Consider the following 57,671-nt stretch of genomic DNA (forward strand, 5'->3'; position numbering starts at 1 on the left):
CGCCGGCCGGCCGCGCGGTAATGAGCTGCACGTAGCCGTCGAGCGACGCGCACGCATGCTCCGCGTGCATGTCGCGCAGGATCCGGCACGCGCGGTCGGCGACCTTCGCGGGCGCGGCATTGGGCGCCCGCACGAGCGCGGCCGCGATCGCCGCTTCGCGCGCGTCGAGCCCCGACGGCGCCTTGCCGAACAGCACCTGCGACAGCGCGGCGAGGCCGACCGTCTCGCCGCGGAACGGCACGAGATTCAGGTAGGCCTCGAGAATCTGATCCTTGCGCCAGCCGCGTTCGAGCAGCAGTGCGTTCATCGCCTGCGTGGCCTTCTGCGGCAGCGAGCGCTGTCCCGAGCGGCGCGGCGAATCGCCGAGCAGCCCGGCGAGCTGCATCGTCACGGTCGATGCGCCGCGCGTGCGCGCGTTCCACAGGTTGCCCCACGCGGCGCCCGCGATGCCGCGCCAGTCGACGCCGCTGTGCTCGTAGAAGCGCTTGTCTTCCGACACGACGATTGCCTCGCGCAATGCCGGCGACACGTCCGCGAGCGACACCCAGTCGCCGCGCCGCTCGGTGAGATCGACGCGCGTGCGCTGCAGCGGCGTGCCGTCGCGCGCGAGCAGCACCCAGTCCGAACTGCGCCAGTGGCCGCGCACGTCGTCGTAGCTCGGCAGCGCGTGCGCGACCGCCGGCGCGGCGAGTACGACGGCGACGAACAGGCGGCCGGCGAAACGCGCCGGCCGCCGCAACGTGACGGCGATCATCGCGCGTTCACGACTTGCCCGCATCGGCCGGCTTCACGGTCATCGGCGGGTTCGGCCACAGTCCGTAGACCGACGGCGCATACAGCGCTTCGACGCGCGTCGGCGGCAGCCCGAACGTGCCGACGTTGTTCAGCCGCACCGTGTACTCGATCGAGAATTTGCCCTTCGGCACGTAGTCGTAGTACGCGCGATAGCCGTCGAAGTCGCGTTCGACGAACGTGGGCCACGTGCCGTCCGGCGCCTTCTCGCCCTGCGTCGCGACTTCGGAATCGCGGCCGAGGCCCGAGCCGAGGATCGTCGCGCCGGCCGGCACCGGATCGTTGACGACGACCCACGTCATGTCGCTCTGCGCGTCGATGTCGAGATGCACGCGCACGACGTCGCCGCGCGTGAGCACGCCGCTGACGGCCGGCGACACCGGCGTGACGGTCTTCGTGATCCGGTAGCCGGCCGCGAACGGTGCGCGCAGCGGCACGGCCGCGAGGCTTTCGACGGTCGCCCACGGCCGGCCGGTGCCGTCCTGCGTGACGGACAGCGTGGCCGGCGCCTGCGACGCGCGCGGCCACGGCAGCATCACGCTGCGCGCGGCGGCGGCGCGCGTCGCGGGCGTTGCCGATGCGGCCGACGCCGGCGGCGCTTCGGCCGCTGCCGCCGGCTGCGACCACGAAATCGTCCGCTCGACGCCGCCGAGCGCGATCTTCGTCGTGCCGGCGACCGGCGCGCTCTCGTACGTGCGCGAGAAGCGCTCGACGGCCAGCAGGCCGAGCGCGTTCGACGTGGTGGTTTGCCATGCGCCCTGGCGTTGCAGCGCGAGCAGGCCCGCCGTCACGCGCGGCATCTCGTCCTTCCATGCCGGATCGCCGGCGAATTCGAGCGCGAGCCGTGCGGCATTGGTCTCGTTGCTCGTCATCAGCCACCACAGATCGTCGTCGCGCGCGGTCGAGAACACCAGCTGCGTGCCCTGGTACGTGAGGCGCGCACGCAGGATCTGCTCGACCTGCGCGCGTTTCTCGTCGCGCTGCGGAATGTCCTTCACGCGCGTGAGGATCGCGTGATAGTCGATCACCGCCGACGTCGGCCACTGGTTCGGCGCGATCTCGATCGATCCGAGCATGCGGCCCTGTGCGGCGCCGTAGCGCGACAGCGCTTCGATCGCGGCGAGCTTGCGCAGGTCGCGGTCCTGGCGCGGCGCCCACGCGTTGCGCTCGATACGGCCGTCGACGAAGCGCGCGAGCCCGGCTTCGAGCTGCGTGCGCAGGTCTTCCGGCAGCGCGAAGCGCGGATCGAGCCGGCTCGCCTCGTCGGCGACCACGAGCAGGTACGACGACAGCGTCGGGCTGCCCGCATGCGACTCGTCGGACGACGGCGGGAAGTAGCTCGCGAGCCCGTCGCTGTCGAGGTAGACGGGCATGCGCGCGATCAGCGCCTGCCATTGCGCGGGATCGCGCAGCCCGATCGCCCGCGACGTCTGCTGCTCGAGGCAGCGGTACGGATAGCGTTCGAACCAGCGGCGCACGCCGGGCAGCCCGTCCGCGAGCTTCGACTGCAGCGACACGGCGATGCCGCCGCGCGGCGTGCCCTGCGCGTTGTTCGCCGCGCCGGCCGGCGCGGCGACGGGCACCGTCAGCGTGCCGTCGACCTGCGCGAGCGTCGCCTGCTGCACGGTCACCGGCAGCGCGGGCACGACCTTCTGCGCGACGGCCAGTGCATCGGACGCGCGCTTGCCGCCTTGCTCGGCCGCTTCGATCCGCCAGTTCAGCGCGCCGGCCGCATCGAGCGACTGCTCGGGCACGGTGATCGTCCATGCGACTTCGGCGGCGGCGTTCGCTGCGAGCGACACGGTTTGCGGCGCGACGTCGATGCCCGTGACGTGCGGCGTGACGACGACCTGCATCGCGCGCTCGGTCGTGTTGCGCAACGTGACCTGCGCGCGGAACGCGTCGCCTTCGCGTACGAGCGGCGGCAGGCCCGAGATCAGCTGCAGGTCCTGCGTGCTGCGGATCGACGTGCTGCCGGTGCCGAAGCGGTCGGGGCCGACCGCCGCGATCGCGACGATCCTGAAGCGCGTGAGCGCGTCGTTCAGCGGCACGTCGACGGTCGCGCTGCCGTTCGCATCGAGCGTCACGCGCGGATTCCACAGCAGCAGCGTGTCGAACAGCTCGCGCGTCGGCGCGCTGCCGCCGCCGCCGCCCGCGGGCACCGCCTTGCGGCCGAAGTGGCGGCGGCCGACGATTTCCATCTGCGCGGTGGCCGTCTCGACGCCGTACGCGCGCCGGCGCAGCATCGCGTCGAGCAGGTCCCAGCTGTCGTTCGGCATCAATTCGAGCAGCGCCTCGTCGACGGCCGCGATCGCGATCTGCGTGCCGGCCGGCGCGGGCTGACCGTTCGGCAGCGTGACCTTCACGTGCGCCCGCGCGTTGCTGCGCACCGTGTAGCGCGTCGCGTCCGTGGTCACGGTCACGCCGAGCCGATGGACGCCCGTGCCGACCTTGATCTCGCCGAGTCCGTAGCGGAACGCGGGCTTCGACAGATCGACGAACGCGGTCGGCGCTTCGTAGTGACGGCCTTCGCGCCAGAACGCGCGCGCCCATTCGACCGGCGCCTTCCAGCCCCACGTGAAGAACGAGTACCACGGCACTTCGCGGATCCGGCCGCGCAGCGCGAGCACCGACACGTATACGTTCGGCCCCCAGCTTTCGCCGACCTTCAGGTCGACGGTCGGGTTCTTGCCGTTCAGTTCGACGACGTGCGTCTCCATCACGCCGCCGCGTTCCACCGCGACGAGCGCGGTCGCGTAGCGGAACGGCATGCGCACCTGGAAGCGCGCCGTGTCGCCCGGCTCGTACGCGGTTTTCTCGGGAATCACGTCGATGCGGTCGGTGTTGTCGCCGCCGAACCAGAGCTCGTCTTCGCGCGTGACCCAGATCGACGTCGACGCGTTCGACGTGCGGCCGTCGCCGTCCTTTGCGACCGCGATGAGCTGAATGTTGCCGGCCTGCTCGAGCGTCGCGTCGCACGCCATGCGGCCCTTGTCGTCGGTCTTGCCCGAGCACAGCACGCCGAGATCGCGCGTGTCGCTCTTGTTGTCGTACGCGTAGAAGCCGCCGACCATCCGCTTGCGCGACGACGTCGTCACGTGCGCGACGCCCTTGATCTCGATCGGCACCGACGCGCGCGGCTTGCCCTGCAGGTCGACCGCGAGCGCCTGCACCGGCACGCGCTGGCCGACCGACACCCAGCGGCCGGCCTTGATGCCGGCGACGACCGCCGCAGGCCACAGGATCGTGTCGCCGCGGATCGTCTGCACTTCGCCGTTCGGGTCCGCGAACGTCGCTTCGAGCGCGAGGCGCTTCGGCGCATCGACGGCGGGCAGGCCCTTCAGCGTGACCGAGCCGGCGCCGTTGCGGTCGAGCGTCAGCGGCAGCTTGTCGGCGATCAGTTTCGTCGCGTCCGGATCGCTGCCGGCGGACGAGCCGGTGTCACTGTCCTGCGCGTCGTCGTCAGCCATGCCGTCGTTCGCGTCGGCGCGATACGGCGCGAAACTGAAATCCTCGAAGCGATCGGCGAACGGCGGCGATGCCCACTTCATCAGCGCCGACACCTGCACCGGCAGGTTCGATGCACCGCCGCCCGACACGTAGTCGATCTGCACCGCGAGCGGCGCTTCCTTCGCGGCGACGAGCGGGCTCTTCTGCGCGTCGCGCACGCCGATCGACCCCTTCAGCACCGGCAGCCGGAACGCTTCGACGCGGAAGCTGCCGCTGTAGTAGCTGGCCGTCGGCGCATCGTCCGGGCCGCCTTCGAGCTCGACGCTGTACTCGCCGAGCTTCGCGGCGGGCGGCAGCGTGAACTGCGTGTCCGCGCTATGGTCGGCGGCCCACGTGAGCGGCAGCTTGTACGTTTGGCCCGTGCCGAGATGGCGGATCGTCGCGCGCGTCGGATATTGCGACGGGAACGCGAGGCTCTGCAGCGTCTCGGTGCGCACGAAGTGCTTCATCGACACGGTTTCGCCCGCACGTAGCAGCGTGCGGTCGAACACCGTATGTGCGCGCACGGTCGGCGCGCTGTCGGTGTCGGTCGGCACGTTGAAGCGCCACGCTTCGATGCCGCGGTTCCAGCTCGAGCTGACGAACGCCATGTCCGGGCCGGTCTTCGGATCGTCGACGCGCGCCGACACGAAGTAGTCGTCGAAGCGCTGCGGCCAGCTGCATTTGCGCTTCGGCTCGAACGGTCCGTCGATCTTCAGCAGCCCCTGCGCGTCGGTCTTGCCGGCCGCGATCTCGTCGCCGTTGCAGTCGGACACGCGGATCTGCGCGTTCGGCACCGGCTTGCCCTTGTCGAGCGTCGTGACCCACACGAGGTTGTTTTCGCGGCCTTGCTTCAGGTGCACGCCGAGGTTCGTGACGAGCACCGCGGTGCGCACGTACATGCTCGACGGCTTCGCGAGCAGCGAGCGGCCGAGCGCCGGCGACGCGAGTTCGAGCACGTAGAAGCCGGGCTTCTCGATCGGCACGCCGACGACCTCGAACGGGCGCAGCGTCTTCGGGTCCGCCTTCGGCAGCGCCAGCGTCTGCGCGCCCGGCTCGCCGGTCAGCAGCGACAGCGAACGAACGTCGATGCGGCGATCTTTCGGCGCCGGCATCTTCTGGCCGGCCTCGAGCGGCACGTAGACCGGATGCTGGCCCTTGCGCGTCAGCAGGCCGGGAATCTGCTCGTCGATCGAGCCTGCGGTCATCGACCAGTTGTCGAAGCGCTCGACCGTGCGCATCCATTCGCGGATCGCAGTGTCGTTCTCGACCTTCAGGTTCGAGAATTGGGCGCCGCCCGCGTTCAGGCCCGCGACGTGCAGATCGGCTTCGACGTTGCGCAGCGTGACCGGCACGAGCGCCGGCGTATCGGGTTCGGCAAAGCGTTCGACGATCCCGAACGTGCCCGACGAGAACTTCGCGAGCGGCGGCATCGGCGCGGTGCGGGTCGACAGCGGGAACAGGTCGGCGTTGGCGAGCGGGCGGTCCGTCACGTCGCGCAGGCCGGACGGCAGCTCGATCGTCAGCGCGGCGTCGGCGGGCAGCGGCGGACGGAACGTGACGGTCGTCGTTTCGTCGCTGCGGTCGTCGGCCGCGAAGGTCGGCGAAAGCGAACCGTCAGGACCGCGCAGCTTGATCGCTTCCGCGTTCTTGCGCGAGATCGGTGCGTTGAACGACAGCGTGAGCGGGCGCAGCGGCGTGCACGGTGCCTTCGCGTTCTCGCGTTCGCACGAGAAGCTTGCAGCGAACGGCGCGCGCACCGTGAAGTCGAAGCGCCGCTCGGTGTCGTTCGCGATGCCGCTCGGGCTCGCGACGCCCTTGCCGTACACCAGCTGCATCTTCGCGCCGGCCGGCAGCGCCTGCGCGCACGACAGCGTCAGCACGCGCGCGGCGTCCTTCTTCAGCCCGAAGTGATCGAGCAGCGCGGTGCGCGTCGCGTCGTCGGCGGCGGTGACCGGGATCCGGTTGCCGATGCCGGCCGCTTCGCACCAGATGTTCGCGAGCGCCGAGCGCGGCTCGGCCGGCCCGTTCAGCTTCAGCACGAACACCTGCCGCTCTTCGATCTCGCGCGCGCCGGGGCGCACGGTCACCGGGAACGGGCCGCCCGTTTGAAACGTGAAACGGCGCGGGCCGGCGAGCGCATTGCCGGCGACCGAGCGCAGCGTGTCGTTGAGCGCGAGCGAGCAGCGCACGCCGGGCGGCAGATCGTTCTCGAAATCGTAAACCCACGTCTTTTCGTCGAGCCAGCGGCCCTGACCGCGTGCCGCCGCGGCATCGGTACAGGTCATGCGCGCGGGATTCGGCGCGGATGCCGAACCGAATGCGACCATCGGCTCGTCGAATTTGACGACGGCTTGACGCACTTCGGTCACCGTGCCTTGCGGCGACACGCTGACGGTGCGTGCGGCGCCCGCGTGCAGCGACAGCGCCACGGCCGCCGCCAGCGCAATGCCGGCGCCGGCGCGCGACAGCAGCCGTGCGGTGCGATGCGTGCGGTTCGCTTTGTCGTGTTTGTTGTGATTGTCGTGTTGCTTCATCGCTCGATTGCCCTCGGAGGGAAGCTTTCTGTTTGATTGCACGCGATTCTAACCGACGGTCATGACCGTGGAACGCGGCATGCTTCGCGTCGCCGACGTGCGTCATCGACGATCCGGACACCGCGTTGTCGCTTCGGCGATACAAAAATGCGGCGAATTTCGATTGTCGCGGATCGCGGAACATTTCATGGACTATAAAAAGATTGTTCGATCCGGCCTGAGCGCGTACATTTCAGGTCCGCGCTAACGTTTGCGAAATATCAAGCGTGGTTTTCCCGAATCCGGTGTTCGAGAGAAGGAAACATGCACAACGACAACACTCCCCATTCGCGTCGCGACGACGCAGCCGCATCGGGCATCACGCGGCGTCAATGGCTGCAGGGCGCACTGGCGCTGACGGCGGCGGGCCTCACGGGTTCGCTGGCGTTGCGGGCCCTGGCCGATGATCCCGGCACGGCGCCGCTCGATACGTTCATGACGCTATCCGAGGCGCTGACCGGCAAGAAAGGACTGAGCCGCGTGGTCGGCGAGCGCTTCCTGCAGGCACTGCAGAAGGGCTCGTTCAAGACCGCGGACAGCCTCCCGCAACTCGCCGGCGCGCTGTCGTCCGGCTCGCTGAATCCCGATCAGGAAGCGCTCGCGCTGAAGATTCTCGAGGCGTGGTATCTCGGCATCGTCGACAACGTCGTGATCACGTACGAAGAGGCGCTGATGTTCAGCGTCGTGTCCGATACGCTCGTGATCCGTTCGTATTGCCCCAACAAACCCGGCTTCTGGGCCGAAAAACCGATCGAGAGGCAAGCCTGATGGCCGATACCGATACGCAAAAGGCCGACGTCGTCGTCGTCGGATCGGGTGTCGCGGGCGCGATCGTCGCACACCAGCTCGCGATGGCCGGCAAGGCGGTGATCCTGCTGGAAGCCGGCCCGCGCATGCCGCGCTGGGAAATCGTCGAGCGCTTCCGCAACCAGCCCGACAAGACGGACTTCATGGCGCCGTACCCGTCGAGCCCGTGGGCGCCGCATCCCGAATACGGGCCGCCGAACGACTACCTGATCCTGAAGGGCGAGCACAAGTTCAACTCGCAGTACATTCGCGCGGTGGGCGGCACGACGTGGCACTGGGCCGCGTCCGCGTGGCGCTTCATTCCGAACGACTTCAAGATGAAGAGCGTGTACGGCGTCGGCCGCGACTGGCCGATCCAGTACGACGATCTCGAACCGTACTATCAGCGCGCCGAGGAAGAGCTCGGCGTGTGGGGCCCGGGCCCCGAGGAAGACCTGTACTCGCCGCGCAAGCAGCCGTACCCGATGCCGCCGCTGCCGCTGTCGTTCAACGAGCAGACGATCAAGACCGCGCTCAACAACTACGATCCGAAGTTCCACGTGGTGACCGAGCCCGTCGCGCGCAACAGCCGCCCGTACGACGGCCGGCCGACCTGTTGCGGGAACAACAATTGCATGCCGATCTGTCCGATCGGCGCGATGTACAACGGGATCGTGCACGTCGAGAAGGCCGAGCGCGCCGGCGCCAAGCTGATCGAGAACGCGGTGGTGTACAAGCTCGAGACCGGGCCGGACAAGCGTATCGCCGCGGCGATCTACAAGGACAAGACCGGCGCCGATCATCGCGTCGAAGGCAAGTACTTCGTGCTCGCCGCGAACGGCATCGAGACGCCGAAGATCCTGCTGATGTCGGCGAACCGCGATTTCCCGAACGGCGTCGCGAACAGCTCCGACATGGTCGGCCGCAACCTGATGGACCATCCGGGCACCGGCGTGTCGTTCTATGCGGACGAAAAGCTGTGGCCGGGCCGCGGCCCGCAGGAGATGACGTCGCTGATCGGTTTCCGCGACGGTCCGTTCCGCGCGACCGAGGCCGCGAAGAAGATCCACCTGTCGAACCTGTCGCGCGTCGACCAGGAGACGCAGAAGATCTTCAAGGCCGGCAAGCTGATGAAGCCGGAGGAGCTCGATGCGCAGATCCGCGACCGCTCCGCGCGCTACGTGCAGTTCGACTGCTTCCACGAAATCCTGCCGCAACCCGAGAACCGCATCGTGCCGAGCAAGACGGCCACCGACGCGATCGGCATTCCGCGCCCCGAGATCACGTATGCGATCGACGACTACGTGAAGCGCGGCGCCGCGCATACGCGCGAAGTGTATGCGACGGCCGCGAAGGTGCTCGGCGGCACGGACGTCGTGTTCAACGACGAGTTCGCGCCGAACAACCACATCACGGGTTCGACGATCATGGGCGCCGACGCGCGCGATTCGGTCGTCGACAAGGACTGCCGCACGTTCGACCATCCGAACCTGTTCATCTCGAGCAGCGCGACGATGCCGACCGTCGGTACGGTAAACGTGACGCTGACGATCGCCGCGCTCGCGCTGCGGATGTCGGACACGCTGAAGAAGGAAGTCTGACCGTGCGGAAATCTACTCTCATCCTTCTCGTCGCCGGCTGTCTCGCGGTGCCGGGCTTCGCGCGCGCGGCCGACGCGGCGGATCCGGCGCTCGTGAAGCGCGGCGAATATCTCGCGACCGCCGGCGACTGCATGGCCTGCCACACCGTGAAGGGCGGCAAGCCGTATGCGGGCGGCCTCGGAATGCCGGTGCCGATGCTCGGCAAGATCTACTCGAGCAACATCACGCCCGATCCCGATACCGGCATCGGCAAATGGACGCTCGAGGACTTCGAGCGCGCGCTGCGCCACGGCGTGTCGAAGAACGGCGACAACCTGTATCCGGCGATGCCGTACGTGTCGTACGCGAAGATCAACGATGCCGACGTGCAGGCGCTGTATGCGTACTTCATGCACGGCGTCGAGCCGGTCAAGCAGGCGCCGCCGAAGAACGAGATCCCCGCGCTGCTGAGCATGCGCTGGCCGCTGAAGATCTGGAACTGGCTGTTCCTGAAGGACGGCGTCTACCAGCCGAAGCCCGCGCAAAGCGCCGAATGGAACCGCGGCGCATATCTCGTGCAGGGCCTCGCGCACTGCGGCACGTGCCATACGCCGCGCGGCGTCGCGATGCAGGAGAAGTCGCTCGACGAGACCGGCGGCAGCTTCCTCGCGGGCTCGGTGCTTGCCGGCTGGGACGGCTACAACATCACGTCGGACGCGAACGCGGGGATCGGCAGCTGGACGCAGCAGCAGCTCGTCCAGTACCTGCGCACCGGCAGCGTGCCGGGTCTCGCGCAGGCGGCCGGGCCGATGGCGGAGGCGATCGAGCACAGCTTCTCGAAGATGACCGAAGCCGACATCGGCGCGATCGCGACGTACGTGCGCACGGTGCCGGCGGTGTCCGACAGCAACGCGAAGCAGCCGCGCTCGTCGTGGGGCAAGCCGGCCGAGGACGGCCTGAAGCTGCGCGGCGTGCCGCTCGCGTCGTCGGGAATCGATCCCGCGCGGCTGTATCTCGGCAACTGCGCGACCTGCCATCAGATGCAGGGCAAGGGTTCGCCGGACGGCTACTATCCGTCGCTGTTCCACAACACGACGGTCGGCGCGTCGAATCCGACCAACCTCGTCCAGGTGATCCTGAACGGCGTGCAGCGCATGGCCGGCAGCGAAGACGTCGGCATGCCGGCGTTCCGCTACGACCTGTCCGACGCGCAGATCGCGGCGCTGACGAACTACCTGACCGCGCAGTTCGGCAATCCGGCCGCGAAGGTCACCGAGCAGGACGTCGCGAAGCTGCGCTGACGCGCGCATCGAGCAAACAACGCAACGTCTGACGACAGGAGGCGCACAGCACATCGGGCGGACCCGATGCCGGTTGTTGCAGAACGGGGCGGGCGGCACAAGCGGCCGCCCGTCTGGTCCATTGGCAATCCGGTGCGCGCAGCCCGCGCATCGCTTTCGTTGATCGACACCATGACACCGAATCAACCGTTTCTCGCGTCCCAGCGCGATGTGCTGCTGCTCCTTTCCCGAATCCTGCTCGTGATCCTGTTCGTGATGTTCGGCTGGAAGAAGATCGTCGACTTCTCCGGCACGATCGCGTTCATGGGCAGCGAGGGCGCGCCCGCGCCGATCGTTTCCGCGGCGATCGCGGTCGTGATGGAGCTGTTCGCCGGCATCGCGATTCTCGTGGGCTTCCAGACGCGGCCGCTCGCGCTGCTGCTTGCGCTGTATACGATCGGCACCGCGCTCATCGGCCACCACTACTGGACGATGACCGGCGGCGAGCAGATCAACAACATGATTCATTTCTACAAGAACGTCGCGATCTCGGGCGGCTTGCTCGCGCTGTGCGCGGCGGGCCCCGGACGGTTCTCCGTCGATCGCGGATGACCGCCGGCGCGTGCATGGGGCGTGCGTCGGAAGGTCGAGACTCCGAGGAGGCATCACTTTGCGATTCAAATACTTCGCATCGCTGATCGCGGCCGTCGTCCCGGCGGCTGCGTTCGCACAGACGAGCGTGACGCTGTACGGCCGTATCGACGGCGGCGTCGAATACCTGAACCACATCGCGACGCCGAACGGCAGCGCGACGCGCTGGAGCGCCGAAAGCGGCGACTGGGGTACCAGCATGTTCGGGCTGAAGGGCATCGAGGATCTCGGCGGCGGGATGTCGACCGTCTTCAACCTCGAGACCGCGTTCCAGGTGATGAACGGCAGGACGGGCGGCGGGCGGCTGTGGTCGCGGCGCGCGTACGTCGGGCTCAAGAGCGACGCGTGGGGGCAGCTGCAGGCCGGGCGCAACCTGTTCATCGACAGCGACGGCGTATGGGAATTCGATCCGTTCGTGCAGCAGGCGTTTTCATCGGCGTCGCTCGTGCGCGGCCGCAACTGGCAGCAGACGAGCAACAACATCGAGTATCACAGTCCGGTGATCGGCGGGTTCGACGTGCAGGCGCAATACGCGTTCGGCAACCAGTCGCGCGGCTTCAACTACGGCGCGGCCGACGATTTCGGGCGTTCCGACGGGATCATGATCTCGTATCACTCGCCGGTGCTCGACGTGCGCGGCATCTACGACGAGCTGCGCGACAACAACGGCAAGTTCAGCAACATCTTCACCGCATCGCGCGAGTACTTCGTCGGCGCGAACGTGAAGGTGTCGAAGTTCAAGATCCAGGGCGCGTACACGCACTACCAGGCGCCGGACAGTCCGGCCGGCGTCGCCGATCGTGCCGATCACTACTGGCTCGGCGCGACCTATGCGGCCAATCCGCAGTGGGCGGTGACGGCCGGCGGCTATTACGTGAAGGTCGGCGACGGCGGCGGCGATGCGTCGCACGATCCGTCCGGGCACGCGATCATGTACGTGCTCGGCACGACGTACAACCTGTCGAAGCGCACGTTCCTGTACGGAACGGTCGCGTACGTGCGCAACGGCGGGAATTCGAACTTCTCGCTGCTCGCGACGCCGCGGGACGCGACGCCGAACACGAGCCCGATGGCCGGCGAATCGCAGACGGGCGCGTACGTGGGGATGATGCATACGTTCTGAGCGGGTGCGTGCGGGTGCAGCGAATGCACGGGCGATTCGGTCCGTGCGTTTGCTGCGCGTTGCGTGGGGACGCTGTCATTGCCGCTCAGGCGGGTGCCTTTCCCGACTTCTCGTCCATGCAGTGGATCGCGAGCAGCGCCAGTGCACCGCAGCCGATCGCATATTAGGCCGGCGCATTGGATTGTCCGCTGCCGCGATGCTGCTCGATTGCCTGCGCGATGCCGCGCAACGCGAACGGCTGCGGTGACGCACGCTCGACGACGCGGGCACGTGGTTCATGCGGCCGTCCGCACGATGGCGGTCGCCATGCGCCGGTGATCGTCCGCGATTGCGGTGCGTTTCGTGCGAGCCGGTATCATAACGACCGGCCTGCCGCCCGGCCGGCCTCCATTCCATCGCCATCCGGCATTCAGCATCCAGCAATCAGAGGCATCACATGACCAGTGCAACCCAATTCGACAACGTGTCGGTCGTCAAGCGCGCGAACGTCTATTTCGACGGCAAGTGCGTGTCGCATACCGTGCTGTTCCCGGACGGCACGCGCAAGACGCTCGGCGTGATCCTGCCGTGCGCGCTCAACTTCGGCACGGATGCGCCCGAATTGATGGAAGTGCAGGCCGGCAAGTGCCGCGTGAAGCTCGACGGCAGCAGCGAATGGCAGACGTACGGCGCCGGCGAGTCGTTCTCGGTGCCGGGCAACAGCCGCTTCGACATCGAAGTGCTCGACACGCTCGACTACGTATGCAGCTATCTGTAACGACGACTGCGCAAGCGCACGTGTGAACCCGCGGCGTCCCGCGGGCGAACGGTAAACGGACAAGCCCCGCCGAGGCGGGGCTTGTCGCATCCGGACGGCGCAATGCCGTCCGATGCGGACGTTACAGACACGCGCTGATGTCGCCCGCGGCGGTCGTGTCGCCGCGCACGCCGACCCATGTCTTCGCGCCGGCCGTCCATGCCGGGCGCACCATCGCCGCGGCGCCGTTCGGCGGCTGCTGGCCCGGTGCGTAGACGTCGGCCGCGAGCCCGTTCGCGAGCACGTTCTGCGAGATCACCTGTTGCTGCGACTTGTCGGCCCATGTCTTCGCGATGCACGCGGACACGTCCTGCGCGGGCTTCTGGCTTTGTCCCACGTTCTGCACGGCAGGGCCGGCCGCATGAGCAGAAATTGCCACGGTCAATGCGATGAGCGGTAAGTATTTCGCTTTCACGTTATCTCCCTCGAGTCGTGATTGATTGAGTGGGATGCGCAGCGGAACTGCGTGCACGTGAGAGCGCCGCGCGGCGCGCGCGGTTCCGACGATTCCGAAACAAGTTGTTAACGCGCTTGCCAAACGGCGGCTCGGGTGCTGCGCGGTCTGCTCGGCTGCCGCTCGTGCGGCGGTCGGTGGCCGCGGCACTGCGTGGGCTTCACGCAGTGCCGCGGCGCTTTATCGGACGGCGAAGTGGAATGGCTGAAAGATGGCCCCGTCGCATGGCAGCGATGATGACAAACTTTCGTCGGTTCGATTGTCAACGAACTTCAAATGCGGCGATGCGGCGCGCGATGCGCGGACCGTATCGACAGGGCAGGCCATGATGCGAGGCCAGCGCGGCGAACGGCGCGCCGCGCGAAAGCGCAACGATCAGCCGGCCTTGCGCGAGCCGGCGCCGCGCAGATTGACCGGAACGATCGGACGAAAACGCTCGCGCTTGTGCTCGTCGTCGAAATGCTGCAGCGCGGGTTTGATCAGGTCGCTGCGCGACACGATGCCGGTGATGCGCAGCGATTGCGGATCGTCGACAACCGGCAGCCGTTCGAGGCCGAGCATCGCGAGCCGCGACGCGACGACGCGGCACGTTTCGTGCGCGAGCGCAACGGCGGGCGGCCGGTCGGCGAACGCACTCGCGATCGGCGCGTCGGGGCCGGACTGCGCGCGCTGCGCGTCGAGCGTTGCGCGATCGACGAGGCCGAGCAGGCGACCGTTCTGCACGACGGGATACGCACGGTGCGTCTGCGTCGCGCCGAAGTATTGCGCGTCGACCGCGCCGAGCGTCAGCGCACCGTCGACCGAGACCAGCGCATCGGCGGACGTCATCACTTCGCCGACGTCGTGCCGCTCGAGCGGATCGACGCCGTATTCGCGATAGATGTGATAACCGCGGCGCGCGATCTTCTCGGTCATGATCGAGCGCTTCATCACGACGGTCGCGAAGCCGTGCGCGACGAGCGTCGCCGCGAGCAGCGGCAGCAGCGCGTTCGCGTCGTGCGTGAGGCCGAATGCGAACACGATCGCGGTCAGCGGTGCGCCGAGCGTCGCACCGAGCGTCGCAGCCATGCACACGAGCGGCCACAGCGCCGGATCGCCGCCGGGCAGCACCGGCGACAGCACGGTGCCGAGCCCCGCGCCGAGCATCAGCAGCGGCGCGAGCACGCCGCCCGACGTGCCCGAGCCGAGCGCGATCACCCACATCACGGCTTTGACGACGAGCAGCGCGAGCGCGATCTTCAACGCGATGTGCTGATGCAGCAGATCGCCGATCACGTCGTAGCCGACGCCGAGCGCACGCGGCTCGAGCCAGCCGCCGATGCCGATCACGATCGCGCCGAGCGCGGGCCACCACATCCAGTGCACGGGCAGTTTCGCGAAGCCGTCCTCGATGCGATACAGCGCGGCCGACAGCCCGCACGCGAGCATGCCCGACAGCAGGCCCGCGACGATGCACGACAGCAGCGCGACCGGCGATGCCGCGGCGGTCGTCAGCGGAAACAGCGGTTCGACGCCGAAGAACAGCGCGCGCGCAAAACCGGCGACCGCGCACGCGAGCGCGACCGGCAGGAAGCTGCGCGGCCGCCATTCGAACAGCAGCAGCTCGACCGCGAGCAGCACGGCGGCGACCGGCGTGCCGAACACGGCCGTCATGCCGGCGGCCGCGCCGGCGACGAGCAGCGTCTTGCGCTCCGCGGCGGTCACGTGCACGCATTGCGCGATCAGCGAGCCGAGCGCGCCGCCGGTCATGATGATCGGGCCTTCGGCACCGAACGGGCCGCCGCTGCCGATCACGACGCCCGACGACAGCGGCTTGAGCACCGCGACCTTCGGCGACATGCGGCTCTTGCCGAACAGGATCGCTTCGATCGCTTCGGGAATCCCGTGGCCGCGAATCTTTTCCGAGCCGAAGCGCGCCATCATCCCGACGATCAGGCCGCCGATCACCGGCACTACGACCACCCATACGCCGAGCGTGTTGTCGGCGGGCGAACGGTCGGCGAACGAGAACTGCTGGTAGAAGAACAGGTTCGTGAACAGGTGGATCAGGCTCAGCAGCACGAAGGCTGCCAGCGTGCTGAGCAGGCCAATCACGGCCGCGAGCAGCGCGATCCGGGGCAGGCGCTCGTTGATCGAGAAATCGCGTTTGTGGGGGGCGTTCATCGGAATGGAAACGGAAGGGTCAGTAATCGATCTGCGGAACCTGGAACGCGTCCTTCAGCGACTTCAGTTCGGCACGATGCATCGCGGCGAGGCGCGCGAGCAGCGTTTCGCCGGCCTGCTCGAGATGCACTTCGACCTGCCGGCGATCGGCTTCGCTCGTCTTGCGCTTCACGAGCCCGAGCGCCTCGCAGCGCGTGACCAGTGCAACCACACCGTGATGCTGCGCCTGCAGGCGTTCCGCGAGTTCGCCGATGGTCGCCCATTCACGGTGCGGATAGCCCTTGATGTGCAGCAGCAGCAGGTATTGCAGCGGCGTCACGCCTTCGCTCTGCGCGGCGCGCTCGGAGAAGCGCTCGAAGCGGCGCATCTGGTAGCGGAATTCGGACAGTTGCTGGAAATCGCTCTTCGTCAGCGCGCGTCGGGTGTCGGTCATCGCAGTGGTTCGGCAGGCAGTTTCGATAGCGGCAAATGTATCACGACATGATATAAATGGGCGATTTTCGGCCAAATGAATCGGTTTTGACTTTCGTTCGCGTTACGCCGCCTCCAGCATCCGGGTCTGCTGATACAGGCCCGTGACGAGATCGGTCTGCGTAATGATGCCGACGAGCCGGCGCGACGCATCGACGACCGGAATATGGTGATGGCCCGAATGCGTGAACAGCGGCACGAGCGCGGTGATCGGCAGCGTTTCGGGCACCGATGCGACGTCGCGCGTCATCATCGTCGCGACGCTCGCGGGCTGGCCGCCGAGCGACTGCGGCAGCCGAGCCGACAGGCGCTGCCACAGCGGGATCGGGCGGCGCGTCTGGCGCGTCAGGTCCGCTCGCGTGACGATGCCGATCAGCCGGGCGTCGGCGTCGACGACGGGCAACGCCTTCACGCGGTGGCGGTCGAGCAGCGCGATCGCGGCCGCGATCGACGTCGACGGTGCGACGCTGACCGCATCCTTCGTCATCAGATCCGCACACTTGAGCTGCCCGAACGTGCGCGTATAAGCCTGTATTTCGGTTTCGCGCAGCAGCGTCTCGAGATCGTCCGGATCGACGTCGAGCCATTCGCTGCGGCGCTTGAGCACCGCATCGAGATCTTCGCGCGTGAAGCCGCCGCGCGCCGGTGCGCCGGCCTGCGGCTTTGCGTCCGGACGCACGCCGCCGTGCGGGTAGCGATGCCCGGTCAGCGCGTGGTACGCGATCGCGGCCGACAGCAGAATCGCCGACTGCAGCGCGATCGGCTCGAGCACGAAGCCGAAGCCGAGCGAATGGATCGCGGGGCCGCCGACGACGGCGGTCAGTGCGACCGCGCCCGACGGCGGATGCACGCAGCGCAGCGCGAACATGCCGCCGATCGCGCACGCGATCGCGACGGCCGCGGCGGTGATCGGATCGGCGATCCATTGCGCGCACGCGACGCCGACGGTGGCCGCGACCAGATTGCCGCCGATGATCGACCACGGCTGGGCGAGCGGGCTCGCCGGCACCGCGAACAGCAGCACGGCCGACGCGCCCATCGGCGCGACGAGCAGCGGCACGAGTCCCGGCACGCCGGGCAGCAGCCGCATCGTGATCCCGACGGTCGCGATGCCGACCAGCGCACCCGCACACGAGCGCAGGCGCTCGCGCCAGCCGAGCGTCATCGGGTGGGGAATGAAGCTGTGCAGCCATTGCCGGAAGGTGCGGCGCGACGAGGAGGAGCCAGACGACATGGACGATAAGCGGTAGAAGCGGCAGCGCGGGCGGCGCCGGGACAAGCGCGAGATTATATCGCGTTGTGATACAAATTGTCGCGCCGCATCAACGTGTTGCTCGCATGCGACGCTCGCTCCTTTCCAAAACCTTTCATTCGGCGAAAACGTCCGGATCGCGTGCAGAGCGCAAATTGGCCGGCGGCGGCGTACAATTCGGGCCACCCGATCCCCGCTATGCCCGAAACCCGTACGCGATGCCGCTCTCCCGCCTTTCTCCCGGCACAGCGATCGTTTCGGCACGGTTTGCGGCGCCGTCGCGTCTCCCGCCTGACGCATTCGCCGACGTCTTTTCATCGATTCTCCCGAAGCCAATTCAATGGACATGCTCGAAAACATGCGCCTGTTCGTGCGCGTTGTCGAAGCCGGCAGTTTTACCGCGGTCGCGAAGGAAATCGACGCGACCACCGCGCAGGTGTCGCGTGCGGTGTCGAATCTCGAAGCGCATGTGCAGACGCGGCTGCTGCATCGCACGACGCGACATCTCGGTCTGACCGAGAGCGGCGAACGGTACTTCGAGCGCGCGAAGTCGATCCTCGCGGAGATCGACTACGCGAACGCGGAGGCGCGCAACGCGCTGCTGCGGCCGAGCGGCAAGATGCGCATCCATGCGATGACCGGGCTCGGGCAGAGTCACGTCGTGTCGTCGATCGTGCGCTATCAGGAAGACAATCCGGACGTGTCGGTCGAACTGACGCTCGCGCAGCGGATGCCGAACCTCGTCGAGGAGGGCTACGACGTGTCGATCGTCACGGCGTCGCAACTGCCCGATTCCGGCTACGTCGCGCAGACCTGCGGGACGAGCTGCAGCGTGCTGGTCGCGTCCCGCGAATACCTCGCGCGGCACGGCACGCCGCAGACGCCCGGCGATCTGCCGAATCACGTGTGCCTGCGCCTCGATACGCCGGCTTCGCCGGCCGGCGAATGGCGGCTCGAGCGCGGCGACGGCGAGGAGACGGTGTATGAACTGCAGCCCGCGCCGTTCCAGGTCAACGTGCCGGATGCGCTGTGCGTCGCCGTGCGCGCGGGGCGCGGGATCGCGTGCGTCGCGCTGTATACGGTGCTCGACGACCTGCGCGAAGGGCGGTTGATCCGCGTGCTGCCGGAGTATCGGCTGCAGACGGTCAGCGTATACGCGGTCTATGCGACGCGCCGCTATCTCGACGCGAAGATCCGCACATTCCTCGACCATCTGCGTACGACGCTCACGCCCGCGCTGGAAAACGATCTGCGCGAACTCGACCGGCTCGCGGCCGCGCAGCCGGCGGCGAGCCGCAAGCATGCGTGACGCTGCAGCCGCCGATTGGCGCGGCGCCGGCTGCGCGCCCCGTGCAACGGCCGATGGAAACCGGGTCGATGTTGGATTACCGTGGCAACACGATCAATCGATCCAGCATTTGAATGATTGAACTTCACCAGCTCCGTTGCTTCGTCGCCGTTGCCGAGGAACTGCATTTCGGCCGCGCGGCGAAGCGGCTTTTCATCACGCAGCCGCCGCTCAGCCGGCAGATTCAGCTGCTCGAGCATGCGCTCGGCATCGCACTGCTCGAACGCAGCAGCCGGCAGGTGAGGCTGACTGCGGCCGGCGCGCGGTTCTTGCGCGATGCGCGCCATATCCTCGATTTTTCCGCGCGCGCCGAGCAGGCTGCGCAGCGCGTCGCGCATGGCGGCGCGGGGCGTATCACGCTCGGCTTCACGGCCGTCGGCGCCTACCGGATGATCCCGATGCTGGTCGCGCATGCGGCGCACGCACTGCCGGACGTCGACATCGAGCTGCGCGAAATGGTGTCGACCGTCCAGATCGAAGCGCTCGCGTCGCGGATGCTCGATGCAGGCTTCGTACGCCAGCGCGCCGCGCGTCAGCCGCTCGAATATCGGCTCGTGCAGCGCGAGCCGATGCTCGTCGCGGTCGCCGAACGCGCGCCGCTCGCCGCGTACGAACGGATCGGGCCCGACGAACTCGATCGACAGCCGTTCATCGCGTATTCGCCGAACGAAGGAAAGTACTTCCACGACATGATTTCGGGGATGTTCGCGAGCGCGGGACGGCTGCCGAACTACCGGCATTACGTCGGGCAGACGCATACGATTCTCGGGCTCGTGCGCGCCGGGCTGGGCGCCGCGCTCGTGCCGGCGTCGGCCCGCGAGCTGCACGTGGACGGCGTGGTGTTCCGTCCGCTTTCCGGCGTCGATGCGGCGGCCGAACTCTATCTCGCGTGGCGAGCCGACAACGACAACCCGGCGCTGCCGACGTTCAACGCGATGGTCGAGCGGTTCCTGACGGACGGGGACGGCGGCGTGGGCAGCTAGTCTGCGTGCACGCGGCGCTGTACGTACTTTCGGGCGACAAGTCCGGCGAGCGACCGGAGCGGGGGCGCGAGCGGCAAGCCCGGCGACCGCCGCATCCACGGATGCCGGCGCGCGGCGGCGCCGGCATGGTATTCACGACGTCAATGCGTGACCGACAGGAAAAGATACGCGGCGAACAGCGACAGATGCACGACGCCGTGCAGCACCGTCGTGCGTCCCTGGCTGAGCGTCAGCGTGCTGACGAGCAGCGTCAGCGCAAGCAGCACCGTTTCCATCGCACCGATGCCGAGCGTCAGCGGCTGCCCGACCCAGATGAATACGGCGGCGACGGTCGGGATCGTCAGCCCGATACTCGCCAGCGCGGAGCCGAGCGCCAGGTTCATGCTGGTCTGCAGGCGATTCGCGCGCGCGGCGGTGACGGCCGCGAGACCTTCGGGCAGCAGCACGAGCGCCGCGATCACGATCCCGACTGCGGCTTCGGGCGCACCGAGCTTCAGTACCGCATGCTCGACGGCCGGCGACAGCAGCTTCGCGAGCAGCACGACTGCGACGAGGCTCGCGAACAGCAGCAGCAAGCTGACGATCGCGGTGCGCGTGCTCGGCGGCGCCGCATGGACGGACTCGTTCGCGCTGTCGTGCGCGGCGAGGAAGTAGTCGCGATGACGGACCGTCTGCACGAACACGAACACGCCATACAGCACGAGCGACGACACGCCGGCGAACGCCAGCTGCGAACTGGAGAATTGCGGGCCCGGCGCGGCGTTCAGGTAATTCGGCATCACGAGCGACAGCACGGACAGCGAGGCGAGCACGGCGAGCGCCTTGCTGGTGCCGCGCCCCTGAAAGTCCTGCTCGCCGTGCTTCCATGCGCCGACGAGCAGACACAGCCCGACGATGCCGTTGCAGATGATCATCACGGCCGCGAACACCGTGTCGCGCGCGAGGCCCGATTTCTCGGGGCCGGCACCGAGCATCACCGACACGATCAGCGCGACCTCGATTACCGTCACGGCGACCGCGAGCACGAGCGTGCCGAATGGTTCGCCGACGCGATGCGCGACAACTTCGGCATGGTGGACGGCTGCGAACACGGCACCGGCGAGCGCGGCGGCGAACAGTGCGATCACGGCGCCTTCGACTGGTACGACGCGCGACAGCGCGAGCACCAGCCACGCGGCAAGCGGGGCCCACAGGGTCCAGCGCGGGAGCAGGTTGGACGAGATCGGCATCAACGGTTTCCTTATGCGAGTGACGGCGCGCAACGCGCCGTCACGGGTTGACGAAGTCCGGCCGGACGATCCGACGAACGAAACGATGAAACAGGGAACGGCTGCGCAAAGGACGCTGCCGGGAATTCGACGCCCTGAGGCGGCGAGTGGCGCGGGCGGGCCGAGGCCCGTCGCTCTGTGAAGCGGTTGCATGCCGCCGGCCGAGGCGGCCCGCAGTCCGGGGCCGCATGTTCCGATCATTCGGTCCTGGCTCTGGACGGGCGATGGACGGCGGCATGACACGCGTTTCCCCAGGATCCGATGAATTCGCCGGATTTTATCAGGGGTATGGCGCTGCTTTTCCACACATGAATCCTTACGATGACCTTTCTGTTTGCGGAAAGTTGCACGAATTCGAAACTTTTTGCGTCTGCAGGCTCGGTAACACTCTCTTGCCCGACGAATTCGGGCTCGCCCTGACATAAATCTACCGACCGGTCGGTTTATAATCGCTCGCACTTTCATTTGATGACGGGCCGCAAGCGATGGCTGTTTCTTCTGCACATTCGGTGAATTCGGGCGCGTTGCCGGCGTCGGCCGTCGTCGGCGTGATCGGCGCGGGCGCGATGGGCGCGGGCATCGCGCAGGTCGCCGCGGCGGCCGGCCATACGGTGCTGCTGTACGACCTGAGCGAAGCGGCGTGCGACAACGCGCTGGCCGGCATTCGGGCGCAATTCGCGCGGCTCGCCGACAAGGGCAGGCTCGAACCGGCGCAGGCCGACGCCGCCGCGAACCGGATTCGGGCTGTGCGCGCGCTCGCCGACTGTGCCGATGCGGCGCTGATCGTCGAAGCGGCGGCCGAGCGGCTCGACGTGAAGCGCGAGATCTTCGCGACGCTCGAGCGTCATGTCGGCGACGCGTGCGTGCTGGCGACCAACACGTCGTCGATCTCCATTACGTCGATCGCCGCCGGCCTGCGTGCGCCGGAACGCGTCGCGGGCCTGCATTTCTTCAACCCGGCGCCGCTGATGGCGCTGGTCGAGGTGGTCAGCGGTCTCGCGACCGCGCCGGCGGTCGCGCAGATGCTGTATGCGACCGCCGTCGCATGGGGCAAGCGGCCGGTGATGGTGAAATCGACACCGGGCTTCATCGTGAACCGCGTCGCGCGCCCGTATTACGCGGAGGCGCTGCGCGCGCTGAACGAGCAGGGCGGCACGCCCGCATCGATCGACGCCGTGATGCGCGAGGCCGGCGGTTTCCGGATGGGTCCGTTCGAGCTGATGGATCTGATCGGTCACGACGTGAACTTCGCGGTGACCGAATCGGTATTCCGCGCGTATTTCAACGATCCGCGCTACACGCCGTCCCTGATCCAGCAGGAACTCGTGAATGCCGGCTTTCTCGGACGCAAGTCCGGGCGCGGCTTCTATTCGTATGCGGACGATGCGACGCCGCCCGCGCCGGACGTCGAGCCGCCGTGCGACGCGCCGGCCGACGTCGTGCTGTTCGCGCAGGACGGCCCGGCGGCCGCGCTGCATGCGCGGCTCGCGCAACGTATCGCGGGCGCGCGGCACGCCGACGCGCATCGCGACGATCTGCTCGCAAGCGCCGGCCGCGCGTCGATCGCGCTCACCGACGGCCGCACCGCGACGGTGCGTGCGCAGCAGACCGGCGTGCCCGACCTCGTGCTCGTCGATCTCGCGCGCGACTACGCGCAGGCCGGCCTCGTCGCGCTTACGCGCGCGCTCCAGTGCAGCGACGCCGCGTATGCGGACGCGGTCGGCCTGTTCCAGCAAGCGGGCTTTCGCGTGGTGCGCATTGGCGACGTGCCGGGGATGATCGCGATGCGCACCGTCGCGATGCTGGCGAACGAGGCCGCCGACACCGTGAACCAGGGCGTGTGCTCGCCCGCCGATCTCGATCTCGCGATGGAAAAAGGCGTGAACTACCCGTGCGGCCCGCTCGCGTGGGCCGACGCAATCGGCATCGGCCGCGTGCATCGCGTGCTGTCGAACCTCGCGGCGAGCTACGGCGAAGACCGCTACCGCGTGTCGCCGCGCATCGTCGCGCTGCACGCGGCGGGCCGCACGTTCCGTTCGTAGCCGTTCGCCCCGATCGCGGCTCACCCGATCACCCGATCACGACAACGACATCACTCCATGGGAGGAGCACCCCGATGACCGACCCGACGCATCCCGCTGCCGCGCTCGATCCGATCGAGACCGCCAGCCGAGACGAGCTGCAGGCGCTGCAGCTCGAGCGGCTCAAGTGGTCGCTGCGCCACGCGTACGACAACGTTCCGCACTACCGCCGCACGTTCGACGCGGCGGGCGTGCACCCCGACGACCTGAAGACGCTCGCCGATCTCGCCAAATTCCCGTTCTCGACGAAGAGCGATCTGCGCGACAACTACCCGTTCGGGCTGTTCGCGGTGCCGCGCGAGCAGGTCGTGCGCGTGCACGCGTCGAGCGGCACGACGGGCAAGCCGACCGTGGTCGGCTACACCGCACGCGACATCGACACGTGGGCGAACGTCACCGCGCGTTCGATCCGCGCGGCCGGCGGCCGCCCCGGCGACACGCTGCACAACGCGTTCGGCTACGGGCTGTTCACCGGCGGCCTCGGAATTCACTACGGCGCGGAACGGCTCGGCTGCATGGTCGTGCCGATGTCGGGCGGGCAGACCGAGAAGCAGGTACAGCTGATCCGCGATTTCGAGCCGAAGATCATCCTCGTCACGCCGTCGTACATGCTGAACCTGCTCGACGAGATGGTGCGGCAGGGGATGGATCCGGCGAAGTCGTCGCTGAAGATCGGCATCTTCGGCGCCGAGCCGTGGACGCAGGCGCTGCGCGACGAAGTGGAGGTGCGCGCCGGCATCGACGCGCTCGACATCTACGGACTGTCGGAAGTGATGGGGCCGGGCGTCGCGTGCGAATGCGCGGAAACGAAGGACGGCCCGGTGATCTGGGAGGATCACTTCTATCCGGAGATCGTCGACCCCGTGACCGGCGAAGTGCTGCCCGACGGCAGCGAAGGCGAGCTCGTGTTCACGTCGCTGACGAAGGAAGCGATGCCGGTGATCCGCTACCGTACGCGCGACCTGACCGCGCTGCTGCCGCCGACTACGCGCTCGATGCGCCGGCTCGCGAAAATCACCGGCCGTTCCGACGACATGCTGATCGTGCGCGGCGTGAACGTGTTCCCGAGCCAGATCGAGGAACTCGTCGTCGCGCAGCCGAAGCTGTCGGGGCAGTTTCAGATCACGCTGTCGCGCGACGGTCATATGGACCGTCTCGACGTCGCGGTCGAGCTGCGCTCCGACGCAGCCGCGTGTGCGACCGAAAGCGACCGCGCTGCGATCGCGCGCGAACTGCAGCACCGGATCAAGACGATGATCGGCGTGTCGTCCGGCGTGACGGTGCTCGCGGCCGGCGGCATTCCGGCCAGCGCGACCGGCAAGGCGCGTCGCGTGATCGACCGCCGGCAGGCCGCGTGATTCCGCCATTCGCTGTTCTACCGAGGAAACCTGTTCGATGGATGGATTGAAGACGCTTGCCGTCGCGGTCGATGCGCGCGGCATCGCGACCGTCGCCCTGCAGCGCGGCGACGTGCTGAACGCATTCGACGAAACGATGATTGCGGAGCTGACCGACGCGTTCGCGACGCTCGGCGCACGCGACGACGTGCGCGCGATCGTGCTGCGCGCCGACGGCCGCGCATTCTGCGCGGGCGCCGATCTGCAGTGGATGCAGCGCGCGAGCGCGAACGACGCGGCCGCGAACCTGCGCGACGCCGAACGGTTCGCCGCGATGATGCGTGCGATCCGGCAATGTCCGAAGCCGACGGTCGCGCGCGTGCAGGGCCACGCATTCGGCGGTGGCGTCGGCCTGTGCGCGGCGTGCGACATCGTGATCGCGAGCGACCGTGCGCGTTTTGCGGTCAGCGAGGCGCGCTTCGGGATCCTGCCGGCGGTGATCGGTCCGTATCTCGTCGAAGCGGTCGGGCAGCGGCAGGCGCGTCGACTCGCGCTGACCGCGACGCAGATCGATGCGGCCGAAGCGGTGGCGATCGGGCTGATCCACCAGGCCGTGCCGCTCGACGCGCTCGACGAAGCGCTCGAGCGCACGCTCGCCGAACTGAGCCGCAACGGTCCGAACGCGCTGTCGGAAATCAAGCGCTTCTTCGATGCGATCGGCGAATATCCGCCGTCGGACGAGCGCGCGGCATTCACTGCGCAGACGATCTCGCGCGTGCGCGCGACGCCGGAAGCGAAGGAGGGCTTCGCCGCGTTCTTCGCGAAGCGGCCGCCCGCGTGGGAGTCGCGCGGCGAATAACGGCACGCGGGCGGCCGTGCGGCGCGTTGCGGCCGCGCGCGCTTGCTCTACAATGCGTGACCCCCGGCGCGCCGCCGGCCCAGCCCCGACCGTTCGTTCGTCCGATGATCGTCAACCGCCTCGTCTCAGAGATCCTGTTCGGCTTTACCGGCCTGATGGGCATCATCAATCCGATCGGCATCGCATTCCTGTTTCTCGAACGCACCGAGGCGCTGACCGAGCACGAACGGCACCTGCTCGCGAAGAAGGTCGCGTTCAACGCGTTCATCGTGCTGCTGGTCGCGTTCTTCGTCGGCACGCCGGTGCTGCACTTCTTCGGGATCTCGATGGAAGCGCTGCGGATCGGCGGCGGTTTCGCGGTCGCCGTGTCCGGCTGGCAGATGCTGAACGAACCCGACGTGCCGGGCGGCGGCGATACGCCGATCAAGCCGATCGATGCGAACGCGGTCATGACGCGCGCGTTCTTTCCGCTCACCGTGCCGCTGACCGTCGGCCCCGGTTCGATCGCCACCGCGATCGCGTTGAACGCGAACCGTACGCACAAGCTGTCGGAGTTCATGTTCTCGAGCATCGTGTCGGTCGCCGTGTCCGCGCTGATCGCGGTCGTCATCTGGCTCACCTACAGCCGCGCCGCGCTGCTCGCGCGCTATCTCGGCACCGAAGGCACGAAGGTCGCGATGCGCGTGTCCGCGTTTCTGCTGCTGTGCGTCGGCGTGCAGATCATGCTGACCGGATTCTCCGCGTTCCTGCAGCCGATCGCCGATCAGATCAGGTAAGCGCGGCACGCACTTTCCGTTCCCGTGTCGGGCATACGTGTGCCGCCGCGGCGCACGGCCGTCGCGCGCACGATTTCGGCGTGCGCGATACCATCCTGCGTCGGGCCGACGCGCGCAGCGTCGTCCGCGCGCGACGCGTCGAGCGCCGCCGCGCGCATCGGCCGCCCACTCAACCCGAACGGCGAGGACGCGAGATGGAATACGTGAAATTCGGATCGACAGGGCTGGAAGTGTCGAAGCTGGTGCTGGGCTGCATGACGTTCGGCGAGCCGTCTCGCGGCACGCATCCGTGGACGCTGCCGGAAGCGGAAAGCCGGCCGATCATCCGCCGCGCGATCGAGGCCGGCATCAATTTCTTCGATACCGCGAACATGTACTCGGACGGCACGTCGGAGGAGATCGTCGGCCGTGCGCTGCGCGACTTCGCGAAGCGCGACGACGTCGTGATCGCGACCAAGGTGTTCTACCGGATGCGGCCGGGGCCGAACGGCGCAGGCCTGTCGCGCAAGGCGATCATGACCGACATCGACCAGAGCCTGAAGCGGCTCGGCACCGACTACGTCGACCTGTACCAGATTCACCGCTGGGATCACGGCACGCCGATCGAGGAGACGCTCGAGGCGCTGCACGACGTCGTGAAGGCCGGCAAGGCACGCTATATCGGCGCATCGTCGATGGCCGCGTGGCAATTCGCGAAGGCGCTGTACACGTCGCGGCTGAACGGCTGGACGCGCTTCGTCAGCATGCAGAACCATCTGAACCTGCTGTACCGCGAAGAAGAGCGCGAGATGCTGCCGCTGTGCGACGCAGAGGGCATCGCGGTGATTCCGTGGAGCCCGCTCGCGCGCGGCCGGCTGACGCGCAACTGGGACGAATCGTCCGGCCGGCAGCAGACCGACGACGTCGGCCAGCGGCTGTACGACGCGACGGCCGAGGCCGACAAGGCCGTCGTCGACGCGGTCGCGGCGATCGCCGCCGCGCGCAACGTGCCGCGTGCACAGGTCGCGCTCGCGTGGGTCGCGCAAAAGCGCGGCGTGACCGCACCGATCGTGGGCATCTCGAAGCCACATCATCTGGACGACGCGCTCGGCGCGCTCGAGCTGAAGCTGACCGACGACGAAATCGCCGCGCTCGAACGTCCGTACGTGCCGCACGCGGTCGCCGGGTACTGAGCGGACGCCGCCCGCGCGTGTCAGCGCGCGGCGGCGAGCATCGGGTACGTGAACAGCCCGAAGTGAATGGCGTTCAGCCCGACGTGCGCGAGCGCGGATGCGAGCAGCCCGCCGCGCCGCCACGCGATGCCGTAGCCGATGCCGGCGACCGTGCCGAGCACGATCCATTGCCAGCCGGCCGCCGCATGCGCGGCGCCGAACAGCAGCGCGCCGGCCGCGAGCGCGGCCCACGGTCCCCATCCGAAGCGTCCGAGCGCGCGCGTGAGCCCGCCCTGCACATAGCCGCGGAACAGCGCTTCTTCGGCGAGCGTCACGAGCAGCACATTGTTCGCGAGCCACAGCCAGCCCTGCGGCGGCCATTTCGGCGCCCAGCCGACCATCCCGAACGCGAGCGCGCCGATCAGGCATACCGCGGCGGTCGCGACGGCCGCGACGACGCCGGTGCGCAGCGCACGCGACGGCGCGACGTCGGGCGCGACCCACGGCAGCACCCACAGCAGCCACAAACCGACGAGCGGCTTGTCGAAATTCAGGTACATCGTGAACGGCACGGCATCGGGCGTGAACCGCGTCGGCTCGATCACGCGCGGATTGTGGAAGCCGGGCAGCAGATGCAGGCTCAGCGCGATCGCGAGCGCGGCAAACACGACGTGCGCGGCAACGCGCACCGCGAACGGGCGGCCGGGCGCAACGCCCCATGCGGCCGCGACGAGCAGCGCAAGCGGCGCGAGCGCGACCGGAGCGAGCTTGCCGAGCGCGAGCGCGCCCGCATAAGCGAGCACGGCGAGCACGATGCTCGGCACGTGCAGCGAGCGATGCCACGCGAGCGCGGCCGCGGCGAACAGGGCGAGCCAGATCGTGGCACAGGGGAGAAGCGACAGGGACATGGCAGGCGGTGCATTCGTCGGACGAGACGCCGCGCATCATACCGCAGCGACCGTCGCGCGCGATGCGAACGCGACGGTCAGCGGCCGGCCGTCTCCGTGATCCCGTCGCGGGTCGGAATGTCGACGCTGTTGCGTTCGCGCATCCGCCGCCGATACCAGAACGTCCACAGCAGCAGGCTGCCGAACACCGAGTAGCCGATGATCGGCGACACGACGAGCACGCGTTCGACGGGCCACGTCGCGACCATCCAGCAGCGCAGCAGCATTTCCAGCGTCATGCACGCGCCCCACACGAACGTCATCAGCCGCAGCATCTGCCGCAGCCCCGGCTGCTCCGCCCATACCGTCTCGAAGCGCGCGGCGCCGCCCGGCATTTCGCGCGCGACGGTCGCGCGCGCGAGGTAGAAGATCAGCGGCCGTTCGCGGAACATCGACAGCAGGAACACGACGCCGATCGCGCCGGACGCGAGCGATTCGCGCATCAGCAGCGTGCGCGAGCTGCCGCCGAGCGCCATGCCGGCGATCGACAGCGCGATGCCGAACAGCACGACCGCGGCCACGGCGTCGACGCGGCGCGAGCGGACGAATTCGACGATCGACCACACGATCGGCGGGACCGCCGACGCATACAGCGCGCCGGTTTCGCCGAAATGCGGATGCGCGATGCGATACGCGGCCCATGGCAGCAGCAGGTTGACGACGAGTTCGAGGATCAGGCCGGCTCGTGGTTTCACGGGAGGCGGGCGCGCGGGTCGGGCGCCGGGCGGTGAAGTCGCTTCGAGTATATCGAAATCCGACCCTGCGCGCGCCGTTGCGCGCGCATCGAAACGGGCGCTCGCGCGCGGACGGGGAACGCATGTGCACCGCCGCCCGCCGCGCGATCGTGCACGCCTACGCGGCGACCGGCTGCACGATGATCTTCACGTTGCGGTCCTTGTGATGGACCAGCTCCTCGAAGCCGCGCGTGACGATGTCGCCGAGCGCGATGCGGCCGGTGATCAGCGGCTGCACGTCGATGCGGCCGTCCGCGATGAAGCGGATCACGTCGGCGAATTCGCCGTTGTACGCGAGCGAGCCGATCACTTCCTTCTCCGTCGACACGATGTCGAAGAAGTTGAACGGCGCCGGCTCTTCGAAGATGCCGACCATCACCGACTTGCCGGCCTTGCGGATCACGTCGATCGCCAGCTTCGCGGTCGACGTGTGGCCGATGCACTCGAACGAGACGTCGGCGCCGTAGCCGCCGGTCAATGCGTTCACTTCGGCGATCGCGTCCGACGTCTTCGGATCGATGACGATGCTCGCGCCGACCTCGAGCGCTTTCTGCTTGCGCGCAGCCGACATCTCGAGCGCGATCACGCGCCCGGCGCCCGCGGCCTTCGCGCACATGATCGTGCAGAGGCCGATCGTGCCCGCGCCGACCACGACGACCGTCTGCCCGACGATGCTGCCGGCCTTCTTCACCGCATGCAGGCCGACCGCCAGCGGTTCGATCAGCGCGCCGGCCTCGGTCGGGAAGTCGTCGGGCAGCCGGTACAGCAGTTCGGCCGGCACGTTCACGTATTCGGCGAATGCGCCGTTGTTCATCAGCCCGGTGAACGCGAGGTTCTCGCAGATGTTGTACAGGCCGTGCCTGCAATACCAGCAAGTGCCGCAATGCTGGCATGCGTCGGCGGTCACGCGGTCGCCGACCGCGAAGCCCGTCACGCCCGCGCCGAGCTCGGCGATTTCGCCGCTGAACTCGTGGCCGAGGATGCATTGGCCTTTCAGGCCCGTCAGCGGATGCGGCGCATCGACCGGAATGAACACCGGGCCGGCCACGTATTCGTGCAGGTCGGAGCCGCAGATTCCGCACCAGTGCACGCGGATCTTGACCCAGCCCGGCGGCGGCTGGTCGGGAACGGGAACCTCTTCGACGCGGATGTCGCGGCGGCCGCGCCAGACGGCGGCCTTCATGCTGCGGGCGGTAATCGATGCCGGTGTGCTCACGTGGTTGTCTCCGTCAGGTTGTCGTCGGCGCGGGGCGACGTTGCCGCCGCGTCCGTTGCGCGATGGCGCGCGCGTCGGATATGCACGAACGGGGCCAGCAGTGAGGACAGCGGCAGCGGGTGGTGCACTTGGCACGGAGATGTGCGCCGCGTCATCGATCGGCGGCTCGCCGGCGAACGGCATGGACGCGGCGATCGTCCGCCGTTGCTGCGGATGCGAAGCAAACGCTGCGGTGAGACGCCGCGACGTTCGTCTCAGCGAAATGAGACGGATTGCGAGACGAATGCGTCGCGTCGCGTACGCGCGGGCTCGACATGCCGCTCGACACGCACGCAGTTCGCCGCGTGATTGTGGCGATCGGCGAAACGGTACGTTGCCTTTTTCCCCTTTACTTGAAGTGAACTTCAATTTGTATCATGTGCGCCAGTCCGGTCTCGGACGCGCGCCGCAACGCCGTTGCTCGCGGCGCTGTATCGCCGCGTCGTCCATGGAGGTGGGAAATGACCGAATCGCCTGTTGCGGCCGAGGCCGTTGCGAAGCCGTCGCGCGCCGACGGCGCGGCCGTGGCGAACGTCGTGCTGGCGAGCATCGTCGCGGCGCTGCACGTCGGCAAGGCGACGATCGCGCTGCCGGCGCTCGAGCGCGAGTTCGGCGGGTCGCTCGCGTCGCTGAGCACGATCATGTCGGTGTTTCCGTTCGTCGGCGTGTTCGGCGGCATCGCAGCGGGCCTGCTCGTGCGGCGCTGGGGCGATCGGCGCCTGCTGATCGCGGGCCTGCTGATCCTGGCGACGTCGAGCGTCGCGGGCGCGCTGTCGCACAGCTTCGCGTTGCTGCTCGCGACGCGTTTCGCGGAAGGTCTCGGCTTCGTGATCGTCGTCGTGGCCGCGCCTGCCGTGCTGAATCGCGTGACGCCGCCTGCGCGCCGCAACGTCGTGTTCGGCGTGTGGAGCACGTTCATGCCCGCGGGCATCGCGCTGTCGATGCTCGTCGGCCCGCTGGTCGGCGGCTGGCGCAACGGCTGGCTCGCGGCAGCGGCGCTGACGTTCGTCGCGGCGGCAGCCGTGCCCGTGACGACGCGTGCTGATGCGGGCGGCCCGAACGACGCGGTACCGAGCATCGGCCGTGCGTTGCGCGACGTGCTCGCGTCGCGCGCGACGACGCTGCTCGCGCTCGGCTTCGCGACGTACAACGTGCAGTTCTTCGCGGCGATGACGTTCCTGCCGGTGTTTTTGATGCAGCGGCTCGGTGTGGCGGTCGACACGGCCGGGTCGATCAGCGCGGCGATCGTCGCCGCGTGCGTGATCGGCAATCTGACGGCCGGCTGGCTGCTGTCGCGCGGCGCGCGGCCCGGCATCGTGATGGCTGCGACGTCGGTCGCGGTCGGCGCGGCCGGCGCCGGACTCTTCAGCACGGCGACGCCGGCGCCGCTCGCGGTCGCGCTCGGCTTCGCATTCTCGGCGATCGCCGGGATGCTGCCGGCGACGATCCTCGCATGCGCGCCCGGGTCCGCGCGCTCGCCGTCGCTCGCGCCGCTCAGCATCGGCTGGGTCGTGCAGGGCAACTATCTCGGCCAGGTGATCGGGCCGCTGGCGATCGGCTCGATCGTCGGCGCTTTCGGCTGGTCGGGCGGTATCGGTCTGATGCTCGCGGCGGCTGCGGTCGGCGCGGCGATCGGCCTGTCGCTGCCGCGCGAACCGCAGGGCCGGCATTGAGCGCGGCGTCGGCGGTTTAACCCTGCACGGAAACTTTGCAAGCATGCCGAACACGATCGAAAGTACGATTCGCGACGCGTTGCTGCCGGCGTCGCGCGCGCCGGCCGCCGCCGAGCAGGACGCGATGCCGACGCCGCACGCCGACGTCGCGCATCGGCGATCGCGGCCGAGCGGCGCGTCGGTTCCCGCGCCGGTCGACGCAGCGGTGTCGCCGTTGCGTCCGCAACTGTTCATCACGGTGTTGGAAGCGGGCGACGACGGGCTGCTGATCCGATGGGTCGAGAGCGGCCGCTGCCACTACGGCGAGCAGCGCTGGCGGCTGCGCGTCGCGGTGCAGCCCGGCCGCTGCGCGATCTCGGGACGGCCGATCGAACCGGGCGATCCGGTGTTTCGGCCGGTACGGCGGCCGGTGCCGGCCAACGGCGACGAGATGATCCGCCCGGCGTCGGTTCGATGCATGCGCGCCGCGTGTGATGTGCAACACGATGCGTCGGCCTGGCGCGCAGACGCCGACGCGGCCGACGTGCTTGACTGACCGCCGGCCGGCGATCGAAGCGTGCTACTTGAGATCCTTCCGGTACTGGATGAATCCCGCGTTGTTCGCGAGCCGGTCGTACAGCGCGCGGGCCGCGGTGTTCGTTTCGTGCGTGAGCCAGTACACGCGGCTGGCGCCGGCTTCACGCGCGCGCTCGTACACGGCCTCGATCAGCGCGGCGCCGACGCCTTGCCCGCGAGCGTCGGGCGCCGTGTACAGATCCTGCAGATAGCAGTATGGTCCTTCGGTCCAGCACGACCGATGGTAGATCGCGTGCACGATCCCGACCATCGCACCGGATGCGTCGAACGCGCCGAGCACGAACATCGGCTCGGCGGGATCCATCAGGCGCGCCCACGTCGTCGCGAACACCGCGTCGCTCAGCGCGGTCTCGTAGAACCGTTGATAACCCTGCCACAGCGGGCGCCACGCGGCTTCGTCGGCGGCGACGAGCGGGCGCACCGTCACGTGCGTCGCGTCGCGTGCGCGGCCGGCCGCCTCTCGCGCGTTCGCATGGGCGCGGCGGAGCGCGGTCAGCGACGCGCGCTGTTCGCCGTTCGCATCGAAGTTCTCCGGCGCGAGCCACGCGTCGAACGCGGCGCGCACGGTCGGCCATTCGCCGTCGACGATCGAGAACCACGCGGTGTCGCGACTGCGGCCCTTGTAGACGATCGCCTGCCGGAACGTGCCTTCGTAGCGAAAGCCGAGCCGCGCGGCCGCGTGGCGCGAGGGCGCGTTCAGGTCGTCGCACTTCCATTCGTAGCGCCGGTAGCCGAGCGTATCGAACGCGTACTTCATCAGCAGGTACTGCGCTTCGGTCGACGCGCGCGTGCGCTTGAGCAGCGGCGAGAACGTGACGGAACCGACCTCGATCACGCCGTTGGCCGGATCGATGCGCATCAGCGCGAGCGTGCCGACCGCGCGACCGCTCGCGTGATCGACGACCGCGTAGTGCAGCGGGTCGCTGCTGGCGGCTGCGCCGCGTGCGTAGTCGCGGTAGCTCGACTCGTCGGCGTACGGGCCGTGCGCGAGATAGGTCCAGTCGCTGTCGTCGTCGGCCTGCGCGTACGCCGCATACAGATCGGCCGCGTGGCGCTCGGCGTCAAGCGGTTCGAGCCGGCAGTAGCGGCCTTCGAGCACGACGCGCTCCGGGCGCGGTCGCGCGGACCAGTCGGGAAGAGGGCGGCCGATCGGCTGTCGGAAGGCGTTGGTGTGCGTAGGCAAGGTCGGTCTCGCTTCGGTTGGCGGCCGGCGACATGCCGGCATGCAGACGATCGTAGCGATCGCGAGGTACCATGAGAAGCGCCAGCGGCCGGCAAATTTATGGTGCCACGCGCCGCTTGAGCCGTTCGTTGCTTTCGTTTCTTTTGCCACTTCCACGCCGCGATGCCGCGATGACCTCAGCCTCTTTCCGCGACGACACACCGCTTCTGCCGCTCGATGCGCCGCTCGCGCGCACGCCGGGTGCGCCTTCCCTGCAGCGGCAGTTGCTGCGCCGCGTGCGCGACGCGATTCTCGGCGGCGCGATGCCGGCCGGCACGCGTCTGCCCGGCACGCGCGCGCTTGCGGAAATGCTCGGCGTGTCGCGCAATACGACGGCGGCCGTGTACGAGCAGCTCGTCGCCGAAGGGTTTCTGCAATCCGATCGTCGCGGCACGCGCGTGGTCGGACTGTCGCGGCCGGCGGCGCCGCGCCGGCGTACGGCGCCGCCGGCCGTCGCGCAGCGGCTCGGCCGGATTCGCGCGAGCGGCATCGGCGCCGGCGCCAGTGATTCGGCCGCTTTCCGGCCGGGCGTACCTGCGCTCGCGCAGTTCCCGGTCGATGCGTGGCGCCACGCGATCGATCGGGCGCTGCGCCGTGCCGGCCGCGACCTGCTCGCGTACGGCGACCCGCTCGGCGAACCGGCGCTGCGCGAATCGATCGCGCGCCACCTCGCGGTCACGCGCGGCGTGCGCTGCGAACCCGAGCAGATCGTGATCACCGAAGGCGCGCAGGGCGCGATCTCGTTGTGTGTGCAATTACTGACGAACCCCGGCGATACGGTGTGGATCGAGGAGCCCGGCTATCGCGGCGCACGCAGCGCGATGCAGGCGGCCGACCTCGACGTCGTGCCGATGCCGGTCGATGCGGAAGGGCTGCGCGCCGAAGCGCGCGACTGGCGCGAGCGAACGCCGCGCGTGATCTATACGACGCCGTCGAACCAGTTCCCGACCGGCGCGGTGCTGTCTATTTCGCGCCGGCTCGCGCTGATCGACGCTGCGCGCCGGCATCGCGCATGGATCGTCGAGGACGACTACGACAGCGAGTTCCGGCACACCGGCGAGCCGATCGGTGCGATGCACGGGCTCGCGGCCGATTCGCCGGTCGTGTATCTCGGCTCGTTCAGCAAGACGATGTTTCCGGCGCTGCGGATCGGGTTTCTCGTGCTGCCGGACGCGCTGCTCGCCGCGGTGCGGCCCGTGTTGCCGGAAATGCTGCGCGGCGGCCCGCGTCACGTGCAGCTCGCGCTTGCCGATTTCATCGAGACCGGCGAGTACGGCCGCCATCTCGGGCGAATGCGCCGGCTGTATCGCGACCGTCGCCGGCTGCTGCTCGCCGCGCTCGACGGCAGCTTCGGCGTCCCGCATCGGGTCGAAGGCGGGCCGTGCGGGCTGCATCTGACGCTGCGGCTGCCCGCGCGCTACCGCGACCGCGCAATCGTCGACGCGGCGAGCGCGCATGGCATCGGGCCGTTCGCGCTGTCCGGCTTTGCGACCGATGCCGCGTCGGCGGCGAACGGGCTCGTGCTCGGATTCGGCAATACGCCGGCCGACGCATTCGAGCCGATGCTGACGATTCTGTCCGGCATCGCGCGGCGCGTCGTGCGCGAGTGACACGGCGCGATATTCCGCGTCGTCGGCGAGTCGGTTTCGATTTCGGTTTCGCACGCGCGCCGCAGCCGACGTCGTCGCGACGGCCGCAGCAGCGCGACGCGCATCATCACGCGGCGAGCGCGCGCGGCGCTCAGCCGCGCGTGTCGGCGCGACTGTCGAGCAAGTCCTTCGGAATCGCGAGAATCAGCGCGCAGCTGACCAGCAGGCATGCGCCGAGCGCGTACGTGCCGTTGTTGATGTTGCCGGTCAGGTTCTTCGCGACGTTCGTGATCATCGAGCCGGTGAAGCCGGACAGGTTGCCGATCGAATTGATCAGCGCGATACCCGCGGCGGCGGCCGTGCCGGACAGGATCTGCCCCGGGAACGTCCAGTAGATCGGCATCAGCCCGAGGATCGCGCAAGTCGAGATCGTCAGGAACAGGATCGACAGCGGCACGTTGCTCGCGAAGAATGCGCTCAGCATCAGCCCGATGCCGCCGATGCCGGCCGGAATCGCCGCATGCAGCCGGCGCTCGCCGGTCTTGCGCGAATGCCGTGCGTTCCAGATCATCGCGGCGACCGCGCTGAGGTACGGAATCGCGGTCAGCAGCCCGATGCTCAGCGGACTCTGCACGCCGGACGCACGGATGATCGACGGCAGCCAGAACGCGAGCCCGTAGAAGCCGGTGTTGAACGTGAGCAGGATGAACGTCAGCAGCCACACGCGCGGATTGCGGAACGCGGCCGCGATGCTGTGCGTCTTCTTCGTCGCTTCCTGATCGAGATTGCGTTGCAGCACCGCCTTTTCGGCCGGAGATAGCCATTTCGCGGACGCGATGCCGTCGCCCAGGCAGGCGAGCACGATGAACGCGACGACGATCGACGGGATGCCTTCGAGCAGCAGCATCCATTGCCAGCCGCCGAGGCCGAGCATCCCGTGCGTGTTTTCCATCAGCCAGCCGGACACGATGCCGCCGAGCGTCAGGCTCACCGGAATCGCGATCAGGAACCCCGACATCGCGGTGCTCTGGCGGCGCGCGGGGAACCAGTAGTTCATGTACAGGATGACGCCCGGAAAGAAGCCGGCTTCGCATGCGCCGAGCAGAAAGCGCAGGATGTAGAACATCGTCGACGGCTCGACGTGGAAGAACCGCGACATCGGCGCGATGAACGCGAGCGACGACGACACGATGCCCCATGACACCATGATCCGCGCGATCCAGAACCGCGCGCCGTACCGGTGCAGCAGCAGGTTGCTCGGGATCTCGAACAGGAAGTAGCCCCAGAAGAAGATGCTCGCGCCGACCGCATAGACCGTATCGCTCAGCCCCAGCGAATCGAGCATCTGCAGCTTCGCGAAGCCGACGTTGACGCGGTCGAGGTAAGCGACGACGTAGCACAGCAGCAACAGCGGCAGCACGCGGCGCAGGACTTTCCGGTACAGCCGCTCTTCGGTCTCGTCCACGCTCGCGGCGGGCGTCGCGGCGTCGGTGAGTATTGCCATGAAGTGTCTCCTGAATTTTTTGCTTTTGTCGCCGGGCGTCTGACGGACGCGTTGCCCGGCCCGAAATGTTACCGGTAACTAAATTAGCATGCGCAACGAACGCCAGCAAGTTCGATTGCGCCGGCTTGCCCGGCAATCGGATGCGGGATTACCCGGTGAATGGGTGTTGCGGCACGGCGGTAACGGGTGCCGGATCGAGGCGGTAACGGAGCGTGAGAGGGCGCGACGCGCCGATGCACCGATGCGTCGCTGCAGCGATGCATTGACGCGCCGGCCGGCGCGCAGCCGGAGCAGATCGCGAAGCCGGACGACGAAGAGCGGTGCGCACGCATCGACACGGTACGCGCGCGCCCGTTCCGGCGGAACGCGTGCAGCGAGCGGCTATCATACGGTCGTTTCAACCCTTCCTCAGATGCTCGATGGCCAAACCCACTGGCGCCAACAAGACCACTCCGCCCCGCATGTCCGACGTTGCGCGCCTCGCCGGCGTGTCGAAGATGACCGTATCGCGCGTGCTCGCCGACCGCAGCGTGTCGGCCGCCACCCGTGAGCGTGTGCAGCGGGCGATCGAGGAACTGGGCTACGTCGCCGACGCGGTGGCCGGCGCGCTGTCGTCGGGGCGCTCGGAGTTCGTCGCGGTGCTCGTGCCGTCGCTGTCGAGCTCGAACTTCTCCGACACGGTGCAGGGGCTCACCGCTGCACTCGAGCCGCACGGGCTGCAATTGCTGATCGGCGACACCGACTATTCGCTCGAGCGCGAAGAGCGCCTCGTGCGGCAGCTGCTGCGCTATCAGCCGCGCGCGATCGCGCTGACCGGCTCGCAGCACACGGCCACCACGCGGCAGCTGCTCGAGCGCGCGGACGTGCCGATCGTCGAGATGTGGGACTGGCCGTCCGATCCGGTCGATCGCGTCGTGGGCTTTTCGAATGCGAAGGCCGCGCGCGAAATGGTCCGCTATCTCGCCGGCAAGGGATATCGCCGTATCGGCTTTCTGGCCGGCGCGGGCGATCTCGACCGTCGCGGGCTGGAGCGCCTGCGCGGTTATCAGCAGGAGATGAAGGCGCTCGCGCTCGGCGCGCCGCGCATCGTTCGGCTCGGCGACGCGCCGGTCACAATGAACCACGGCGGTCCCGCGATGGCGGCGCTGCTCGCGCAATGGCCGGACACCGAGGCCGTGATGTGCGTCAGCGACATGTCGGCGTTCGGCGCGATCATGGAGTGTCATCGGCGCGGACTGTCGGTGCCGGACGACATCGCGATCGCCGGGTTCGGCAACTTCGAAGTGGCATCGTGCTGCCATCCGACCATCACGACGGTATCCGTCGATGCGCTCGGCATCGGGCTGCGCACCGGCGAATCGCTGCTCGCCGCACTCGGCGAGGGCGAGCGCGACGACGCGGAATCGGCGCGTGCGGCGAAGAAGGTGCGTATCGACTACGCGATCGTGGAGCGCGACAGCGCATGACGACGCGCGGCGCTTGCGTCGCGCCGCTTCCGCCTCGCCGACGTCTGGCATGTCGCGCGCCGGCATGCTAGTATCGGCAAGAATGTTACCGGTAACTGTGCCATGCGGCCGGATGCCGGACCAAACCATGCGCGCGCACGAATCGATGCGCACGCAACCAGGAAGCAGGAGAAGGAGACATGACGCAATTCCCGCGCAGGCTGCGCAGCCAGCAATGGTTCGACGATCCGTCGCACGCGGACATGACCGCGCTCTACGTCGAGCGATTCATGAACTACGGCCTCACGCGCGAAGAGCTGCAGTTGGGCCGCCCGGTCATCGGCATCGCGCAGACCGGCAGCGATCTCGCGCCGTGCAACCGTCATCACATCGCGCTCGCCGAGCGCGTGAAGGCCGGGATCCGCGACGCGGGCGGCATTCCGATGGAATTCCCCGTGCATCCGCTCGCCGAGCAGAGCCGTCGTCCGACTGCGGCGCTCGACCGCAACCTCGCGTATCTCGGCCTCGTCGAAATCCTGCACGGCTTTCCGCTCGACGGCGTCGTGCTGACCACCGGCTGCGACAAGACCACGCCCGCGTGCCTGATGGCGGCCGCGACGGTCGATTTGCCGGCGATCGTGCTGTCGGGCGGCCCGATGCTCGACGGCTGGCACGACGGCAAGCGCGTCGGCTCCGGCACGGTGATCTGGCATGCGCGCAACCTGCTCGCGGCCGGCGAAATCGATTACGAAGGCTTCACGCAACTGACGACCGCGTCGTCGCCGTCCATCGGACACTGCAACACGATGGGCACCGCGCTGTCGATGAACTGCCTCGCCGAGGCGCTCGGGATGTCGCTGCCCGGCTGCGCGAGCATTCCGGCCGCGTATCGCGAGCGCGGGCAGATGGCGTACGCGACCGGCAAGCGCATCGTCGATCTGGTGCGCGACGACGTGCGTCCGTCGTCGATCATGACGCGCGACGCGTTCGAGAACGCGATCGTCGTCGCGTCGGCGCTCGGCGCGTCGACGAACTGCCCGCCGCATCTGATCGCGATCGCGCGCCATATGGGCGTGGACCTGAGTCTCGCGGACTGGCAGCGCGTCGGCGAACAGGTGCCGCTGCTCGCGAACTGCATGCCGGCCGGCGAGTATCTGGGCGAGAGCTTCCACCGCGCGGGCGGCGTGCCGGCGATCCTGCGCGCGCTCGACGATGCGGGACTGATCCATCGCGACTGCGCGACCGTGTCGGGCCGCACGATCGGCGACATCGCACGCGATGCGCCCGCGGCCGACCGCGACGTGATCCGCACGTGCGACGAGCCGCTGAAGCATGGCGCGGGCTTCATCGTGCTGTCGGGCAATTTCTTCGACAGCGCGATCATGAAGATGTCGGTGGTCGGCGACGCGTTTCGCCGCACCTATCTGAGCGAGCCCGGCGCAGAGAACGTATTCGACGCGCGCGCGATCGTGTTCGACGGTCCGGAGGACTACCGCGCGCGGATCAACGATCCCGCGCTGCAGATCGACGAGCGCTGCATCCTCGTGATCCGCGGCTGCGGCACGGTCGGCTATCCGGGCAGCGCGGAGGTCGTCAACATGGCGCCGCCCGCGGAACTCGTGAAGCGCGGCATCGATTCGCTGCCGTGCATGGGCGACGGACGCCAGAGCGGCACGTCCGCGAGCCCGTCGATCCTGAACATGTCGCCGGAAGCGGCAGTGGGCGGCGGCCTCGCGCTGCTGCGCACGAACGACCGCATTCGCGTCGATCTGAACGAGCGCCGCGTCGACGTGCTCGTGCCGGAAGACGAGCTGGCCCGCCGCCGCGAGGCCGCGCAGTTCGACGTGCCGCCGTCGCAGACGCCGTGGCAGGCGCTCTACCGGCAGTTCGTCGGGCAGCTTTCGACCGGCGGATGCCTCGAGCCCGCGACGCTGTATCTGAAGGTGATCGCCGAACGCGGCGAGCCGCGCCATTCCCACTGACCTGACCATCGACCGGATATCGCCATGAATACGCTTTCTGCTTCCGCCTGCCTGCCCGTCGATCTCGACGATGCGCTGCTCGTCGGCCGCGTGTGGCGCCGCGACGGCGCGCACGCGGGCCCGAGCGTCGTCGTCGTGCGGCGCGGCGAAGTGTTCGACATCACGCGCACGGTGCCGACGACCGCGGACCTGTTCGACCGCGCCGATCTGCTCGACGTCGCGCGCCACGCGGCCGGCGAATCGCTCGGTCGTGTCGAGCCGCTGATGGTCGCGGCCGGGCGCGACGATGCGCCGACGCTGCTCGCGCCGTGCGACGTGCAGGCGATCAAGGCGTGCGGCGTCACGTTCGCGGTGAGCCTCGTCGAGCGCGTGATCGAGGAGCAGGCGGGCGGCGACCCGGCGAAGGCGCGCGCGGTGCGCGACACGATCAGCGAGCTGATCGGCGAGGATCTGTCGAAGATCGAGCCGGGCTCCGCTGCCGCGATGCGTCTGAAGGAAGAACTGCAGCGGCGCGGGGCGTGGTCGCAGTATCTCGAAGTCGGGATCGGCCCGGATGCCGAAGTGTTCTCGAAGGCGCAGCCGATGTCGGCGGTCGGCTTCGGCGCCGATGTCGGCCTGCTGCCCGCGTCGGTGTGGAACAACCCGGAGCCGGAGATCGTGCTGGCCGTGAACGCGAGCGGCTCGATCGTCGGCGCGACGCTCGGCAACGACGTGAACCTGCGCGATATCGAAGGCCGCTCGGCGCTGCTGCTCGGCAAGTGCAAGGACAACAACGCGTCGTGCGCGATCGGCCCGTTCGTGCGGCTGTTCGACGACGCGTTCACGCTCGATTCGGTGCGCGCGGCGAGCGTGTCGCTGCGTGTCGAGGGCGCGGACGACGGCTTCGTGCTCGACGGCGTCAGCCACATGCGCGAGATCAGTCGCGATCCGGCCGATCTCGTCGCGCAGACGTGCGGCGCACATCACCAATATCCGGACGGCTTCATGCTGTTTCTCGGCACGATGTTTTCGCCGATCGCCGACCGCGACACGCCCGGCGGCGGCTTCACGCATCATCTCGGCGACGTCGTGACGATCGCCGCGCCGCAACTGGGCGCGCTCGTGAACACGGTGAAGCGGTGCACGGAAGTCGCACCGTGGACGTTCGGCGTGCGCGCGCTGTATCGGAATCTCGCGTCGCGCGGGTTGTTCGCGGCATCGTGACGACGCGGCGCGCGGCTATCGCGTTCGTCCGCTTGCCGTTGCGCGCCCGGTAGCGGGCGCGAACGTCGCGCGATCGCCGACGCAAACGCAACGGCAGCGCCGCGCAGCCCGCGCCGCATGCCGTCAGCGCCGCACACGTCGCGTGTGCGGCAGCACAGCTGCTGGCCTCTCTTATCGCGACGCGTCGTCAGCCCGACGCCGCGCGCTGCCGAATCGCCTTCATCTCTTCCTGCGCGAGTCCGAGCGAGCGCAGAAACGCATCGTGCGCATCGGGGTCTTCGGTCTCGAGCGCGGCGCGCCAGCGCTCCATGTCGTCATCGTCGCAGCCCGAGCGCCGCGGCAGCGCGACCCACGCGCTTTTGCCGCTGCGCCGCCGTTGGCGAAACGCCGGTGGCGCGGGCCGTGTCGCGATCGCATGCTGGCGACGCTTCAGACGCGCGATTTCATCGGTCAACGCGAGCAAGTGCGCTTCCAGAATCCGCGCGGCCGTATCGCCTTCGCTCGCTAGCACGTCGCGTATCGCACTCGACGGCAGACCGGCTGCGCGATACGCAGATCGTGCGCAGCCGTGCCTGTCGCGTGTCGTCGTCAAGACGATGGCCGGCCGTAGTTCGTGCGCTCGGCTCCAGCAAGCCCAGCGCTTTGTAATGCAGCAGCGACGAGCGCGAAAGCCCCGCGTCGCGGGCCAATCGGCATACGAAATCGAACGGCGCGACGCGCGCAGCGTGACGGCCCGCGCGGTGGCCGGCGACCGGCGTTTGGCAGCGGATCGGCGATGGGAAAATCGTCGCGCGTTGCTTGCGAAGCGTATGCCGGGAACGGCATTTGCTCGGCGCTCATGCCGCGGCGGCCGACGCCGACGGCTCGGTGAATCGATTCAGCAATCGCTGCTAGCCCGTGTGAGCATTGCCGTATGAACCACAATACCGTCGAGTCGGGATGGGCGCTGTCGGGAAGCCCGTCGGAAACCTGCCGCAACGGCGAAATGGCGCAACGTATCGCGGAGTTCGACTGGAGCGCGACGCCGCTCGGCCCGCGTTCGGCGTGGCCGCCGAGTCTGCTTGCGGCGGTAAGACTGCTGCTCGCGTCGCCGTCGCCGCTCGTCATTCTGTGGGGCCGCGAAGGCACGATGATTTACAACGATGCATATGCGATATTCGCCGGCGGCCGGCATCCGTTTCTGCTCGGCAAGCCGGTCGAGGTCGGCTGGCCGGAGGTCGCGTCGTTCAATCGGCAGGTGGTCGAGACGTGCCTCGCCGGCGGCACGCTGACGTACCGCGACAAGCAGCTCGTGCTGTACCGTCAGGGCAAACCCGAAGACGTGTGGATGGATCTCAGCTACAGCCCGGTTTTCGACGACGACGGGCAGCCGGCCGGCGTGATCGCGATCGTGTTCGAGACGACCGCGAAGGTCGTTGCCGAAACGCAGCGTCAGCAGGCCGAAGACGCGCTGATGCAGCTCACGCTCACGCTCGAGCAGCGCGTGGCCGCGGAAGTCGCCGCACGCGTCGCGATGGAAGCGCAGCTGCGGCAAGCGCAAAAGCTCGAGGCGATCGGCAGCCTGACCGGCGGCGTCGCGCACGACTTCAACAACGTGCTTCAGGTGATCGCGGCGAACCTGCAGCTGATTCAGCTGATGACCGCGGGCCATGCGGAGCTCGAAAAGCGCGTGGCCGTCGCGAGCAACGCGGTTTCGCGCGGCGCGAAGCTGGCTTCGCAGCTGCTCGCGTTCGCGCGCAGGCAGCCGCTCGTGCCGATGGTGCTGAATCCGCTGCGGCTCGTCGAAGGCATGGTCGAGATGCTGCGCCGCACGCTGCCGGCGTCGATCGACCTGTCCATCGAAGATGCGCATGCAGGCTGGCATATCCGCGCGGATCGTAACGAACTTGAAAGCGCGCTTCTGAATCTCGTGATCAACGCGCGCGACGCGATCGAAGGGCAGGGCAGGATTCACATTGCCGTGGCCGCGATCGATGCCGCAGCCGACCGGCGCGCAATCGACGCGAACGTGCCGGCCGGCGAATACGTCCGGCTGTCGGTGACCGACGACGGCAAGGGGATGCCCGAGCGCGTGAAGCTGCGTGCGTTCGAACCGTTCTTCACGACCAAGGCCGAAGGGCAAGGCACGGGGCTGGGTCTCAGCATGGTGCACGGATTCGTGTCGCAGAGCGCCGGTTGCGTGCATATCAGCAGCGCCGAAGGCGAGGGCACGACCGTCGATCTTTACTTCCCGCGCTGCGTCGATGCGGAATGCGAGCCGGACCAGCCGGTCATCGCCGGCGACACGCGCGGCGGCGAAACGATTCTCGTCGTCGAGGACAACGCGGACGTCCGGCTGGCGACCATCGAAATGCTCGTCAGGCTCGGCTACAAGGTGCTGTCCGCGCAGGACGGCGACGCCGCGCTGCGCCTGATCCAGAGCGGTCAGCGCTTTGATCTGCTGTTCACCGACGTGGTGATGCCCGGCGTCGTGCGCAGCAGCGAGCTCGCGCGCATCGCGAGCGGCCCGCCGTACAACGCGCGCGTGCTGTTCACTTCGGGCTACACGCGCGACGTGATTTTTCATGACGGAAAGCTCGATGACGGCGTTGCGCTGCTCAGCAAGCCGTACCGGATGGACGATCTCGCGCTCGCCGTCCGCAATGCGCTCGATCGAAGTCCGGCTGCGCGGCGCACGTGAGCGCTGCGTGCCGGCCGCCGTATCGACGATCGATCCCGCGCCGCGGGTCGACCACGCTGCTCCGTCGCGGTGAATGTTCGGATTGACGAACCGCGCACTTTGTCCGCAACGAACGCCGTCGCGGGTTCGCCGTTGTCCGCGCGTCGGCGCCCGGGTTTCGGTCCGTAGGTCCGGCGACGCGCGTGGACTATAAATGGATGCGTGTACCGGTGCTTGCCGGGGTATGCGCATCGTCGCGCATCTCCGCGACCGCCCGGGGGAGGTGCACCATGGTTCGCCGGACGCTTGCTCGCGCCGTGCTCGTTCGCGCCGCGCTGACGGCAAGCATGTTCGCCGTTTTTCCTGCGCTGCAGCCGGCGGCCGTCGCAGCCGGCGCGACGTCGCCGTCCGTCGCGAAGGATCGTCGCGCGCTCGCGCGTGACGCGACTCCCGTCGATTTTCCCGCGATCGTCGAACGCTACGGCCCCGCAGTCGTGACCGTGATGACGGCCGCATCCGACCGGCAGCCCGCGAGCCCGTCGTTCGCGGCGCTCGATCCAGACGACCCGCTTGCCGCATTCTTCCGGCGCGGTGCGCCGCCGCAGCCGGTCGCGGGCGTGCCGGCTTCCGCACCCGATACGTTGCCGCGCGCGATGTCGGGCAGCGGCTCGGGTTTCATCGTCAGCGCCGACGGGCTGATCCTGACGTCCGCGCACGTGATCGACGATGCGACCGACGTGACCGTGCGGCTCGCCGACCGGCGCGACTTCAAGGCGACGGTGCTGGCCGTCGATCCGCAGACCGACGTCGCCGTTCTGCGGATCGATGCGACGAAGCTGCCGTTCGTGCGGCTCGGCGATTCGTCGACGGTGCGCGCCGGCGAGCCCGTGATGACGATCGGCGCGCCGGACGGCTCGGGCAACACGGTGACGGCCGGCATCGTCAGCGCGGCGTCGCGCACGTTGCCGGACGGCAGCGCGTTCCCGTTCTTCCAGACCGACATCGCGGTGAACCCGGACAACTCGGGCGGCCCCGTATTCAATCGCGCGGGCGACGTGATCGGCATCGCCGTGCAGGTCTATACCGGCGCCGATCGTTACGCGAGCACGACGTTCGCGATCCCGATCGCGCTCGCGGCGAAGCTGCGCGCGCAGGTGCGCACGCAGCTGCAGGCCGATGCCGCGCCGCATGCGGGGGCCGGCAACGCGCTCGGCGTCGACGTGCAGGACGTCGGCGCGGGACTCGCTGCCGCGTTCGGGTTGCCGCGTGTAGCCGGCGCGCTCGTGAACGGCGTCGATCGCGGTTCGCCGGCCGCCGTGGCCGGCGTGAAGCCCGGCGACGTGATCGTGCGGTTCGGCGACACGTCGATCGGCCGGTCGGCCGAGCTGAACGATCTGGCCGCCGCGTTGCCGCCCGGACAGAAGGCGGCGCTGCGACTCGTTCGCAATCGCGTGCCGATGAGGCTGATCGTGGTGGGTGCCGGTGCGCGCGCTGCGGCCGGCGATGTCGGCAAAACGGGCGACGCGCGCAACGTCGATACGGCGGCAGCTGCTGGCGCGGCTGGCGCGGCGGCAACGCCCGGCGCACCGCACGCCGCGGACAGCGAAGGCGGCGCGACCGTCGTGAAGGCGGCTGCACGGCGGGCGGACGGCGGAGGCGATCGTCTCGGCCTCACGATGCATCCGTTGAGCGATGCGGAACGGCGCTCGACCGGGCTGGCGGTCGGGATGATGGTGGACGCGGTGCGCGGGCCGGCCGCGAAGGCCGGCATCCGGCCTGGCGACGTCGTGCTCGAACTCGACGACACGCTGCTGGAATCGCCGGACGACGTGCCGGCGCTCGAAGCACGCGGCGGCAACGTGATTTCGGTGCTGATCCAGCGCGGCAATGCGCGGCAATTCGTGCCGGTGCGGGTGAGATAGCCGGTTTCCCGCTCGATGCTGTCTGGTTACCGGCGCGCGTGCATTGACCCAACGCAATGCCGCGTACGCGCTGCTCGGCATGATGCTGCTGTCGGCCGTGCTCGCGCTGGTCGCCGCGCTGTACGTCCGCGCATTCAACGCCCACGACGGCGAGCGATGACCGGCCCGGCCGCCTGCGCGCCGCGCCGCTCCGGCGCACCGCTGCGGGCAAACGCCGGCGCGCGCGGGTGCGACGCTTGCTGTGGTCGATCGGTGGAGACGATCAGTCCGACGAGGTGGCGATGAACGATTTTTCCGATTTCCAGCGCGAAATTGCCGACGCGGCGCGCGCGACGTTCAGGGCATTGCGGTCGCATCACGCGGACGAGCACTTCTACGCGTTCGCGCTGATGACGGACAGCGGCGCGATGACGGTGTTGCCCGCGGCGAACTCCATCGAAGCGTTGAGCCGTGCCGGCTCGATAGCGCCAATCGACGGCGTCGAGTACGTGCCGCAGCGCGCGCCGCAGCAGATGTGGCGCGTGACCGAATGGGCGTATGCGTCCGCGCACGCGTCGCCGTTCAACGAAATCTGCGGGAAGCTGGCCGACGAGGTGCTGAGCCCGCAGTTCGCGCGATCGCGGCTCGTCGAGTTCTCGCGAAAACTGCATGCGGACATGATCGACGCGTTGCGTCTGCTCGATCGCGACGGATTCTTCGGTACCGGAGAAGAAAGGGCGCGCGTCACGCTGTTCGTGTCGATTAGCGACGACGATGCGGCCGCGACGCTCGAAAACGACTCGGCCAGGATCCTGAACCCGCCGGCCGTGTTCGAACGATTCCTGCGCCGCGGCGCGTGAACGGACGGATCGCCGCGCGGGCGCCGCCGTCACGCTGACGGGCGCGATCCGCGCACACGCAACGCGCACGCGCACGCGGGTCGCGCAGTCGCGATCAACGCTTGTCGCCGACCGTGAATTCGAACGTCGCGACGCCGTCGACGCCGCCCGTCACGCGGTCGCCCGGCTGCAGCGCGCCGACGCCGGCCGGCGTGCCGGTGAAGATCAGATCGCCGGCCTTCAGGTCGACCGCGCGCGACACGTACGCGATCACGTCCGGCACCGCCCAGATCATGTCCGCGAGATCGCCTTGCTGGCGCGTGTCGCCGTTGACCGCGAGCCAGATGCGGCCGGTCTCCGGGTGGCCCGTCGCCGCGACCGGCCGCAGCGCGGTCATCGGGCCCGACGCGTCGAAGCCCTTCGCCCAGTCCCACGGCCGGCTCAGCTTCTTCGCTTCGGCCTGCAGGTCGCGGCGCGTCAGATCGACGCCGACGCCGTAGCCCCACACGTGCGACAGCGCGTCGGCCGGGGCGATCGACCGGCCGTCCTTGCCGATCGCGACCACGAGCTCGATCTCGTGATGCAGATCGTTCGTCAGCGGCGGATAAGGGACGGTGCCGCGCGCGGGCACGATCGCGTCGGCCGGCTTCGTGAAGAAGAACGGCGGCTCGCGGTCGGGATCGGCGCCCATTTCGCGCGCGTGGTCGGCATAGTTGCGGCCGACGCAGAACACGCGGCGCACCGGAAAGCGTGCGGACGACTGGTCGACTTCGACGGAAGGACGCTCGGCGGCGTCGATGACGTAGGCGGACATCGGATGACCTCGTTCGGTAGGAAGACGGCTGCCGCGCCGCGCGACGCGCGGCCGGCATGCGTGCAACGATACCGGACGCCGGCGTGCGCGGATGCGACGCAATTGCGTTTTACCGGGACAAAACTACGCGTCGGCGTCCGCAGCGGCCGGCGCGGCGTGCGCGTCCGGCGGCGCGGCATTCGCGTCGCGGTACGCCTTCGGCGACACGCCGACCCGCGCGCGGAAGCGCCGCGCGAAATACCCTTCGTCGCGAAAGCCGACCGCGCGCGCGATGTCCGAAATGCGTCGGCTCGTATGCGCGAGCAGCGACTGCGCGAGCGCGATCCGCCGCTCGGTCACGAGATCGGTGAACGTGCTGCCGGTTTCCTTGCGGATCAGGTGCGCGAGATAGTTCGGCGACAGGAACGCGGCTTCGGCGGTCGTCGCGAGCGTCAGGTCCTCGCGGGTCAGGTTCGCGCGGATGTGGCGCAGCACGCGCGCGAGCGCATCGCGCCGGCCCGCACGCTGCGCGCCGCGCTGCGCGAGCTTCTCGAGCGCGCCCGCGTACTGCGTGCAGACGAGGCCGATCAGCTGCAGCAGATAGCCGCGCAGCAGCGTGGTCGAGCCGAACGTGCGCGCGCGGTCCGCGTCGAGCATGCACAGCGCGAGACGGCGCGCGTCGTCGAACGCATCGCCGGTCAGGATGAAGTCGAGATGCTCCTGGAAGCGGAACGGTGTCAGCTCCGGGAAGCGGTGCGCGGGCACGTCCTCGAGATCGAGCGGATCGACGTCGAGATCGGCGCGCAGGAACGTCTGGCTGAAATTGATCACGATGAAATGCGCGCCGGCCGGATGCGGAATCAGATGCTCGCGGTACGGCAGCACGAACGCGAGCGCGCCGCGCGGAAACGGCCGCGTGACGCCGCCGATCCGCTGCTCGGTGTCGCCGCCGAGATTGAACTGGATCTGGAAATACGCGTGCCGGTGCGGTTCGGTGATCGCCTGACGCGACGCCTGGTCGCGGATGTAGAAGTCGAGCCGGTCGCTGCGTTCGGGCATCCCGTACAGGCGCGGCGGAGCGGTGGAGGACATGAAGGATGGAGCGGTTCGTGGCGCGGTCGAGCCGCGATGGTACAGCGAACCGCGCGCGGCCGGAATGCGGGCGGCCGCGCTCAGCGCGCGCTCGACCGGCCGGCGGCGCCGATCAGCGGCGCGACGCGCCGCCGCAGTTCCGGCACGACTTGCGCGTCGAACCACGGATGATGCTTGAACCACGCCTGATTGCGCGGCGACGGATGCGGCAGCGGCAGCACGTCGGCGCCGTAGTCGCGCCATGCGCGCACGGTGTCCGTCAGCGTCGCCTTGCGCGCGGTGCGCAGAAAATGCCGCTGCGCATACTGGCCGATCAGCAGCGTCAGCCGGATCGACGGCAGCTCGGCGAGCAGCCGGTCGAGCCACAGCGCCGCGCATTCGGGACGCGGCGGATTGTCGCCGCCCGCGCCGCGGCCCGGATAGCAGAAGCCCATCGGCACGATCGCGAAGCGCGTGTCGTCGTAGAACGTGTCGGCGTCGACGCCGAGCCAGTCGCGCAGCCGCTTGCCGCTCGCGTCGTCCCACGGGATGCCGCTCGCATGCACGCGCGCGCCGGGCGCCTGGCCGACGATCAGGATGCGTGCGTCGCGATGCGCGCGCACGACGGGGCGCGGGCCGAGCGGCAGGTCGGCTTCGCAGGCGCGGCACGCGCGGATTTCGGTGAGCAGCACGTCGAGCGACGTGCGCGGTCGTTTCGGCATCGGTTCGGATCGGGGGCGCAGCGGCGCTGCGCGGACGTTCGGGCGGGCGGCGCGTGCGTGACGCGCCGCGTCGAGTCCAGTCGACTCGGGCTCGCCGATGCGCTGCAACGCGCGTGCGGCAGCGTGCAGTGCGGCGCGCCGGCCGCTTGTCGCCGCGATCGGCGAATCACGTGCGGGCCGCGCCGCCTTCGGCGACCGCAGCATCATACAACGCCGTCTGCGCGATCGCCGCGGCGATCGCCGCATCGTCGCGCGCGCCGGCGAGCATCCCCCAGCGCCGGTATTGCGCGATGAACCACTCGCCGTCGCGCGGATCGGGCCGGTTTACCGCGCCGCCGTCATGAAAGCGGATCGGCAGCGGCGGCGCCGCGAACGGCCCGGCGCCGTAGTCGCCGAGCAGGCGCGGCGCGATCAGCCGCGCCGGCACGCCGATCGCGTCGGGCGACGCGAGCCACTCGGCCGCTTCGCGGCGGTGCTCGGCGCTGTCGAGCCACGCGCACGCGTCGACGAGCGTGCGGATCAGCGCGCGCGCGGTCGCCGGATACAGCGACACGAACTCGCGCCGCGCCGCCAGCACCTTCTCCGGGTGATCGGGCCAGATCTCGCTCGTGACGGCGACCGTGCGGCCCGCATGGCACGCTTCGGCTACCGCGTGCCACGGCTCGCCCGCGCAGAAGCCGTCGAGCTCGCCGCTCGCGAGCGCGGCGACCATCTCGGGCGGCGGGATCACGACGCTGCGCACGTCGTGCAGCGGATCGACGTCATGCGATGCGAGCCAGTCGTTCAGCCACATCGCATGCGTGCCGGTCGGGAACGTCTGCGCGAGCAGCGGCTTGCGGCCGAGCGTCGCGAACGCCGCGCGCACGTTGCCGGTATCGCGGTACGCGTGTGCGAGCCCGCGCGAAAACGTGATCGCCTGACCGTTGCGATTGAGCACCATCAGCGCGGCCATGTCGGCCTGCGGGCCGCCGATGCCGAGCTGCAGCCCGCACACGAGCCCGTACAGCGCGTGCGCGGCGTCGAGCTCGCCGCTCAGCAGCTTGTCGCGCACGGCGGCCCACGACGGTTGCCGGCTCGGTTCCAGCGTCAGGCCGTGCCGCGCGCCGAGGTTCAGGCGCTGCGCGACGATCAGCGGGGCCGCGTCGCTCAGCGCGACGAACCCGAGGCGAAGATGCGCGCGCTCCGGCGCGGCGGCGGGCGAAATATTCATGAGACTCATGTGCGGGAAGGCGTATCGAGCAACTGCCGCGCGACGTCGACGATGCGCAGCCCCTGGTCCATCGCGCGTTTGCGCAGCATCGCGTACGCGTCGTGCTCGGACAGCCGGCGCTGGTCCATCAGCAGGCGCTTCGCGCGGTCGATCAGCTTGCGTTCGGCGAGTTCGCGCTCGACGTCGGCGAGCCGGCGGCGCAGCGCATCGTCGTGCGAGAAGCGCGCGAGCGCGACTTCGAGAATCGGCGCGAGGCGCTCGGCCGACAGCCCTTCGACGAGATACGCGCTGACGCCGGCGCCGACCGCCGCATGAATCAGCGCCTGGTCGGCGTCGTGGCTGAACATCAGCACGGGGCGCGGCGCGGTCGCGTGCATGACCGCGAGCTGTTCGAGCGTGTCGCGCGACGGCGAATCGGTGTCGATGATCACGACGTCGGGGCGCTGCTCCTCGACGGCGGCCGGCAGGCGCGCGGGCGTCGCGACGTCGTTCAGCATCTCGTAGCCGAGGCGCGCGAGCGCGTCGCCGAGCTCGCCGATCGGTTTGTCGGTGTCGGTGACGAGCAGCACGCGCAGGCGGGTGGGCGAGGCAGGCGAACTCATGGTGCGAACGGGGGCGGCGAGGCTTCGGTGCAAGGTACGAACGATCGATACGGAACGGCGGGGAAACGCTTGCGGCCGGCGTGAGCGCGACCGCAAGCGGCTTCGGAAACGGGTTCGAAAGCGGCTTCGAAAACGGCAGGCGGCCGGCGCCGCGCGACGATCCGCATGCTATGCGGCACGCGACAGGGCCGCTTCATCGTCGGCCTGCGCATCGGCCTGCCGCACGCACGCTTCGCCGATCGCCGCGCCGACGAGGATCACTGCCGGACTGCCGAGCCCGGCTTCGCCGACGCCGCGCGCGAGCTCGCCGAGCGTGCCGGTCCAGCGGCGCTCGTTCGGCGTGCCGGCCCATTGCACGGCGGCCGCCGGCGTGGACGCCGGCAGCGCGGCGAGCAGGCCGGCCGCGATCCGGTCGATGCGGCTCATCCCCATATAGATCGCGAGCGTCGTGCCGGCTGCGGCCAGCGCCGCCCAGTCCGGCTCGCCGTGATCCTGCCGATGCGCGGTGACGAACGTGACGCCCTGGCAGTGCTCGCGATGCGTGAGCGAGATGCCGAGGCTCGCGGCCGCCGCGAAGCCGGACGAGATGCCGTTGACGATCTCCACCGGAATCGCGGCCGCGCGCAGCGTCGCCAGTTCTTCGCCCGCGCGGCCGAACAGCAGCGCATCGCCGCCCTTCACGCGCACGACGTGCGCGCCGCGCAGCGCGTAGCGGCGCATCAGCCGTTCGATGAACGCCTGCGGCGTCGAGCGGCAGCCGCCGCGTTTGCCGACGCGCACGACGCGCGCATGCGGCGCAAGTTCGACGATGCGCGGATCGACGAGATCGTCGAGCAGCAGCACGTCGGCGGCCGCCAGCGCCTTCACGGCCTTCAGTGTCAGGAGATCGAGGTCGCCGGGCCCGGCGCCCAGCAGCGTGACTTTGCCTGTCGTCATGTTCGTATTCCGTTGCCGCGTGCGTGCGGCGATCGATATTGCAGGGTGCGCGGCGGCGGGCGTCGAAGCGACAACGGCATCCGGCCGTGCCGCGCACGGATGGACGCCGTTGTCCTGGTCTGAGGCGCGCGCCGGCGACGGCACGCATGCACTGCGGGACTGCCCACCGGCGCCGTTGCCGGTGTGATGCAGACGATTCAGCAATATCCGGGCCAGTCGTCGTGCGCGGTGGCCGCGCGGGATGCCGGACGGCGCACGCACGCATGCGCTCGCGGTGCGATCGCGCACGCGGTGCCGCATCGGCGTGCATCGCGCACCGCCGACGCGCACCGCGATGTCGCACGCCCACAGTGCTGCAGCGCACCACATCTGTGCTTCGCTGCATCAATGCGCGTCGCGGCGCGCGTCGCCGCCGGCGTCCGGCGTCGGCTCGCAGGCCTTGCGCGGCGGGGCGCGCGGGCGGTCCGGGTCAACATGGCACGACGCTTGCGTAACCTGGGTCGGACGGATCAACGGCGATCCGCCCGCAGTACCGAATACCGACGCGCCCGGCAACGGGCTTCATGGGCAACGGCGTCCTACGCATCGGGTCTCGACGAGACCGGGTGCGCAGGACGCCGTTTTTCGTTTGGCGGATGACAGACATGACCGACAAAGCTACCCGTATCGATCTCTTCAGCCTCCGCACCGCGCCGATGCGCGCGTTCCACCTGACGTGGATGGCGTTCTTCGTGTGCTTCTTCGCGTGGTTCGCATGCGCGCCGCTGATGCCGCTCATCGCGCGCGAATTCCACCTGAGCGCCGCGCAGGTCGCGAACATCAACATTGCCGCGGTCGCCGCGACGATCGCCGTGCGGCTGCTCGTCGGCCCGCTGTGCGACCGCTTCGGCCCGCGCCGCGTGTACGTCGGCCTGCTCGTGCTCGGCGCGATTCCGGTGTTTGCGGTGTCGTTCACGCACGACTATCTGTGGTTCCTGATCTGCCGGCTCGGCATCGGCGCGATCGGCGCGGGCTTCGTGATCACGCAGTACCACACGTCGGTGATGTTCGCGCCGAACGTCGTCGGCACCGCGAACGCGACGACCGCCGGCTGGGGCAACGCGGGCGCCGGCGCGACGCAGGCGCTGATGCCGCTGCTGGTCGCCGCCGGCCTGATGCTCGGCCTCGGCGACGATTCGTCATGGCGCGTCGCGCTCGTCGTGCCGGGCATCGCGATGCTCGCGATGGCGTGGGCGTACTGGCGCTATACGCAGGACTGCCCGCAAGGCGACTTCATCGCGCTGCGCAAGGAAGGCGTGACGATCGACAGCGGCAAGAAGGGCGGCTGGGCGAGCTTCTTCGCCGCGTGCGCGAACTACCGCGTGTGGATGCTGTTCGTCACGTACGGCGCGTGCTTCGGCGTCGAGGTGTTCATCCACAACATCGCCGCGCTGTACTACGTCGATCACTTCCGGCTGTCGCTGAAGGATGCCGGCCTCGCGGCGGGCATGTTCGGGCTGCTCGCGCTGTTCGCGCGCGCGCTCGGCGGCTGGCTGTCCGACAAGGTTGCGGCGCGCCGCAGCCTCGACGTGCGCGCGGCGCTGCTGTGCGCGCTGATCGTCGGCGAAGGGCTCGGGCTGATCTGGTTCTCGCACGCGCAAAGCGTCGGCATCGCGCTGGTCGCGATGCTGACGTTCGGCCTCTTCACGCACATGGCGTGCGGCGCGACCTACGCGCTCGTGCCGTTCATCGACCGCAAGGCGCTCGGCGGCGTCGCGGGGATCGTCGGCGCCGGCGGCAACGTCGGCGCGGTCGCCGCGAGCTTTCTGCTGAAGGGCGTCGGCGACGTGCAGCACACGCTGAGCCTGCTCGGTCTGGCCGTCACCGCGACCGCGCTGTGCGCGATGGCCGTGCGCTTCAGCGAAGAACACAAGGCACGCGAGGCCGAGCTGCGCGATCGCGCACTCGCCGCCAGCAACGCTGCCAACTGATCGACCGAGGGAAACGTCACCATGAAACTCATTGTCATCGGCCACGGGATGGTCGGCCACAAGCTGCTCGAATGCGTCGCGGCGGAAGCGGACGCGGGCGCGCTGCAGGTCACCGTGCTCGGCGAGGAGCCGCGCGCGGCCTACGACCGCGTGCACCTGTCCGAATTCTTCGCGGGCAAGTCGGCGGACGATCTGTCGCTCGTCGAACCCGGCTTCTTCGAGCGCCATCCGCAGTTCGACCTGCGGCTGAACGCGCGCGTCGCATCGATCGACCGCGCCGCGCATACGGTGACGCTCGCGTCGGGCGAAACGCTCGCGTACGACAAGCTGGTGCTCGCGACCGGCTCGCGGCCGTTCGTGCCGCCGGTGCCCGGCCACGATCGCGCCGGCTGCTTCGTGTACCGGACGATCGAGGATCTCGAAGCGATGCAGGCGTGCGGCGCGCGCGCGACGCGCGGCGTCGTGGTCGGCGGCGGGCTGCTCGGACTCGAATGCGCGAAGGCGCTACGCGACATGGGCCTCGACACGCACGTCGTCGAATTCGCGCCGCGGCTGATGGCCGTGCAGGTCGACGACGGCGGCGGCCGGATGCTGCGCGCGAAGATCGAGGCGCTCGGCGTGACGGTGCACACCGACAAGAACACGCTCGAGATCGTCGATGGCGACGGCGCCACGCACCGGATGGTGTTCGCGGACGGCACGCACCTCGATACCGACATGATCGTGTTCTCGGCCGGGATCCGCGCGCGCGACGAACTCGCGCGCGCGTGCGGGCTCGAGATCGGCCCGCGCGGCGGCGTCGCGATCGACGATGCGTGCCGCACCAGCGACGCCGACATCTACGCGATCGGCGAATGCGCGGCGTGGAACGGCACCGTGTACGGGCTCGTCGCGCCCGGCTACGACATGGCGCGCGTGGTCGCGAAGCACGTCGTCGCCGGCGACGGTGCGGCAGCCGCGTTCGCCGGCGCGGACATGAGCACGAAGCTGAAGCTGATGGGCGTCGACGTCGCGAGCATCGGAGACGCGCACGGCACGACCGCCGGCAGCCGCACGTATCAGTACGCGGACGAGCGCAAGCAGGTGTACAAGAAGCTCGTCGTGTCCGACTGCGGCAAGTTCCTGCACGGCGCGGTGATGGTCGGCGACGCATCCGAATACGGCACGCTGCTGCAGATGATGCTGAACCGCATCGAGCTGCCCGAGTCGCCGGAATTCCTGATCCTGCCGTCGTCGGACGGCGCCGCGAAACCGGCGCTCGGCGTCGACGCGCTGCCGGACGGCGCGCAGATCTGCTCGTGCAACAACGTGTCGAAGTCGCAGATCTGCGCGGCGGTCGCCGACGGCGCGACGAGCCTCGGCGCGCTGAAGTCGTGCACCGGCGCCGGCACGTCGTGCGGCGGCTGCGTGCCGCTCGTCACGCAGATCATGAAGGCCGAGATGAAGAAGCAGGGCCTCGCGGTCAACAACCATCTGTGCGAGCACTTCCCGTATTCGCGCCAGGAGCTGTTCCACCTGATCCGCGTCGAGCGGATCACGACGTTCGACGCGCTGCTGGAGAAGCACGGCCGCGGGCTCGGCTGCGACGTGTGCAAGCCGGCCGTCGCCGGCATTCTCGCGTCGTGCTTCAACGAATTCGTGCTGAAGAAGGAGCACGCGGGGCTGCAGGATTCGAACGACTACTACCTCGCGAACATCCAGCGCGACGGCACGTATTCGGTCGTGCCGCGGATGCCGGGCGGCGAGGTGACGCCGGAAGGGCTGATCGCGGTCGGCCAGGTCGCGAAGAAGTACGGCCTGTACACGAAGATCACCGGCGGCCAGCGCGTCGACCTGTTCGGCGCGCGCGTCGAGCAGCTGCCGTCGATCTGGGAAGAACTGATCGCCGCCGGCTTCGAATCGGGCCACGCGTACGGCAAGGCGGTGCGCACCGTGAAGTCGTGCGTCGGCTCGACGTGGTGCCGTTACGGCGTCGACGATTCGGTGGGCCTCGCGATCGACATCGAGAACCGCTACAAGGGCTTGCGCGCGCCGCACAAGATCAAGTTCGGCGTGTCCGGCTGCACGCGCGAGTGCGCGGAAGCGCAGGGCAAGGACGTCGGGATCATCGCGACCGAGAAGGGCTGGAACCTGTACGTGTGCGGCAACGGCGGGATGAAGCCGCGCCACGCGGAGCTGCTCGCGGCCGACCTCGACCGCGACACGCTGGTGCGCTACATCGACCGCTTCCTGATGTTCTACGTGCGCACCGCCGACCGGCTGCAGCGCACGAGCGTGTGGCGCGACAACCTCGAAGGCGGGCTCGACTACCTGATCGACGTCGTCGTGAACGACTCGCTCGGGATCGCCGCCGAACTCGAGGCCGACATGCAGCACATCGTCGACACGTACGAATGCGAATGGAAGAAGGCCGTCACCGATCCCGACACGCGCAAGCGCTTCCGCCATTTCGTGAACAGCGACGCGCCCGATACGACGATCGCGTTCGTCGAGACGCGCGGGCAGATCCGCCCGGCGACGCCGGACGAGCGCGTGCGCGGCAAGCCGCTCGCGATTCCGGTCGTCGCCGAGCGCGCGGCGCAGCCCGTGGCCGAATCCGAAACCGCATGACCCCCGCACCTGCGTCATTTTCAAGGAGCCCATCATGAACGATCGTCTTCCGCTGTCCTGGACCCGCGTGTGCGCGCTCGACGACATCGTGCCGAACACCGGCGTGTGCGCGCTCGTCAACGGCGAGCAGGTCGCCGTGTTTCACGTCGCGCACGCCGACGGCGGCGTGTTCGCGATCGACAACGTCGATCCCGTGTCGCAGGCGGCCGTGATGTCGCGCGGGCTGATCGGCAGCGTCGGCGAGCGCGTGGTCGTCGCGTCGCCGCTGTACAAGCATCATTTCGACCTGCGCACCGGCGAATGCCTCGAGGCGCCGGAGCAGTCGGTGAGCGCGTATCCGTCGCGGGTCGAGGACGGCTTCGTGTGGATCGCGGCCTGACGGAACCGGAGCGCGCATGACCGCCACCCCCGTCAAGAGCGTGTGCCCGTACTGCGGCGTCGGCTGCGGGATGGTGCTGCACGTCGAGGACGGCGAAGTCGTCAAGGTATCCGGCGACGCCGATCATCCGACCAACTTCGGGCGGCTGTGCACGAAGGGCTCGTCCGCGCACGTCGCGCTGCGCCGCTCGGGCCGGCTCGACCGCGCGTTCGTGCGCCGCGCGCGCGAGGCCGACCTCGTGCCGCTGCCGGCGCGCGACGCGATCGCGGAAACCGCGCGCCGGCTGCGCGCGGTGCTCGATGCGCACGGCCCCGACGCGCTGTCGTTCTACGTGTCGGGCCAGATGTCGATCGAGGCGCAATACCTGGTCAACAAGCTCGCGAAGGGCTTCGTCGGCACCAACAACATCGAGTCGAACTCGCGCCTGTGCATGGCGAGCGCGAGCACCGGCTACAAGCAGTCGCTCGGCGCGGACGGCCCGCCGGGATCGTACGACGACTTCGATCGCGCGAACCTGTTCTTCGTGATCGGCGCGAACATGGCCGACTGCCATCCGATCCTGTTCCTGCGGATGATGGACCGCGTGAAGGCCGGCGCGAAACTGATCGTCGTCGATCCGCGCCGCACCGCGAC

The 57,671-nt window shown here is 69.0% G+C and carries 44 protein-coding genes and 1 pseudogene (1 of these 45 running past the window's edge); 26 read left to right on the forward strand and 19 right to left on the reverse strand.

The window, feature by feature from the left end; translation table 11 throughout:
- Positions 1-754, reverse strand: a 754-nt coding sequence (locus BUB20358_RS17575; protein WP_174905093.1) for a biosynthetic peptidoglycan transglycosylase, incomplete at its 3' end; no start/stop codon positions are given.
- A 7-nt stretch (positions 755-761) separates the two neighbouring features.
- Positions 762-6,818 (reverse strand): alpha-2-macroglobulin family protein, encoded by a 6,057-nt coding sequence (locus BUB20358_RS17580; RefSeq protein WP_035974225.1) that lies wholly within the window; start codon positions 6,816-6,818, stop codon positions 762-764.
- Between the two features lie 303 nt (positions 6,819-7,121).
- On the opposite strand from BUB20358_RS17580, the gene BUB20358_RS17585 reads away from it, so the two are divergent.
- The 6 genes from BUB20358_RS17585 (at position 7,122) to ppnP (ending at position 13,034) form a co-directional block, all read left to right on the forward strand.
- Positions 7,122-7,625 (forward strand): sugar dehydrogenase complex small subunit, encoded by a 504-nt coding sequence (locus tag BUB20358_RS17585; protein WP_006766053.1) that lies wholly within the window; start codon positions 7,122-7,124, stop codon positions 7,623-7,625.
- On the forward strand, positions 7,625-9,244 hold the full coding sequence (locus tag BUB20358_RS17590) for a GMC family oxidoreductase (protein ID WP_035974223.1): 1,620 nt from the start codon (positions 7,625-7,627) through the stop codon (positions 9,242-9,244). The genes BUB20358_RS17585 and BUB20358_RS17590 overlap by 1 nt, the downstream gene beginning before the upstream one ends.
- Positions 9,245-9,246: 2 nt before the next feature.
- Positions 9,247-10,524, forward strand: coding sequence for a c-type cytochrome (locus BUB20358_RS17595; protein WP_035974222.1), 1,278 nt, complete (start codon positions 9,247-9,249; stop codon positions 10,522-10,524).
- A gap of 171 nt (positions 10,525-10,695) precedes the next feature.
- Positions 10,696-11,115: a DoxX family protein gene (locus tag BUB20358_RS17600; RefSeq protein ID WP_035974220.1), complete on the forward strand. Its 420-nt coding sequence runs from the start codon at positions 10,696-10,698 to the stop codon at positions 11,113-11,115.
- A gap of 58 nt (positions 11,116-11,173) precedes the next feature.
- Entirely contained in the window at positions 11,174-12,277 is a 1,104-nt protein-coding gene (locus BUB20358_RS17605) for a porin (protein WP_035974219.1), read from the forward strand.
- 436 nt (positions 12,278-12,713) lie between these two features.
- A complete protein-coding gene (ppnP, locus tag BUB20358_RS17610) occupies positions 12,714-13,034 on the forward strand; it encodes a pyrimidine/purine nucleoside phosphorylase (protein ID WP_006766049.1) in 321 nt (106 codons plus the stop codon).
- 121 nt (positions 13,035-13,155) lie between these two features.
- Here the strand turns inward: ppnP and BUB20358_RS17615 are convergent, their stop codons facing one another.
- The 4 genes from BUB20358_RS17615 to BUB20358_RS17630 form a co-directional block, all read right to left on the reverse strand.
- Entirely contained in the window at positions 13,156-13,488 is a 333-nt protein-coding gene (locus BUB20358_RS17615; RefSeq protein ID WP_081293677.1) for a hypothetical protein, read from the reverse strand.
- Between the two features lie 414 nt (positions 13,489-13,902).
- A complete protein-coding gene (locus BUB20358_RS17620) occupies positions 13,903-15,690 on the reverse strand; it encodes a chloride channel protein (protein WP_006766047.1) in 1,788 nt (595 codons plus the stop codon).
- A gap of 19 nt (positions 15,691-15,709) precedes the next feature.
- Positions 15,710-16,123, reverse strand: a complete 414-nt coding sequence (locus tag BUB20358_RS17625) for a MarR family winged helix-turn-helix transcriptional regulator (protein WP_006766046.1) — start codon at positions 16,121-16,123, stop codon at positions 15,710-15,712.
- Between the two features lie 102 nt (positions 16,124-16,225).
- A complete protein-coding gene (locus tag BUB20358_RS17630; RefSeq protein WP_035974218.1) occupies positions 16,226-17,395 on the reverse strand; it encodes an HPP family protein in 1,170 nt (389 codons plus the stop codon).
- Between the two features lie 358 nt (positions 17,396-17,753).
- Between BUB20358_RS17630 and BUB20358_RS17635 the strand changes: the two genes are divergently transcribed.
- Together BUB20358_RS17635 and BUB20358_RS17640 are read left to right on the forward strand one after the other, a co-directional pair.
- Positions 17,754-18,722, forward strand: a complete 969-nt coding sequence (locus BUB20358_RS17635; RefSeq protein ID WP_006766045.1) for a LysR family transcriptional regulator — start codon at positions 17,754-17,756, stop codon at positions 18,720-18,722.
- 113 nt (positions 18,723-18,835) lie between these two features.
- On the forward strand, positions 18,836-19,744 hold the full coding sequence (locus tag BUB20358_RS17640; protein WP_006766043.1) for a LysR family transcriptional regulator: 909 nt from the start codon (positions 18,836-18,838) through the stop codon (positions 19,742-19,744).
- A 140-nt stretch (positions 19,745-19,884) separates the two neighbouring features.
- Here BUB20358_RS17640 and BUB20358_RS17645 read toward each other — a convergent pair whose 3' ends face one another.
- Positions 19,885-20,973 (reverse strand): calcium:cation antiporter, encoded by a 1,089-nt coding sequence (locus tag BUB20358_RS17645; protein WP_006766042.1) that lies wholly within the window; start codon positions 20,971-20,973, stop codon positions 19,885-19,887.
- A gap of 524 nt (positions 20,974-21,497) precedes the next feature.
- Here BUB20358_RS17645 and BUB20358_RS17650 point away from each other — a divergent pair.
- The 5 genes from BUB20358_RS17650 (at position 21,498) to BUB20358_RS17670 (ending at position 27,237) form a co-directional block, all read left to right on the forward strand.
- A complete protein-coding gene (locus BUB20358_RS17650; RefSeq protein ID WP_006766041.1) occupies positions 21,498-23,054 on the forward strand; it encodes a 3-hydroxyacyl-CoA dehydrogenase in 1,557 nt (518 codons plus the stop codon).
- A 74-nt stretch (positions 23,055-23,128) separates the two neighbouring features.
- Complete coding sequence (gene paaK / locus BUB20358_RS17655) at positions 23,129-24,451, forward strand: phenylacetate--CoA ligase PaaK (RefSeq protein WP_006766040.1); 1,323 nt, start codon at positions 23,129-23,131, stop codon at positions 24,449-24,451.
- A gap of 37 nt (positions 24,452-24,488) precedes the next feature.
- A complete protein-coding gene (locus tag BUB20358_RS17660; protein ID WP_006766039.1) occupies positions 24,489-25,289 on the forward strand; it encodes an enoyl-CoA hydratase-related protein in 801 nt (266 codons plus the stop codon).
- 104 nt (positions 25,290-25,393) lie between these two features.
- Positions 25,394-26,065: a MarC family protein gene (locus BUB20358_RS17665; protein ID WP_035974217.1), complete on the forward strand. Its 672-nt coding sequence runs from the start codon at positions 25,394-25,396 to the stop codon at positions 26,063-26,065.
- A gap of 194 nt (positions 26,066-26,259) precedes the next feature.
- A complete protein-coding gene (locus BUB20358_RS17670; protein WP_035974216.1) occupies positions 26,260-27,237 on the forward strand; it encodes an aldo/keto reductase in 978 nt (325 codons plus the stop codon).
- 20 nt (positions 27,238-27,257) lie between these two features.
- On the opposite strand, the gene BUB20358_RS17675 is transcribed toward BUB20358_RS17670, so the two are convergent.
- The 3 genes from BUB20358_RS17675 to BUB20358_RS17685 form a co-directional block, all read right to left on the reverse strand.
- Entirely contained in the window at positions 27,258-28,124 is an 867-nt protein-coding gene (locus BUB20358_RS17675; RefSeq protein WP_006766036.1) for a CPBP family intramembrane glutamic endopeptidase, read from the reverse strand.
- Between the two features lie 77 nt (positions 28,125-28,201).
- A complete protein-coding gene (locus BUB20358_RS17680) occupies positions 28,202-28,858 on the reverse strand; it encodes a VC0807 family protein (protein WP_006766035.1) in 657 nt (218 codons plus the stop codon).
- Between the two features lie 157 nt (positions 28,859-29,015).
- Positions 29,016-30,080 carry a 2,3-butanediol dehydrogenase gene (locus BUB20358_RS17685; protein WP_006766034.1) on the reverse strand — a complete coding sequence of 355 codons (1,065 nt, stop codon included), beginning with the start codon at positions 30,078-30,080 and terminating at the stop codon, positions 29,016-29,018.
- Between the two features lie 533 nt (positions 30,081-30,613).
- On the opposite strand from BUB20358_RS17685, the gene BUB20358_RS17690 reads away from it, so the two are divergent.
- Both BUB20358_RS17690 and BUB20358_RS17695 read left to right on the forward strand, forming a co-directional pair.
- Complete coding sequence (locus tag BUB20358_RS17690) at positions 30,614-31,825, forward strand: MFS transporter (protein WP_035974214.1); 1,212 nt, start codon at positions 30,614-30,616, stop codon at positions 31,823-31,825.
- Positions 31,826-31,868: 43 nt separating this feature from the next.
- On the forward strand, positions 31,869-32,360 hold the full coding sequence (locus BUB20358_RS17695; RefSeq protein ID WP_035974212.1) for a DUF3331 domain-containing protein: 492 nt from the start codon (positions 31,869-31,871) through the stop codon (positions 32,358-32,360).
- Between the two features lie 24 nt (positions 32,361-32,384).
- Here BUB20358_RS17695 and BUB20358_RS17700 read toward each other — a convergent pair whose 3' ends face one another.
- Positions 32,385-33,584: a GNAT family N-acetyltransferase gene (locus BUB20358_RS17700; RefSeq protein WP_035974211.1), complete on the reverse strand. Its 1,200-nt coding sequence runs from the start codon at positions 33,582-33,584 to the stop codon at positions 32,385-32,387.
- A gap of 170 nt (positions 33,585-33,754) precedes the next feature.
- Here BUB20358_RS17700 and pdxR point away from each other — a divergent pair, with 170 nt between their 5' ends.
- On the forward strand, positions 33,755-35,233 hold the full coding sequence (pdxR, locus tag BUB20358_RS17705) for a MocR-like pyridoxine biosynthesis transcription factor PdxR (protein ID WP_035974207.1): 1,479 nt from the start codon (positions 33,755-33,757) through the stop codon (positions 35,231-35,233).
- Between the two features lie 130 nt (positions 35,234-35,363).
- Here the strand turns inward: pdxR and BUB20358_RS17710 are convergent, their stop codons facing one another.
- Positions 35,364-36,716: an MFS transporter gene (locus tag BUB20358_RS17710; protein WP_006766030.1), complete on the reverse strand. Its 1,353-nt coding sequence runs from the start codon at positions 36,714-36,716 to the stop codon at positions 35,364-35,366.
- A gap of 461 nt (positions 36,717-37,177) precedes the next feature.
- On the opposite strand from BUB20358_RS17710, the gene BUB20358_RS17715 reads away from it, so the two are divergent.
- The 3 genes from BUB20358_RS17715 to BUB20358_RS17725 all read left to right on the forward strand — a co-directional run bounded on the left by BUB20358_RS17715 (position 37,178) and on the right by BUB20358_RS17725 (position 41,346).
- Positions 37,178-38,182 (forward strand): LacI family DNA-binding transcriptional regulator, encoded by a 1,005-nt coding sequence (locus BUB20358_RS17715; protein WP_035974205.1) that lies wholly within the window; start codon positions 37,178-37,180, stop codon positions 38,180-38,182.
- Between the two features lie 179 nt (positions 38,183-38,361).
- A complete protein-coding gene (locus tag BUB20358_RS17720; protein ID WP_006766029.1) occupies positions 38,362-40,143 on the forward strand; it encodes an IlvD/Edd family dehydratase in 1,782 nt (593 codons plus the stop codon).
- 24 nt (positions 40,144-40,167) lie between these two features.
- Complete coding sequence (locus BUB20358_RS17725) at positions 40,168-41,346, forward strand: fumarylacetoacetate hydrolase family protein (protein WP_006766028.1); 1,179 nt, start codon at positions 40,168-40,170, stop codon at positions 41,344-41,346.
- Positions 41,347-41,533: 187 nt separating this feature from the next.
- Here the strand turns inward: BUB20358_RS17725 and BUB20358_RS17730 are convergent, their stop codons facing one another.
- Complete coding sequence (locus BUB20358_RS17730) at positions 41,534-41,857, reverse strand: MerR family transcriptional regulator (RefSeq protein ID WP_035974204.1); 324 nt, start codon at positions 41,855-41,857, stop codon at positions 41,534-41,536.
- A 402-nt stretch (positions 41,858-42,259) separates the two neighbouring features.
- Between BUB20358_RS17730 and BUB20358_RS17735 the strand changes: the two genes are divergently transcribed.
- The 3 genes from BUB20358_RS17735 to BUB20358_RS17745 all read left to right on the forward strand — a co-directional run bounded on the left by BUB20358_RS17735 (position 42,260) and on the right by BUB20358_RS17745 (position 46,766).
- Complete coding sequence (locus BUB20358_RS17735) at positions 42,260-44,026, forward strand: ATP-binding protein (RefSeq protein ID WP_006766026.1); 1,767 nt, start codon at positions 42,260-42,262, stop codon at positions 44,024-44,026.
- Between the two features lie 269 nt (positions 44,027-44,295).
- Positions 44,296-45,927 carry a trypsin-like peptidase domain-containing protein gene (locus tag BUB20358_RS17740; protein WP_035974202.1) on the forward strand — a complete coding sequence of 544 codons (1,632 nt, stop codon included), beginning with the start codon at positions 44,296-44,298 and terminating at the stop codon, positions 45,925-45,927.
- A gap of 281 nt (positions 45,928-46,208) precedes the next feature.
- Positions 46,209-46,766 (forward strand): DUF4303 domain-containing protein, encoded by a 558-nt coding sequence (locus BUB20358_RS17745; RefSeq protein ID WP_006766024.1) that lies wholly within the window; start codon positions 46,209-46,211, stop codon positions 46,764-46,766.
- A 94-nt stretch (positions 46,767-46,860) separates the two neighbouring features.
- Here the strand turns inward: BUB20358_RS17745 and BUB20358_RS17750 are convergent, their stop codons facing one another.
- The 6 genes from BUB20358_RS17750 to cobA form a co-directional block, all read right to left on the reverse strand.
- Positions 46,861-47,559: a fumarylacetoacetate hydrolase family protein gene (locus tag BUB20358_RS17750; RefSeq protein WP_006766023.1), complete on the reverse strand. Its 699-nt coding sequence runs from the start codon at positions 47,557-47,559 to the stop codon at positions 46,861-46,863.
- A 123-nt stretch (positions 47,560-47,682) separates the two neighbouring features.
- Entirely contained in the window at positions 47,683-48,630 is a 948-nt protein-coding gene (locus BUB20358_RS17755) for a helix-turn-helix transcriptional regulator (protein ID WP_006766022.1), read from the reverse strand.
- Between the two features lie 80 nt (positions 48,631-48,710).
- Complete coding sequence (locus BUB20358_RS17760) at positions 48,711-49,331, reverse strand: uracil-DNA glycosylase family protein (protein ID WP_006766021.1); 621 nt, start codon at positions 49,329-49,331, stop codon at positions 48,711-48,713.
- Between the two features lie 166 nt (positions 49,332-49,497).
- On the reverse strand, positions 49,498-50,541 hold the full coding sequence (locus BUB20358_RS17765; protein ID WP_035974200.1) for a CmpA/NrtA family ABC transporter substrate-binding protein: 1,044 nt from the start codon (positions 50,539-50,541) through the stop codon (positions 49,498-49,500).
- Positions 50,542-50,546: 5 nt separating this feature from the next.
- Complete coding sequence (locus tag BUB20358_RS17770; RefSeq protein WP_006766019.1) at positions 50,547-51,143, reverse strand: ANTAR domain-containing response regulator; 597 nt, start codon at positions 51,141-51,143, stop codon at positions 50,547-50,549.
- 168 nt (positions 51,144-51,311) lie between these two features.
- Positions 51,312-52,079, reverse strand: a complete 768-nt coding sequence (gene cobA, locus BUB20358_RS17775) for a uroporphyrinogen-III C-methyltransferase (RefSeq protein WP_035975301.1) — start codon at positions 52,077-52,079, stop codon at positions 51,312-51,314.
- A 644-nt stretch (positions 52,080-52,723) separates the two neighbouring features.
- Between cobA and BUB20358_RS17780 the strand changes: the two genes are divergently transcribed.
- From BUB20358_RS17780 to BUB20358_RS17795, 4 genes and pseudogenes are all read left to right on the forward strand, one after another.
- Positions 52,724-54,049: an MFS transporter gene (locus BUB20358_RS17780; RefSeq protein WP_035974199.1), complete on the forward strand. Its 1,326-nt coding sequence runs from the start codon at positions 52,724-52,726 to the stop codon at positions 54,047-54,049.
- 21 nt (positions 54,050-54,070) lie between these two features.
- Complete coding sequence (gene nirB / locus BUB20358_RS17785; protein WP_006766016.1) at positions 54,071-56,659, forward strand: nitrite reductase large subunit NirB; 2,589 nt, start codon at positions 54,071-54,073, stop codon at positions 56,657-56,659.
- Between the two features lie 34 nt (positions 56,660-56,693).
- The gene (nirD, locus tag BUB20358_RS17790) at positions 56,694-57,038 is read left to right on the forward strand and encodes a nitrite reductase small subunit NirD (protein ID WP_006766015.1); all 345 of its coding nucleotides are present in this window, start codon (positions 56,694-56,696) and stop codon (positions 57,036-57,038) included.
- 16 nt (positions 57,039-57,054) lie between these two features.
- Positions 57,055-57,671, forward strand: a pseudogene (locus BUB20358_RS17795) (molybdopterin oxidoreductase family protein) (its annotated part continues 1,813 nt past the right edge of the window); the annotation flags it as partial.

The sequence above is a fragment of the Burkholderia dolosa genome, assembly GCF_902499135.1.
GTDB lineage: Bacteria > Pseudomonadota > Gammaproteobacteria > Burkholderiales > Burkholderiaceae > Burkholderia > Burkholderia dolosa.

Excerpts from the sequence above, each read along its gene's own strand:
- BUB20358_RS17645 (WP_006766042.1), bottom strand. The coding sequence starts at position 20,973 with ATGCCGATCTCGTCCAACCTGCTCCCGCGCTGGACCCTGTGGGCCCCG.
- BUB20358_RS17635 (WP_006766045.1), top strand. The coding sequence starts at position 17,754 with ATGGACATGCTCGAAAACATGCGCCTGTTCGTGCGCGTTGTCGAAGCC.
- nirB (WP_006766016.1), top strand. The coding sequence starts at position 54,071 with ATGAAACTCATTGTCATCGGCCACGGGATGGTCGGCCACAAGCTGCTC.
- BUB20358_RS17735 (WP_006766026.1), top strand. The coding sequence starts at position 42,260 with ATGAACCACAATACCGTCGAGTCGGGATGGGCGCTGTCGGGAAGCCCG.
- BUB20358_RS17780 (WP_035974199.1), top strand. The coding sequence starts at position 52,724 with ATGACCGACAAAGCTACCCGTATCGATCTCTTCAGCCTCCGCACCGCG.
- BUB20358_RS17660 (WP_006766039.1), top strand. The coding sequence starts at position 24,489 with ATGGATGGATTGAAGACGCTTGCCGTCGCGGTCGATGCGCGCGGCATC.
- BUB20358_RS17755 (WP_006766022.1), bottom strand. The coding sequence starts at position 48,630 with ATGTCCTCCACCGCTCCGCCGCGCCTGTACGGGATGCCCGAACGCAGC.
- BUB20358_RS17725 (WP_006766028.1), top strand. The coding sequence starts at position 40,168 with ATGAATACGCTTTCTGCTTCCGCCTGCCTGCCCGTCGATCTCGACGAT.
- paaK (WP_006766040.1), top strand. The coding sequence starts at position 23,129 with ATGACCGACCCGACGCATCCCGCTGCCGCGCTCGATCCGATCGAGACC.
- BUB20358_RS17710 (WP_006766030.1), bottom strand. The coding sequence starts at position 36,716 with ATGGCAATACTCACCGACGCCGCGACGCCCGCCGCGAGCGTGGACGAG.
- BUB20358_RS17685 (WP_006766034.1), bottom strand. The coding sequence starts at position 30,080 with ATGAAGGCCGCCGTCTGGCGCGGCCGCCGCGACATCCGCGTCGAAGAG.
- BUB20358_RS17630 (WP_035974218.1), bottom strand. The coding sequence starts at position 17,395 with ATGTCGTCTGGCTCCTCCTCGTCGCGCCGCACCTTCCGGCAATGGCTG.
- BUB20358_RS17690 (WP_035974214.1), top strand. The coding sequence starts at position 30,614 with ATGACCGAATCGCCTGTTGCGGCCGAGGCCGTTGCGAAGCCGTCGCGC.
- BUB20358_RS17670 (WP_035974216.1), top strand. The coding sequence starts at position 26,260 with ATGGAATACGTGAAATTCGGATCGACAGGGCTGGAAGTGTCGAAGCTG.
- ppnP (WP_006766049.1), top strand. The coding sequence starts at position 12,714 with ATGACCAGTGCAACCCAATTCGACAACGTGTCGGTCGTCAAGCGCGCG.
- cobA (WP_035975301.1), bottom strand. The coding sequence starts at position 52,079 with ATGACGACAGGCAAAGTCACGCTGCTGGGCGCCGGGCCCGGCGACCTC.
- BUB20358_RS17580 (WP_035974225.1), bottom strand. The coding sequence starts at position 6,818 with ATGAAGCAACACGACAATCACAACAAACACGACAAAGCGAACCGCACG.
- BUB20358_RS17640 (WP_006766043.1), top strand. The coding sequence starts at position 18,836 with ATGATTGAACTTCACCAGCTCCGTTGCTTCGTCGCCGTTGCCGAGGAA.
- BUB20358_RS17625 (WP_006766046.1), bottom strand. The coding sequence starts at position 16,123 with ATGACCGACACCCGACGCGCGCTGACGAAGAGCGATTTCCAGCAACTG.
- BUB20358_RS17715 (WP_035974205.1), top strand. The coding sequence starts at position 37,178 with ATGTCCGACGTTGCGCGCCTCGCCGGCGTGTCGAAGATGACCGTATCG.
- pdxR (WP_035974207.1), top strand. The coding sequence starts at position 33,755 with ATGACCTCAGCCTCTTTCCGCGACGACACACCGCTTCTGCCGCTCGAT.
- BUB20358_RS17745 (WP_006766024.1), top strand. The coding sequence starts at position 46,209 with ATGAACGATTTTTCCGATTTCCAGCGCGAAATTGCCGACGCGGCGCGC.
- BUB20358_RS17620 (WP_006766047.1), bottom strand. The coding sequence starts at position 15,690 with ATGAACGCCCCCCACAAACGCGATTTCTCGATCAACGAGCGCCTGCCC.
- BUB20358_RS17675 (WP_006766036.1), bottom strand. The coding sequence starts at position 28,124 with ATGTCCCTGTCGCTTCTCCCCTGTGCCACGATCTGGCTCGCCCTGTTC.
- BUB20358_RS17750 (WP_006766023.1), bottom strand. The coding sequence starts at position 47,559 with ATGTCCGCCTACGTCATCGACGCCGCCGAGCGTCCTTCCGTCGAAGTC.
- nirD (WP_006766015.1), top strand. The coding sequence starts at position 56,694 with ATGAACGATCGTCTTCCGCTGTCCTGGACCCGCGTGTGCGCGCTCGAC.
- BUB20358_RS17665 (WP_035974217.1), top strand. The coding sequence starts at position 25,394 with ATGATCGTCAACCGCCTCGTCTCAGAGATCCTGTTCGGCTTTACCGGC.
- BUB20358_RS17590 (WP_035974223.1), top strand. The coding sequence starts at position 7,625 with ATGGCCGATACCGATACGCAAAAGGCCGACGTCGTCGTCGTCGGATCG.
- BUB20358_RS17770 (WP_006766019.1), bottom strand. The coding sequence starts at position 51,143 with ATGAGTTCGCCTGCCTCGCCCACCCGCCTGCGCGTGCTGCTCGTCACC.
- BUB20358_RS17740 (WP_035974202.1), top strand. The coding sequence starts at position 44,296 with ATGGTTCGCCGGACGCTTGCTCGCGCCGTGCTCGTTCGCGCCGCGCTG.
- BUB20358_RS17695 (WP_035974212.1), top strand. The coding sequence starts at position 31,869 with ATGCCGAACACGATCGAAAGTACGATTCGCGACGCGTTGCTGCCGGCG.
- BUB20358_RS17585 (WP_006766053.1), top strand. The coding sequence starts at position 7,122 with ATGCACAACGACAACACTCCCCATTCGCGTCGCGACGACGCAGCCGCA.
- BUB20358_RS17600 (WP_035974220.1), top strand. The coding sequence starts at position 10,696 with ATGACACCGAATCAACCGTTTCTCGCGTCCCAGCGCGATGTGCTGCTG.
- BUB20358_RS17765 (WP_035974200.1), bottom strand. The coding sequence starts at position 50,541 with ATGAATATTTCGCCCGCCGCCGCGCCGGAGCGCGCGCATCTTCGCCTC.
- BUB20358_RS17650 (WP_006766041.1), top strand. The coding sequence starts at position 21,498 with ATGGCTGTTTCTTCTGCACATTCGGTGAATTCGGGCGCGTTGCCGGCG.
- BUB20358_RS17720 (WP_006766029.1), top strand. The coding sequence starts at position 38,362 with ATGACGCAATTCCCGCGCAGGCTGCGCAGCCAGCAATGGTTCGACGAT.
- BUB20358_RS17760 (WP_006766021.1), bottom strand. The coding sequence starts at position 49,331 with ATGCCGAAACGACCGCGCACGTCGCTCGACGTGCTGCTCACCGAAATC.